The organism is Microbulbifer sp. ABM4_008 (genome assembly GCF_056311705.1).
Genome location: NZ_CM149970.1, coordinates 2,060,073 through 2,117,743, shown reverse-complemented (window position 1 = coordinate 2,117,743; position 57,671 = coordinate 2,060,073). Strand labels below are relative to the sequence as shown.

Here is a 57,671-nt window from a genome sequence, read left to right as displayed (position 1 = left end):
ATTAAAACTATCTAAGGAGTAGATATTCTCATTGAAAGCCAATGGCAAATCAGCACTTGGCTCTTCACCACTAATTTTTGAGGCGTTGCTTAAGGGCTTTAAAAAAGTAAGCTTGGTACCAGAAAGATTACATCTTACCGGTACTGACTTTCTTAAATTAGGCCCTTTAGGGCTTTGTGTAGTGCCAAATAACATCAATTTTTCACAAGCTGCTTTCAAATTAGCTATTTAGATTAGCACGAAATGCCAATGCAGTCTCTAAATCACCTAAGCTATTAGTTGGCATTGAGCTAAGATCCCCCTTATGCATTTGTCCAAATAATAACTTTGCTTTTTGAAGGGAGCCACTGTTTATTGACTTTGCAACAGCAAATCCTACTACAGCAACCCCTGCCACAGTAAGTGCAGTTGAGGCATTACTGGCAGTAGCTTCTGTAACAACTTTCATAGTCTTATACATGGTACCCATAGTACCATGAAGTGCAGTTGCTGATTTTTCTGCGATAGCGTCCATATTTTTGGATAAAGCGTCTAGCTCCCCCGACCCATTTGCTTTTACCAGCGCCGAAAAAACTCCGGCCCCTGCTGTAGCACCAGCTTTAATGCCTGCACCAATAGCTCCCTGGGTACTTAGCAAGGGCGCCTTGGGCTTAAGAGCGTTAGATATGGCTGTCTTACTGGTAGCAGCAAACGCTGGGTGTAATTGACTTCGCTCTTGCTCACAAGCGGAAACCTGTGTACGACGTTTCAGCAAAGCATATTCACTTGAATACAAACTATCAGTAATAAGGTTTTTGAAGCTAACTGGACTCCTCGTCCCCCGTTTCTCACTCCACTCCATACCAATACTGGTCATAGCACGGTCTAATCGATTATCATTTACAGTATAATTATTTAGAAAAACCTGCTGTAGCTTTTGACTGTTGAATGCATCTCCTGATGAACTTTCATCTTTTGCCTTATATACATTCTCGACATTAACTTTTTTGGCAACGCTCTTTACAACATCTCTAAAAACTTTATCCCCGTTACCATTGGTAGTCCAACATACTACAGGATCAGGCAAGCCAGTTTTCTTAGCAGCGGCAAACTTAAGCACCTTAGCTTTATCAGCCTTAGATTTATTCTTTTCTTTGATAATATCGTCGCGACTTTTAGTGGCAATATTGCCAAAATTGGGATTACCCAACTGATCTTTTGCCTTCTGATTGTTAGTTAGCTTCTTAACAGCTTCTTTACCAGTTACTTGTCTGCGTTGATACTCAGATGCACTAATACGAGCAGCACCTGTAACAATACTGGCTATTTCATTAATAAACTTGGCTTTTTTATTAACAGTTTCTGTTTTCCGCGTGGCGAAAAAGCCCTTTATTCCACGTTTTTTTGGGTAGTGGAACATATAAAATGTATCCCCAGCCCCTACTTCTCGCCCTGGGTGACCAGCATTAATAACTGGTGCTCCATATCGGGCGCTAAGTTTAGTATCAGCAACGTTAGAATCACATATCAAAATATGGGTAACGGACGTTGGGGTAATTTTGAGCTGATTAGGTTCAATTTTAACTACCTCCCATATTGGCTTGTCGTTTACTGATGTTTTACTATCGGATGAAACCTTAAATAAAGTAGCCTTTTTGTCTCCCTGTGTAAGAGATTCATCCTCAAAATCAATCTGAATATCATTAAGATAGATATCCCCATCAGGCAACAATGTGTAACTTATTTCATATCCGCGTTCGGTTTTTACTTTAATTCGCTGATTCTCGAGGTGCGTATGAGTATCAAAATCATTTGGTTTAGACAATAAACCACGAATGGCCATGTAAGCACCCACAGCATGGAAGTTTGGCTTACTACCCATTGTACTGGAATAGATACGCCCCCAAAGCTCAGCCGTTCCAGGTGAGGCAACTAAATTTCGCCCCCCGCTGCTACAGAGGATGTGAGTTTTAATTTGCTGTTCCATCTTTGCTTCCTTTCCTACCCCTGATACTAGAGCTGCTATTTGGTACATTCATCAAGCTCCACTCTCCTCTGAGAAAAAGCATGGAGCCAGTTTAGTTTCATCTGGATGCGCAAATTTATCAGCAGGTTAACGCTCTGTATAATTTCAGGAGAATAACAATAAAGAAAAAAATTTCACTTACAAAGAAGACTAGCAAGTCATACTATTTTCAGTAAAAATTTGAGCCATTCACAATTAAATGCAACAAAAATTGATTACGAATTTAACAAGCTCAAGCCAGTTGGATGTAATGATATGTAATAAACTCCCCAAGGTATCACAAGGGCATCTCTCCCCCAGAAGTACCAATGTACAACTTCCGACAAAAAGCAGCCCCTAATCTATCCGCACCTCCATACTTCTTTTCTGCCATATTTGGCAGAATTTCATTGCTGCTACACTAATCACAATTAACCTTCACCGCCGATAAATTAATCAGCTATCGCCTGTCATCGTGATATGTAAAAAACACCCGCATCAAATTGTTCTGACTCTAAGGGCTGCCAAAAGCGCCGGCACCGTAGCCCACGAAACCCTCACCACCATTGCCAAGACCAATATCATAGAGTGGATACTCAGCAAAGTAACACATGATTCACATAGAACATCTATAAACTCTAAAGTGTTGAATTTAAGAAAATACATACCTAAATTTATCATATCTCCTACCAAAAAATTTCTAGACCCCACCAACCCTTAAAAACTTTCGCTTGGAGGTATCAAAGAAATTAGTTACCCGCTACTCAATCTTAAATGATATTCAGCCCCACTCAGCACAATCATTAAACAATACAAATAAAACACTTATCCTAAAACAACATTAGCTCTCAAAAACATCATTGCCCCCGAAACAACTTAAATAAAATAACTGTAGAAAAGGAAGACACCACCAAGAGCAAAAACAAAAACCCCCTACTTAACATTAAATCCATCTGGTATCTATTCTTATACTCTTTCCTAATTAATCTATCAAAGTCTAAGCTTCTCTTATAGTGAGAAACATCTACAATCATCCCCTCATATAGATTCTTATCTAAATATAAGTCTATTTCACTTTGAGGCCAACCTTTTGAGTTTCGAACATACCTATCTTCAGCTCGATCACAGTACCAACTTCTATTCTCAAGATCTTTTGTATTAATACATACATTAAGAAGGTCAATTGTTATCTGATAATCATGAACTTTAGATATTGAGACTATCTCTCTTTGACGCTCCTCGCTAAACCTGTCATTTTCATGGATTAGCTTCTCCAAATAGAAATACGGAGGAAGAATAATTAATAGCTGAATTAAAATTATTAAATAAAATTTCCTGAAAGCCGTCTTAGAAAACCATAAAACTACATCCTTAGCCAATATATTAACCGCATTAAAATTTTCTTTTATGTCTTTAGGCTCCATAAACGTTACTCACATTACTTATAACGAAAGCCAAATGAAAGCGGGAAGACCAAGCATGCCGTTCTCAGGAATAATTACAGACGGCAACCTTTCCCCTCCAGATCAAAGTTAATATGATTTCTCATAAATCATCAAACTTAAAAATATAATAACCATCAAACTAACCAGAATTCAAATGACACCTTAAATTTTATTAGTCTCCTCCACAATTTCCCCTCCATTAGAATCAGGCGATCCATCATCTCTATATAGGGCGAAACCAGCAACCAGCTTAACTCTCGACTGCCTACTAAAAGCAAGGTTATACAAGCAATCCTTACCCTGACAAACAAACGAGCAATTCTGGACACCCACCACTTAAAAAGTATAACCCGTCAACCCTATCAGCTACAGCGTTAGCCAGTTCCAAATACGAGAGCACAAAGAGCAATCAAGGAAACTAGCCTTTCAGCACAGAAGCTTAGAGAAATATAGGCGCGTAAATTTTCTTATTGGAATATATTAAGTTTTATTCAGTGTCAATGCTAAGTAAAATCGATAGATATCCATCAGTATTGCGGGTTGCGATCAAACAAATTTCTGAAGAGTCCATACTTACAATAAGAGAACCACAACGTGAAGTAAGAATAGAGAGAAGGCGCTGACCCAAGGTGCTGCAACACCAGGGGCCAGCTAACCAAATTGATAAACACGATATCAAGATGGCTGTATGCATACTACGCTAGAAACCCGCTCGTCTTCAATAAAGTGGAGCACAATCAGCAGCTTGGAGCGACTCCCCAAGCTCTGGGAGCCTAGCGCCCGCCTTTTCCTATTCTGCGCCCACCGCCCCCGCGCCCCACCCCACTCTTCCACCAAGTATCACTTACCAAGCTCCCCCGCCAAGGAATACCCACCCAAAGTTTGAGTATCGGTAGGAAGAAAACATGTTGATCCTAAAGCGCCGAACAGGCGAAAACCTAAGAATTGGAACGAATGTCTCGATTACAGTGTTGGAAGTGAAGGGAAATCAAGTAAAGATAGGCATCCGCGCCCCTAAAGCTCTTCCAGTCCACCGGGAAGAGATCTATGTGCGCATCAAAAGATGAACAAAAAATAGTCAATGGAAGTCGCTGAGAGTAAAATTTCCAAGGAAGGAGACCTCACAGGTCTAAGCCTAAATCGCGATAAACTCCCATAAAGCTACACTACGTCAAACTATAATTATCGGACCCGCGCTCCAGCTGGAGCGCAGTGCTAACCGTGTCAGCTGGGTATTTCGCAGCGACAACAATCTTTTGTTATGGTTACTTTTCAAAACGAATATGCTTGGCTCCTCCAATAGATTTCTTCCCTAATTGGCAAAATTTTGACCAGACTTCTCCACACTTCAAGTTGGGCCATAACCAGCTTACATAGTGAATATGCTCACCGTATTCCCAATGATTACCATTAACTGCTCTATCTTTTAAATCAAAGAAAAACATGTGCCAATATCGTTGATCGATACGATAAAACATGTGCGCTGTTGTTCGCTTAACAAATCGAGGAGACTGAAACAGCTTATTCACTGCTTTCTTTGCATCTTGACTGAGTTTTCCAACGCCATTCCCTTTGATAGCTTGTATATTTTTATCCGTGAATCTTATATTTTCTGGGGTTTCTTCTAAATGTTTGCAAGCATGCAAGTAAGGGAATTCAATAATTTTTGCCTCTGAAAGCTTGACTAAATATATCAGGTCGCTAGGTTTTAATGTCAGAGCAGAACAAATTTTATCAACTTCTTTTTTCGTATCAGCTTCAAACAGATTAAACACGTCAATTTCCATAAAAAGCCTGTATTTTAACCCTCCACAAGAGACGCAGCTATGCTGCATCCTGTTGACCACCCTTACTAAGTTCTTCTGTATTAATGGATTTAAATTTTTTGGATGTTGCCCACCAAGAACCGCCAGCAATGGATATGAGTATGCCTAAAAAACCCAGCACCGTGTAAAACATATTGTTGAGAAAGCTAATTTCTCGGTCGACGACATCTTTTTCTACAAATTTTTCGATGTTGGAAGAAACTTCTTGATAATCACGCTGTAGAGTTTTTAATTTAACCAAATCCTCTGGATCTGAAAACATATAAGTTTTTAAAATGTCGAAATCAGATCTTAACTGCTGAAATGTTTTAACCTTATCTACATCAACATCACCGACTTCAATTGATCTTTCAATATTTGCTAAACGTTGCTCTACTGATGAACCAGAAAGATTAGCTAACTGCTTTTCAAGGATTGTAATTTGCTTTCTAAGTTCTGGTATCCTTTCCATACCATCGGCTTCAGCAGCCAATATTCGTTCATATTGTAACATTAGATTCTTAGAGGGCTCTAACAGCATCATCGCGATTAGCATAAATATCATCGGAAAAATTAGCTTTGGAAGTAAATTTGCCAACAGCGTTTGTCGTTCAAATAAATCGCGTTTTCTACCTAGAAGATACTCTCTCTTAAACCTCTCCTTTTCTAAGTCCATCACTATTTCTTCTTTCATGTATACTCCTTTCCTTAATAGAAAACGTAATAGTTAATTAAAAATAAAAATCTATATCACACATCTCTATAATTTCCAAGCCCGTCGGTATATAGAGCCCGCAGTTTGAAGCGGTCCCAAAAACTCTGAATGTCCACCATATTTTGCGCCCACTAATTTTACGCTCCACCTCACTCTACTTCCACAGATCACTTACCAAGCCTCCCCATCAAGGAATCCCCACCCACAGCTTGAATATCGGTAGGAGAAAACATGTTGATCCTAAAGTACCGAACAGGCGAGAACCTAGAATTGGAACGAATGTCTCGATCACAGTACTGGAAGTAAAGGGAAATCAAGTAAAGCTAGGTATCCGCGCCCCCAAATCCCTTCCCGTTCATCGTGAAGAGATCTATGTGCGCATCAATAGAGAAAAAAAAGTAGGCAATGGAAGGCGTTGAGGGCAAATTCTCCAAGGAAGGAGGCCCACCCACACTTTCACTAATCATGGCCAATGCCACGCAGCGGTGCCACTCCATACATTGACTTGTTAGCAGTAACTTCTCGGACGAATGCGTACTTTGATAGCTCGTGGAGAAAATATCTAACTACCAGAATATTATTTGAATACCTCCTTAGTAAGGGAGATATCAAGTAGCCAAATATGAAAGCAATTGGAACCATAAAGACAAAATACACAATTGTAATAACAAAAGCTGATACAAGTATGAACTCCGCAACTCCTGAAAGTGTCAACTGGCTAATCAATTGAAAGATATAGTCTTGATCAGCATGTTTAACGGCCACCAATATTCCAACAAGACTTACCATATAAAGGCTCAAGCTCAATATTCGGTTCTTTGACTCTGGATCATATACAAAGCTAAAGAATCTCGTCATTAGCCCTTCAATACTAAATGGACGATTCTTTTTGTGGAATGCTTCAAGACTATCGATATTCTGTAGACTTTCGAACAAGCTATTACCTATATGACTCGTCAATGTACGAAGATACATCAGCTTAAGCTCTTGCTTTGTGCTTCCTTTAACTCCTAATTTATCATTTAGTCTCCTTATAAGGTTGCTATCATATTCTTTGGCAGCCATTCTCCAAAATATCATTCCGATAACCTGAGGAACTATCCCAAAGACTGAACTAACAGGATTGTTTTGATCAAAACCACCAGATATATACATTCCAAGAAATATAAAAGGCGAGCCAATAAACAAAAACACGATACCTTTAAAACCAAACAGCATTAGATCAATGCAGGCTAAATAGTATTCCTTTGCTATCCGATGTATCTCATCCATGCCACATATCCCTTAAGGTTTGGAACAGCCGTAACGCGGTATAGACTGCTCCAGCCACGTTTTTTACGGTGACGACATCATCTTGTTAGGCCTGTGGGCATTCAGGCAAGCTAAGCAAGTTGTTTGGCTGCTCCCCATCATTCTGTGTTTTTAAGTACTTATTGCCGGCTGCACTGTTTGAAACTATGACCCAAACTGATTGGCCATTTACACTTACATAGAATTTCCATTTTCCTGACTCAATCCCCTCTATAGCTCTATCCAGGGTAATCTTCCAGCGAGTACCGTCACCGTTAATACCACCAACATGACTGATACGATCATGAGCACTTTGACGATTCGTTTTGTTGATACATTTTATTTGATGATTCTCTGCCATTTTCTACTCCATGAAAGTTGCTTTATGGCCTAAAAGTTAATTCAAGAGCAGGATCTATATATCATGCATCTCTATAACTGCAAAGCTAGCCAGCCCGATGATACAAAAAGTACAGAGGAGTAAGAAGTGAAAGTAATTCTGGACACCCACGGCTTGCACACCATTAGGAATCAAATAGGTTGACCATAAAGCACCGAACCGGCAAAAACCCTTAAGTTGGAACAAATGTCCTAGTTGATTTGCTCGAAGTGAAAAGCAGGCATCTACGCCCCCAAATCACTCTCAGTCCATCGTAAATAGATCCATGCGCGTATGACAATGGAAGGCATTGAGAGCAGATCCACCAAGGAAGGAGCCTAAGATAAAACCCTATCTTTTTCTAAACCATCCTATATCAGATAGGGATGTATCAAGTTCTGAAAATAGTACTAACGTCTCCATCAGTCGGAGCTTGCTTTGTGGATTTTACGTATGAAGATAGGAGCGTAGCGACCGTGTAAAATGTATACAAAGCTCTGCCTGATTATACATTTTACTAATGCTCTTCAATTGGATATTGGCTTGCACCGTGGTTACCTATATTTGGAGCGCTATTTTTTAATTGAAACAACTCTTCTCTAGAGCCCTTTTCTGCATACAAACTAACCGTAAACCTGTTTGTATACTCACATGAGCGAAGATCGACCTCCGTACCGGCTGCTATGCTAATACCTTGAGCCGTGACATCCTGACTCAAAACATAAACGGAGGGGTTGGAACAGAGCAGGTCATAACTTGGAGAATTTGCCCACCAACCCAGGAAAAAGCCCGTGATGACCAGTGCCGTTGACATTAACAAACCTTTAAGAACTTTTTTCACGATCTATCTCGTTTAAATATAAAAATTTAACAGAGAAGCGAAGAGTCCAGAGCATCATACGTCCTCCTGTTAAATGTTGACATTCGCGAGGCAGTATCAAGGAAAAACAACTCTGGACACCCAGTAAATAGAGTGCCTAGCAGAGCAACAGTAGCCAGGTTAGAAAATTGGCACAGAAACTATATAAATAAATATAACTTCAACAAGCTATAGTTAAACATCGAGTCAGGATGACTGACAACCACACTTCCGTATTCTGCCCCACGGCGATCGTTCCCCACCCGCAGAACACCCCTTACCAAACTCCCCCAACAGAGATACCCACTCACACCTTAAGAATCAACAGGAAGCAAGCATATCTAAGAAATAAATGAATCTAGCATCTCTACCCTATCTGAAAATTCAGAAGCAAATATTCCTAACGCTTTTATCCGGACACAGATACCCTAAACTATTATTCTGCTCATAATCTATACTTCTTCACATGATCAGTTGTTAGACGGCAAATAGTATTTTTCTTAAAAAGGCCAGATACCACATTCTGACCTAAATGTATCTTGGGTGTATTATGTATGCATTTTCAATGTATCTAAAAGATCATCTTTAAAATCAATTTGCTCTAATGATTCAGCTGTAAAAATCAAAGCTAATGCTTGATCCACAAAAACATAAACTGCCCCATTAACTTCCTCTACCTGCTCAACCACTGCCCAACTATAAAAACTATGGCCATGTTGACAAGTTTCTTTAATACCCTCTGGAGTAATCTCATACTCTTTAGAGCCTAATATTATTCCATCTTTGTTTGGTGTAAAGCACTTGCCTATTTTTACAGCCAACAACCTACTAAGAGCAACATAAAAAAGAAACGCAAGTGATATTACCATAACTAATATGAACGGACTCAGCTCAATTTTCCCAGTCTTAAACTGAACACAAGACATAAAAATTAAACCGATAGCCAACCAAACAACTAGGTTCTTAAGAATCGATATCCATGTATGAGATTTCAAACGACTACATACCACAAAGTCACAAAAATTATTATGGTCAGCTTTAGAGGTTACTACTTTAAGTTTCAAACGAATCTCCACAATCTACATCATATATAAAGGGCAATTACTATCGCCATAGCAGAAATATCATAGACATTTATCACCCAGCTTTCTGGGTGTTGATCTCCTTGCACCAATAGCGTAGTAGTTAGAAATGACACTAACAGCAGCAGTATAAATACAGCGGTTATCAATAGAAGTTTGCATGCCAGGAGTATAAATCTCTTCATAAAACAAAAACCTAGGTTAGGCAGTTGAAGGCAGGTGCAACCTGTACCTATATTTGTCTAAATAATTAGCTCAATACGACCTCCCTACATAAGGGAGGCCTTAACCACTTTAACCTTTTTACTTTATGTCCTGACCTTCAGACTGAGGTTAAAGTGGGGCCCTTATTCTCCCACTCGTCAATCATTCTTTCGGTCAGCGCCCTCAAACGTCCCATGTACAGAATATCTTCTTGAAGCTCTTCAGCTTCTTCATCATCACATTCGTTAATATCAACATCACACAATTTTTCTTCGTAGCAAGCAAGGGCTTCTCGTATGTAGTTCAAATCTTTGTAGTTATAAGACATCACTTAACTCTCATATATTTTTTTAAGGCGGCAAGCTTTTCAAAATACTCGGAAACAGGCATATCGATTTCCGCTTCAATCGAGTAGTGGGTATTGCCTTCTGCATCGGGAAACATATCTTTTGCAATAATCAACCCTGGTTCCAATCTCGCATCTTTGGTAATTATCCACCAAGCATCCTTTCCCTCTCTAAATGGAACTTTACTACTGATACCATCGAAAAGTGATACCCCACCCGATTTAGCCAAAATATACGGCTCTGAAGAGCCTGGCATCCGGTAGGTTACGATATCGTTTCGTTTGGGCCTTTCTTCACCCGTTCTGTTGTTTTTCACCATCATTGGCCGATGGTCCTCACGATACCTAACTTTATCGATCTGCGGATTATCAAGCTTTCCTTTCCTAAGCACCACATCCACATCAAATCTCTTCATATAGACTTGACTGGCACGTTTGTGCAGTTTTGCGTGCCCTATGGCATCATCCCGTGTAAAGCTCAAAACATTTAGACCCATTGACTCACTCCATAAGTTTCAATCCGATGTTGGTAAGCGATATTACTTCAATGCTTAACGACGAGCCACAGCCAGCCGCAAACCTGATCCCCTTTGCCATTAGAGCCATAGCTAATCCAATTAGTTAACTCAGTAGCTTGAAGCGACTCCCCAACTTCCCAGCACCTAATTCCCGTCTTTTACTGATCCACGTCCACAACCCCAAACCGACGAAAATCTACAAGCTGGGACATACATCTCAGCAATAGTGCTGGAAGTGAAAGGAAATTAAGTAAAGATAGGCATCCACGCCCCCAGGTGAGAGATCTATGTCTACATCAAAAGCGAACGGAAATTAGGCTATAGGGGTTGTCCAGGTCAGGCTTCCCAAGGAAGAAGGCCCTACCCCTCTCTGTAGAAGTTAAACTTTATTTGGCAACGAGATACATATCTCCACGCTCTGCCCCAACCTTTTCTTGAGTAAACTGTGCAAAATGTACATAAATAAGTTATTCCAAAAAGGCCCGAAGAGCCGTAGCATACTACTTGTGCTTGTTAGGCACCGGGCTCACCAGAAAGAAGGAAGTACGCTGTGTAGGCTAATCCAGCTACTAACAACCAAAATGAAATACTGACAATCACCACCAGAAACCCATTTGGCTCTCTCCCTTTCTCTGTGAAAGGTTTACAAATGAGATTGCCAGGGAAATGGAACATGACCTCGACAATGATTGTAAATATAGTCTCAACAATAAATCGACCGAGAAATCTAAATACACCGCCTATTACTTCTTCCACTAATTCTCTCTCCGAACCCAGGATTTTTGACGCCTAAAGCACTTACAGTAAAATCAAATCGAAGCAATGGTTTTTACACCGTATGCCTTTTCGTTTTAAATGTGAGTTCAATCCGAACCTCCTGAGTCAGAAAATTCGTTGCTACAATTGGATTCTACTAGGGATGAATCACTTCTATTCATAGAAATCACAACAGAATCAATTTCTTTCCTGGCCTCGATTGAGCTAAGACTTACGCCAAATTCTGTACAATATTTATCAAACTGCTTTTTATCTGACCACATGTATATTGCGTACATTTGATACTTAGTCAGTTTGGGATAGTGGTTTTGAACACTATTAGCCACCTCAGAGGCTAAATACTTTCTCTTATTCCCCCAATCATTTGATAATTTACGCCTTAAATCCCTTTTGAAGATCCGTATGGCCTTGCGTTTACTTGACAATTTAAAAAACCACACGATCGGGTACCTTTACCGATTAATTCAAAAGCTACATCTGTATATCATGCTTCTCTCTAATTCTAAATCTCATATATCCTAGAACACAAAAAAATACAGAGAATCAAGAAACCACCTTTAACTGATAAGTATGTCAAATAAAGATATAGAGCAACCTTTTATATTTTTGTACTTTCTTTGCTCTGTATATTTTTAGAAATGCTTTATGAGTCAATGAGGTTACCCACAAGTAACGAACCGGCAAAAACCTAAAAATTGTTACGGATTCCTCACTCACAGTGTTGAAGTAAATGGAAAATAAGTAAAGATATGCCTTCTACCCCAAACCCCTTGTCATCCATCGAGGCGACATCTAAGTGCGCATCAATCATGAACAAAAAGTAGGACTAGAGAGCCCTGCTGTAGTATCTATTTGATAGATGGTACATAACTGTAGGATTTTTCAGAACTTGGGCAAAGTACGGGCTATCCTATTCATTGCTTAAAAGGTTGAATCATGCAGAAATCTATTACGATTATTGGTGCCACAGGTCAGCTGGGTCACCAGGTAGCGCGAAAACTGGACGCTAAAGGTGTCCAGGTAACTGCGCTCGTAAGGGACGCGGCTAGCGCTCGCACTATCCTTCCAGAGAGTATCCAGCTTATCGAGGCAGATGTCTCGGATAAAGAGAGCCTGGTGCCTGCACTGGTTGGTACCAGAACGCTTTATATCACCCTGAATACCACGTCACTCGACCCGACTTTACCCTTTCATAGTGAGCGTGAAGGTGTGATTAATATCGTGGAGGCTGCAAAGATCAATGGTGTGCAACACATCATGCAGATTGCTGGTATTGATTATCTCCACCCAGAGTTTGCGGACAAGGGGCTTGAGTACAAGACCAATGTAATCCGTAAGCCAGGGATAGAGGCCATTAAAAGTTCGGGCATTGATTTCACCTTCTTCTTCTGCTCGTTCTTCCTGGACTCTTTCCCCACATTTATAGAGAACGGTCAATTTTCTATCATCGGCGATCATATCCACCCTATCTACTACACCAATACAACAGATCTCGCAGAGATGATCGGTAATGCTATCGGGAATGAGATGGCCTACAACCAGAGTTTTTCAGTTCAGGGTACTGAGGGGATGTCTTTACCAGAGGCGGCCAGAACGTTTCTAGAGGCATATTCTCCGGGAACAGAAATTGCCGTTCACCCTATCGCGGCCATTGCAGAAATGGGCCTGCCCGAGGAGCAGGCAGTATTTATGGAACATATGCTGACTTACGTAGAACAGCTAAAGGAGCAACCAGTGAGTCAAAAAACTTGGCAGGTGTTAGGTAAGCCAGATACAACTATCACAGATTTTGCCCGAGGTCTGTCAAACGCTTCATAGCGACTGATCCTTGTTCAGTATTGCGTCCTCTGTGCTCAGCCGCTTCATCAAGTCAGTGGCTGCAGGACCCAGTGGACGCTTACTGGACCAGATAATATCTACACCGTGTGACAACTCTTTCTCCTGCTCAAATACTAGCGGGAGCTGTATCAGTTTTTTCGCCGCTATCCCTTTCGCAACCACGTGTAGTGGCAATACTGCCCAGCCCAAATTGGCGTTGACAAGGTCAAGTGCATCATCGACACGTGACACACTCCACACGTCGGGAGACACCAGCCAGCGAGTTTGGCTGGATATCTCAAACTCCTGCAATAAGATTTGACGGTATTGTTTCAGGTCTTCCCAGGTTACTTCAGTAAGTTGTGCTATCGGGTGCTCAGCACAGGCGACGCCAGTGAGCTTCAGATGGCCCAGGGCTCTGAAATCACATCCAGTGGGCACTTCATCCAGCTGTGTGATAATCCCGAGTTGGGCTACGTCCCCTTCAACCCAGGTTTGTACATCCTGAACACTTCCCGCTCTGAGAGTGATCTGAACATGTGGATATTTGGTCTCAAACTCTTGAAAGAGTCCACCCAGGTTTTTAATCCGCACATGCTGGGCTATAGCTAACGTCAACCGGGCCTCGACATCCAGAGACAACCCCTGTGCGATCGCCATCAAACGCTCGCGTTGCTCGATAAGATTCCGTGCGCGTTCCAGCAGTGACTCACCTGCATCCGTCAATCGCGGGTATCGTTGACTTCGATCAAATAGATTGACTCCCAAGTCAACCTCCAGATTCGATACCAGTGAGCTGATTACCGACTGTGCCTTTCCACATTTACGTGCAGCGGCTGAGAACGAGCCAGCCTGCTCGGTTGCTACAAATGCTTCCAGTTGCTCAATAGAAACTGCCACGCGCCCAACCTATCTGTTTAAGGTATAGTATCTAACTTATCCCACCTAAAATAACTATATATCATTCAGGCATATTTCCTCAACCAGAGTGAGTATGGCTGATGACTAAATCATTGAAGAATCGTTTATTCCATGCGGTTTCCTACGAGTTTTTTCTGCTGCTGACAGGTGGCTTACTGGTGGTGCCAGTGTTTGATCTGGAGGCACACCAATCGCTAGTACTTGCGGCTGGACTATCACTGTTTGCGCTGGTCTGGAATATGGTTTTCAATCACGCTTTTGACTGGTACTTATTGAATATACGTAAAAACCCGGAGAAGACATTTATCGTTAGAGCCATGCATGCGTTATTGTTTGAAGGGGGTATGTTGGTACTGACGTTGCCAGTAATCGCCTGGGGCTTTAATCTGACTATCCTAGAAGCATTTATGCTTGAGATAGTCATGGTGATTTATATCGTGATATATACCTATGTATTCAACTATTGGTTCGATAAGCTGCATAGCTCGTTTCAAGTTACTGAACACAAACGTTAAAGGTCTTCTCCACTTTCTATTTTAGATGAAATGCAGGACCAGTTAAGATACACATCGCCGGAATCACCCGATGGGGGCAGAGATACATGCTTTCACTATGTGCTTAGCTCAATACCGATACATCTTAAATTTGTTAGCAGTTCTTTATATTGATCGGACTTGGTAGATAAATATTGCAATTTAAGGTGCCTTTTAACTTCCGAATTACCAATGACAGAGTCAATTTTTGTACCGGATGCCGATGGTTCAGCATCGAAACCAAACTCAAATCCACAGCTAAATATTTGAAAATAACCAATACCACCCTCTAACTAAGCAGGAGCCCCCCAACTCAAGGCTACCACATATTGGATAATGCCAAGATCCATTAACTCTTTAACAAACTTTCTGGCTATATGCTTATTAATGGTTTTGAAGATGCCAGGGAAAGCACATCAAGTAAGATGCGTGCCTACTAAAACTAGGCATATCGATTGGATATGACCTCTTTTTAAATGAAGTGGTTCAGGGTTGATCTGACAGTTAACAGAAACTCTGGATACTCACCTAATGTAGCAGACACAGGACTGATACTTATTCAAACAGATTGATTTAGGACTTGTGATAATTTTAAGTTGAATGGTAAGGCTTCCGAGTTGATAGCAACTGGATTCTATCACTAACAGTTTTTGGGTTTTATCGACTGGAGTTCCGCCCATACGGGGTGATAGGAATTTTGTGGAGAAACGATAAAGTACCAACGAAGCTCATCAGTTTTTTCACAGTTAACTTGATTGCCTTTAAAGTAAAGGGTCTGCTCTTTATTGGTTACAAATGGCTCAATCCACTTTATCTGACCAGTATACTTGCCATCATCCCACTCAATTGTAATAGCCGGCTCATATTCTTTGCCTTGAGTGACGGCCTTGTACAACCCCCTATAGTAGGAGGCTATAAAATCCTGGATTTCGACCTTCCCAAAAACTTGGTTCTTCTCTGGCTTGTGAGTCCATGAAAAAGCATAACTAAAGAAATCCGCTTTTTCTTGTTTATACATGCCAGGCAAAAACACAAGCTCTTCAACACCATTCAAGGTGATATCCGAAGCAAATTCGATCGGAAAAGGAATCACTTCAGTCTTTGAATTCTTTGGGAATTCGGAATAAGTGCTAAGCCCTTCAGCAAAAAGCAAAGGGGAAAAGAGGAGCGTAACACAAGCAACCAATCGAATCAGAACACCATCAAGCCTTAAATAATTATCCATTTAATCTTACTTTCCTTTAATTCCATACCGAAGCAAAAACACGCAACCAGTTTTTACCAATTATTTTTTCTACCACTCGATCAGGAACTCCCTTTTGGCTTAGCCTATAGGCAATAAGCTCCATCCGCCGCTCAGAGTTCAGATCAGGAATAAACGGTGGACGATTTGGCGTTTCTCCGGGCGCGGAAATTCCAGCCGCAATACGACGCTCAACTTCCTTACGGATACTTTCTCGATACTCAGGGCCATCATTGACCGGCACTACGCCTTGGTCACTACCTATGGCAATATGATCTTCACCACATACTTTATAGGCATGCAGTATATGTTCTATCACCACATCGGCCTTTATTTCATGCTCCCCACCCTCCAAAAATGGCATTAAATAGATTCCAACCAAGCCACCGGTGTCTGCAGCAGCTTTTAATTCGGTATCGTCATTATTCCTAGGGTGGTCATAAATTGCGTTGCAGCCAGTATGAGAGATCACAATCGGTCTTTTTGATTGACTGATTGCACTAGACACTGTCTTCTTTCCAGAATGCGAGAGGTCGATCAAAACCTTCTCCGCCTCCATGATCTCTATGGCTTTCTTGCCAAGAGGAGTTATCCCTGAATCCTCCTTAACGAGACCGCCGCTGCCAAGGATAGAGGGCCCATTGTAGGATACCTGCATTATCTTGACGCCTATTTTGGCGAATTCTGAAATACCTGAAAGTGACTCATCAAACATTTCAGTTGATTGGAAACCCATTATTATACCGAGCTTACTCTCCTGCTTCGCTTTCAGGATATCTGATACAGAATGAATTAAGCTCAAGTAGTTTGAGTTCTGCTCGATGATAGATTTGGTTTTTTCAACCTTCTTTAAAGTCTCTGTGTAGTCATCACCTGGATAGGGGACGGTCATATTCAAGGCACTAATCCCCGAGTTCTTGAATATTCCCAGGACTTCTTCAGAGATTGGCTCCCTGAGCGAGAATGCTCCGCTGAGGCCATCAATTACAATCGATGAACCGTATTGGTTCCACGTTGATTTTCCTGCATCAACTCCAGAAAAGGCATTTAATATACCCGAGTTAATGGTCAAGTATGAACCAACACTACCTGATACTAGAGATTTAATCAGTGCTCTTCTATTTATATCGTTCATAAGTCCCCCACTCCAGGATTAATCAGCGCTTCGTGAAGCTATACACTCCACCTCAGCTTTGGCATCAAGTGCCAGGCCGCTCGCTGCAAAAGCACTCCTCGCAGGTTTCTTTCCGTTGAAGTACTGGAGGTAGACTTCGTTCGCCGCTGGCCAATCATCAATATCAGCAAGCATCAAAGTACACTTAACCACATCGTCAAAATCCAAGTTTTTGCTTTCAAGAACTTGGCCAATATTCTTCATTGTTTGATGCATCTGAGCTTCCAGACTTTCACCTGCCAAGGTTAAAGTTGAAGGGTAATTACCGATCTGCCCAGATAACCAAATGGTTCCATTCACTTCACGTGAAGAGGAGAAAGGCAACTGTGGATCGTCGCCAATAAAAATAAAACGACCGTTCTTAACCACATGAGCTATCGATTGGCTATTTTCGATATTCTTTTCGGGACTTGCTGAAAGTACAACAATATTTGCTTTCTTTCCCTCTTCAATACTACCGACAGAACCTTCTATCCCTATCACTTTCGCAGCATTTATAGTTGCAGCTTGAATTGCCTCGAGAGGTGTCATACCAATTTCATCTACGAGCAGCTTAAGCTCATGATGAATCATCGGTGTAGTGTCATTTTCAAGGTCACTAAATGCATCCGTGCCAGCAGCAATAGTGATGCCGTTTTGATAGGCAAATTGTGTCATTTGTGTGCTGAGCTGATCAAGTTTCCTGTACTTTTCGTTTAAGGTATTCCTTCTTTCAAATACTGTAAGCGTCGCATCTAAAATTGTACCGTTCTCTTTCATTGCATCAAAAAGGTCTAAATAGCTATCTTTTTGCAGCATTTTTCCCCAGGTTGAATCATCGAACTCAGCAGTTTTTCTGCGCCACGCCTTGAAGTTATCAACTAGCTGAGCAGACATATCTGAGGCATGTGAAATAGTCTCAACACCAGCATTGACAATATCCAAAGGTTTGGAGGGGCCTATATAAGCATGCGACCAGACTTTCAAACCATGTTTCTTGGCTGCACTCGCGAGTAATGGCACCGTCTCAGCCTCAACATCAGCATATATTTTGATGCCTGTTGCACCAGCACCTATGGCCTGAAGCATTATTGAATCCATATCTGAATTTTGATCTACCGCTCTCATCCATGTTGTGCGGCCTGGAGTACGCCCTTTAGCTGAGGCAATGGTTCTCGGGTCCGAGAAGAAGGATTCTCCACCTATAATGACTGAAAAGTAGATGTCTGGCGAAGCGATGGAGTCGACCTCTGCTTGACGTTTTAAGTAGGCCAATGCTCGTGCATCACCGCCCATATCTCTCACAGATGTGACACCACCACGAAGCAGGTATCGAAGTCGCTCAGTAGTGATAGACAAATTATCCCAGCTATCCGGATCTGTCGCATGGTGGACATGCGCATCTATCAGGCCAGGGATTACAAACTTCCCTTTTAAATCGACAACACTGGCCCGCCTCACCTTGGAGAGCTTTTTCGTTGAAGAAATTCTCTTGATCTTATCGCCTTCGATAAGAATCGACTGGTTTTCATCAACTTTAAGCGCATTAACGTCCACTATATTGGCGTTAATGAGCAAAACTTGCTCTAGCTTTCCATCCTCTGCTGATACAACGCCGCTGGTAGCAATGTGTAGAACCGCCAGAATAAAAATTTGTTTTATTTTCATGTACTTATCTAATGTGAGACCGTGGGACTTTTAATCTACTAGCAAAATTTTGCGTCATTTAGGATGCACTTTAAATGTAATTTAGGTTTATAGTGTATAAACTATTTGTTTATTATGTTTGTCTGTATACTCCAGCTAATGCCCACCGTAAGAAGAGAAGCGGATTAGCCATCAGGGGAGTCAATGAACAAGTTACACGCCCTTGAGGCATACTGTTTAGTGTGCGAAAAGCAAAACTTTGCAGCTACTGCTCGCGAGCTCGGCATTTCAGCAGCAATGGTTGGTAAGTACATTAAGCAGTTAGAAGAGGAGCTGGGCTGCCTATTGGTGATGCGCAATACACGCAAAGTATCCATAACCGAAGCGGGCGAAAATTACTATAAACAGGTTTCACCAATACTAAAAAAACTCCACTCCGTCGACCAGGCGATGTCAGAATACAATCAAGAGCCTAGAGGCAGACTATCGATATCGACCAGTATAGAGCTAGGCAGTCAATATTTTTCAGGATTGATTGCCAATTACCGTAATCTATACCCTCAAGTATTCTTGGATTTTCATCTCAGCAATGACCCACTCGATTTACTCGACAATAAAATTGATCTCGTTTTTAGAATCGCACCAGAATTGCCAGACTCTAGCTATATCGTCCAATCTATCGCAAAAACTAAGCTAGCACTCTGGGCAAGTGACTCTTACATAGAGAAGAATGGGCTCCCTGAAAGCATAGAGTCATTAAAGAAGCATCAATTACTCTTCTTTAACCACAGTATTCGAGGGGATCATTGGCTATTTCAAGACAAAGAAGAAACAAGAAAGATCAAACTTCCCTGGGCCTGGCAATCTAACAATGGGAGGCTATTAAATGAGGCGGCTGCTGAAGGACAAGGAATAATCCAAGCCCCTTTTTACTCTGTCAAATCTTATGTCGACTCTGGCCATCTCACTGAGATTCTACCTAGATTCACAATAAAGCCACTAACTATTTTTGCGCTCTACCCTCATCGCTGCGAACTTTCCCTGAAGGTTAAAACCTTTATCGATATGGCTAAGAGCTATTTTGAGCAAAATCATTCCGAGCAGTTCTGATTCAATGGATGTATTCAAACGTACTTTCTCAAATCTAGGCCCTGGTATTATTTGGGCTGCAAGCAGTATTGGCGTATCTCATATCGTGCAGTCTACTCGCGCTGGTGCAGATTACGCTTTCGCTTTGATTGGTTTTATTTTCCTGGCTCATTTAGTCAAATACCCTTTTTTCAAAATCGGACCAGAGTACGCTGCTGTCACCGGTGAGAGTTTATTGGAAGGCTATAAAAAACACAGTCGACTTGGTTTTTATAGTTATATGGCTCTCACATTTCTAACAATGTTCTTTGTTCAAGCTGCGGTTACGATCGTCACAGCTGCTTTAGCCCTCAATTTATTTGGCGATATCTTAAATGTTTCAGAGTGGTCTGCCATCATTTTGGTCATTACATGTGCAATATTGATTGCTGGCCAATTTAAATGGCTGAATGAAAGCTTAAAGTGGATGGTCCTCATTCTGGCAATTGCCAGCTTGATCACTCTCATTGCCGCAATAAGTCAATATGGGCTTCTTCCCTCTAAATCCTATTTAACAGCTGATATAGCACCAGCTGTGAGCATCGCATTTGTTGTCGCCTTAGTCGGCTGGATGCCAACTTCAATTGAAGTTTCTGTTTGGCACTCTATTTGGTCGGAGCGAAGGATAAAGGAGAGACCGGATAGAGGCTTTGCCAAGAAATCTCTCGTATTTGACTTTAAGGTTGGTTATTTCACCAGCTTGATTCTAGCTATTGTATTTGTATGGCTAGGCGCATTAGTAATGTTTGGGAAAGATATTGAACTATCTCAATCTGCAGGCATATTTGCTGGTCAGCTAATCAATATTTATACCGAATCTCTAGGTGACTGGAGCCATTTAACAATCAGTATTATCTGCTTTATTGCGCTTTTCTCAACTACCTTTGCAGTCTCCGATGGGTTTCCTCAAGTTTGGCGAAGTGCCTTGAGGTCATCGAGTAGTATTAAGATTCCCGAAAATAGAGTCTACGTATCCACTCTTATTATACTAAGCCTCATAAGCTGGTTTATTATTTCCCTATTTGCCAACCAGCTAAAGGACTTAATCGACTTTGTAACTACTCTATCTTTCGTTTGTGCTCCAATCTTTGCTTTACTCAATATTCTTGTTATGAACGGGAAGTGGGTACCAAAAGAGCATCACTTAAAGGGATGGTACTTAGTTTATACCTATGCCTGCCTGTGCCTAATGATAGGTTTTAGCTTTTACTTTATTTATTGGCGTTTCTTGAGTAACTAACTATTCCTTTGCAAAATCAGCTGACTTGAAAAGTCTATAAATAATATTGTAACCGCCAGTTTAATGTAGAGAAACCCAATCAAGCTTGGTGTGGCGATATTACCTATATCTGGGCTGGCTCAAGCTGGTGTTACCTAACTACCGTTATACATGCTCGCCGTATCGTTGGATGGGCTCTCTCAGGTCACCCAGATACGGCATTAACTACAAAAGCACTGGAAATGGCCTGGGAGCAGCGAGGAAAGCCCCATGGAGTTATGTTCCACTCGGATCAAGACTGTCAGTATACCAGTCATCAGTTCCGCCTACTGCTGTAGCGCTACCGAATGACCCAGGGCACGAGTCGACGTGGAAATTGTTGGGATAATGCACCAATGGAAAGACTGTTTCGGAGTCTGAAAAGTGAATGGATACTCCCTCTCGGTTACAACTCTATCACAGAAGCGAGCCGAGACATCAGCCATTACTTGATGATTTACTACAACTGAGAGAGTCCCCATCAATACAATGACATATTACCGCCTGCAAAAGCGGAAGAAAAACTTAACTTACTGTCCGGCAATAGTTGACCACTACACTGATCGTTAAAAATCAGGAGAGTAGAAAAAAGTTGACTGGCATTTTAGGGGGGTGCTTGATGGCTTACAGGCCATTCTAAGTACATTTGAAGAGATTTTCTTAAGTCGATTATATTCTGCTTTTATTGAGGCCACCCGGTCAAAGCAACAAGATTTTATGGTCTGTAAAGTTGGTGCCAGAGTGGAATTTTTATAAAACCGATTTTTGATCAAATAACAATCAACTATTTCATATTCAAGTGTAATTATATGTAATTGGGCCCCTATGATTCCTATGAAACACATCCCAATTAACAAGCTCAGCCTTTAGTGAAATAAAAGCAGAATAGCTACCTACACTCCCCCTCAACCTATAACCTCTGAAAAATCACTTTGACAGAAAGCACTTCTTAAAAGTACCAATGAAAGCTAAATATTCATCCCAACTTTCCCGAAGCCACAAAAGGTTTTTCAATTTGATCGAAAGATATCCTTGAAGCAACATCTATCTTCTCCCCAAGAGGATAGCTATTATGCAAGCGTCTTGGCTGAATACGTTTATCAAGAAAACTTGAAACCTCCTCCCTTGTAGCACGATGACTCTCATCCCTGCTTTTACCAGGCTCTAGGTATTCAACGTCACTCCACATTTGCATTACATGTTTAGCCTCTTCAAGCTGCTGCGCTGTACACTGCACAATTGGTTTTCTATATCTCGACAACTCACTTTGAACCTCTTCATAACGACAAGATAGACCAGGAGAAAACTCAAACATCATGGAATCCATTATACGCTGTATAAACCCAATATAATTATCCCAAGGTGTTCTTTGATTTAGGCGATATGCATTTCCAGCATTCGAGCCCGCACGACTTATAATAAATCGGCAACAAAGAAAAACTTTATCACTGACAGCCAAATTCCAACTCACCTTATCTACACCATCTGCGAGTGGCTGACTCTCAAAATAGAACCAGATTTTGCCCTTTTGATTCACCCACTGACAGTTAAGGGGGGATAGATAATCCGGCCATTTATATTGTGTTAAATCAAAACGATCACTTTTAATCCCTTCATGCATTTTTTGCAGATCCGTAAGGCAACATCTACGATAAACCTCACGAACTAAAACCTCATCATTAAAGAGGCTTTCATTAACAGGAAGATCATCAATATAATTAAGGTTTATAAAGAAATTTATATGCCCCCCATAACTTTGAAGCAAAGGCACCCCTTTAAAACCCCAGCGAGTAGAAAACAAGTTTAAAACTTTGATAGCATTAAACTGTGCTTTATTTTTAATACTAACCCCAGATTGGTATTCAAGAGGATGGTAGGACTGCACATCCTCTATATCAAAGCTATCCGGCTCAGTTTCCCACTGCTGAATTGAGGAGAATGGATCAAAAGCAGGGGGCACCATAAAAGAAAGCTTAGATCCGGAAAGCCTTTTCTCAACCCTTCTCGCATTACGGAAGCTCGGCCCACGAGGAAAAACATCTTTCAAAAAATTCATATGAAACTAATCTTCAAGGCAAGATATTGCAATAATAGAGCAGCCCATCTGCGGAGTATTTCCCCGCAGAACACAACTTGGAACCTAAAGAAGTGTTATGATGGTCTAAATAACTATTTAATTTATCACCCTTGATAAATTAAAGGTTGACGAATATGCTCTGCGGGAATCCTTGATACAACTTCTATTTTTTCCCCCAAAGGATAGCTATTATGTAAAGGCCTGGGCTGAATACGCTTATCCATAAAACTAGAAACTTCATCAGCAGAGGCTTTATTATCATCACCGATTCCATTTCCAGAAGCTACGTATCCAGAACCACTCCACATTCTCATTACATACTTTGCATCATTAACCTGCTGGGATGTAAAAGACAAGATGGGCTTATCTTTAGCTCCGGGTTGCTCCTGAACTAGGCTAAGGCGATCAGATAAACCAGAAGTAAGATCTAAACTTATAGAATCTACAATGTGCTGCGCAAAGCCAACATAATTATCCAATGATGTGCATTGAGCAACTCGATATGCATTACCAGTATTAGAGGGTGCGCGAGTAATATTGAATCTAAAGCTCAAGTAATGTTTATCTGTTAATGCAACATGCCAACTGATTCTATCAAATCTATCCCTCAAAGGCTGACTCTCAAAGTACAACCAACTCTTATTAGCCTGCTTTATCCATTGGCAATTAACTGGTCCCAAGTAGCTGGGCCACCGATATTGAGTCAAATCAAACGGGTCACTTTTCAAACCCGGGTCAAAATTATGAAGATCTCCCAATTCATATCGGCGATAAACTTCTTTTGCTAGCACTCTTGTATCAAATACACTCTCATTAACAGGAAGATCTTCTACTGAAGTAACAGCGACAATCAGCCTAATATCGCCACCATACCCCCCTATAATGGGCACCCCCTTAAATCCCCAACAGCTTGAGAATAGTTTTAGATATGTAATATCGGGAAATTTTATTTTTTCGTTAAGGTTCTTACTCGAACGGTATGAAATCGGGCAAAAATTCTCAGCTTCAAAAATATCAAATTCGTCAGGTTCTACTTCCCACTTTTGAATAGAGGAAAATGGGTCCGCTGAAGGAGGCACCATAAAAGAAAGTTTAGAGCCGGAAAGCCTTTTCTCAACCCTTCTCGCATTACGGAAGCTCGGCCCACGAGGAAAAATATCTTTCAAAAAACCCATATGGAAATAATCTTAAAAGTAATCTGATCAAGGCAAGATATCGCAAGAATAGAGAAGCTCATCTGCGGAGTGTTACCCCGCAGAACACAACCTGGAGCCTAAAGTAGTGTTTTGATGGCCTATAAAAGCTATTTAATTTATCATCCTTGATAAATTAAGGGTTGGCTGAGATGCTCCGTGGGAATTCTGGACACAACCTCTATTTTATCCCCCAAAGGATAGCTATTATGTAAAGGTCTATGCTGAATACGCTTGTCGATAAAACTAGAAACTTCGTCAGTAGAAGCTCTATGATCCTCGCCCTCCTCTTTACTTGGATCCGTATATTCCGAATCACTCCACATTCTCATCACATACTTTGCATCTTCAACTTGCTTAGATGAGAAAGTTAAAATAGGCTTTTCTTTAGCTCCAGGCTGCTTCTGAACTTGAACAAGGCGTTCAGACAAATCAGAAGTGAGGCGCAAATCTAAAGAATCTACAATACGTTGTGCAAAACTAATGTAATTTTTCCATGATACGCACTGATTAATTCTGTAAGCGTTACCGGCATTCGAAGCTGATCGTGTAATATTAAACTTAATACTTAAAAAATGCTTATCTGTCAACGGGGTATACCAGCTAAGCTTGTCAAACTTTCTTCGCAAGGGCTGACTTTCAAAGTACAGCCAACACTTATTGGCCTGCTTGATCCACTGACAATTAACAGGTCCCAAATAGTTAGGCCAACGATACTGGGTTAAATCAAATGGATCATCCTTTAATCCTTTATGGAAATCATGGAGATCTTCTAACTCGTACTTACGATAAACTTCTTTTGCCAATACCCTTACATCAAACAAACTCTCATTTACAGGCAGATCTTCAACTGAATTGACATCTATAATCAGCTTAACGTTGCCACTATACCCTCCTATAATCGGCACGCCCTTAAACCCCCAACAACTAGAGAATATCCTTAAATACTTTACATCTGGAAACTTGATTTTCTCATCCAAATTCTTACTCGAGCGGTATGAAATTGGGCAGAATTGTTTAGCTTCAAAAATATCAAACTCATTAGGCTCTACCTCCCATTTTTGAACAGCGGAAAATGGGTCCGCTGGAGGAGGCACCATAAAAGATAGTTTAGAGCCGGATAGAGTTTTCTCTACCCTTCTCGCACTACGGAAGTTTGGCCCACGAGGAAAAACATCTTTCAAAAAATTCATATGAAACCTATTTTTTTACCAAACCTTTCTGTAATAATTGCTTCAAGGGTATAGTTGACCCACTATGATACTTTTCATTTAAGCTTGGAATACTTGCTAACGTTGTATTGGCTGTAGCGGCCGCTAGAATCCCAAATAATGCTTTTGCTCCAGCAAAAGAAAGACCCGAAGTAGCCGCTACAGTAGCAAAAGTTACAACAGTCGCATCAGCTCCTTTATAGAGTTTTACAGCAGAATCAAAAGCATCTACAAGTTTATTAGCAAAAGCTTCTCTTGTTCGTGACTTGCACAACTCACCTACCTCCATTGCTACCTTTCCAAGTCCTAATTCAGAACCACCGACAATCTGGGCAACACCGGGCGTGGCTTTATACCAGGTTGAATCCTTAGTATTCATACCCACCTTACGGCGCAAGTTATCAGCTACATAATGGCTCGAAGTAGCATCGCTAAGGAAGATTTTTTGCTTCTCATCCACATTAACCTGCTTTAATGCAAGTAACTCCATTGCTTTGGTTATAACTTTTGAGCCGCCTCTATGACTTGTCCATTCAACATAGAGGCCTTTGTCATGTGCTTCTTTCATATGTCCGGCAAGAATTCTTGCTGCTTCCATATCCTTAGCCGTTGTACCAGTCCTCAGGTTTTTGACAAAGCGCCAACCTGCCTTGGTAACGCCATCTTGTGGCACATAAAAAATGGTATAACCTTTATCTTGTAATTTTTCTAATGCTATAGCATCGCCACGAGTGATATGGGATGGCAGAATTTCAGCAGCATGGTCTAAACCTTTACAATATCCATTAATGCCGATTTTTAACGGTGAATCTTTCTTACCTGCCACAGCACCATTTGTACGTAAAAACTTAGCAGGCTCCTCTTTTCTAGTCCAGCTACCTCCGCTATCTCCAGATTCCCACTCAACTTCCCAAAGGGCAGCTCGCTTTCCCTTCTCCGCTTCTCGTCCTAATAACCGAATATCAAGAATCACAACATCAGTCTGCGGCCCACCATAGTAATTGATTAACTCATATTCAATCTCAAAACCATCTCCAACAATACAGCGGCGAGTTGCACTACCATTCTTCAAATATGAGTTAACCGGTACAGCCCCGCCTCTCAACCCGTTCACAGCATTAGTCAACGCTAATGCATGATACCCCTCACTACTAGGGACACGGCTGAGTTCCTGAAACCCTTCCAGCATTTGATGGAGCTGGTCATTAGCCACTATCGAACGGCCAGAACCAGATTGACCAAAGGTTTTAAGTCCCAAGCTGGCAGCTGATGAAGGTAAAGAGTTCATTGATCATCCTTATTCAATAGACGCAGTTTCTCCTGTGAAGTGAGTCACATAAAGATATTCTGCCTGGTAATTTGCGCCTCAATTTACCAGTGAGACCATTCTAAGTACATTTTGAGAGAGATCACTAAAAATCGATTATATTTTGCCATTAAGTAGACCGTTTGGTCATAGCAGTAAGATTTTGCGGGCTGTAAAATTGGTGCCAGAGTGGAATTTTACTTAAACTGCTTTTTGGTCAAAAAACCAACAGCCGCCTACTGCCGAGGTGTAATCATATGTAATCGGTTTCCTGCTATTTCTGAGAAGCACTTCCCACTGCTTGAAGCCCCTTAGCTACAAACAAGAGACTTGTACCAAATCAATAACACAAGACAACCACATTGTTCAACTGTACCTTTTCCGTAAATTCTGTCAGTAATGCTGGACACACACCAAATAAGTATAACCTGCCCAAAATAAGTGGTTGAATCGAAGCGTTAAACAAATACAGGGAGCCAATTTTCCTAATTAAATGAACGTCACAGATTAAAAGTGCATTTAACAGCTTGGAGTGGTGCCCTAAATTCTAGGAAGCCAGCACCCGCCTTTCCTTACTCTGGACCCGACACCACTCGCCACCGAACTTCCCCTTCAAGGAATACCTATCTGCAGCTTGAGTGTCAGTAAAAAACAGATAGGTTAACCCTAGAGCACCGCCCCATAACAATTCTGCGGCAATTATGCCACGCACAAAAATTGAGCCGTGAGCCCAGCTTAATTATCAGTAAGCAGGTTGAATATTGAGCACAAAACCGGCAAAAGGCTGGGGATCGGTACGAATATCTTAATCACAGTGCTGAAAATGAACGGCAATCAAGTAAAGATAGGCATCTGCGTCCCCAGGTCCCCCCATCTCCACTGCGAAGTGACCAACGTGTGCATCAGGAGAGAAGAAAAGTAGCCAGTTCAAGGGGATACTAATTGGTTCTATAACGAAGGAAGGTGGCCCATACGCTCGGTGCGAGCTTAACTTAATTAGATGTTAGATTTTAATTACCCCAATAGGGCCCTATATAGCGATCGATTAAGAGTGGCGAACGGACAAAAACGGGGCTTCCTGGCCATACTTTTTATAAAACTCCATGACAAAATCAACGGCTTTCCTGAAACTATTTTCTTCTATTATTTACTACATTTTAAATATTAAAAAATCACGCCTGATACTTTTATCGTATGGATAATTTGCATAACCCATTGTTTCTTTGATGCTACTCTTAACAACCTCTTCAGAAATTACCATCTTTTTCCCTACAATTATAGGGCCTACTTAAGATGCCTCGCCAAACATAATTTTTGGAACACTAGTTAGGCATGGGCTAATCAGCACCATCGTAAATATCAAGTGAAAGCACTATCCCACGACTACCAAGTTCCAACAGTGTTTTAGGAGAAACATTCATACCCTCATTGCCCTTATCCATAAATATGCCAGAGAAAAGGTCAATACTATATTTTTGTGAAAGATCCTCCCAAATGGCAATATTATCTGTCAAACGATCAAGAATTTCCTTCACTTGTCCATCTAAGTCTTCAGGTTCGCATTCCTTTGCTGCCAAAGACCAGAGCCCACTTTTACACACATATTCTCTACCACTTCTTTTTACAACTTTTAAGTCACCTTTGGAGTACATAGTTGTACCCTCACACCCCAATAGCACTGAAATCTCTTGTGGTTGCAATTTATCTCCAATCAATCTCAACGTAGCTTTAGACCGACTTACCTGTGCCATTGCTATAAACACCCAAAGCTTTAATAAACGGCAGCCGGAACACAAATAGACTGCCTGATAGGAATCTCAATTTTTTCCAGGAACGAGTCTAAGTGAACTTAATATCACAAGCTACTGGTAATTCAATAAAAATAAAATCAAGGAAGCAATAAATATAGGAAAGAATAGCAAACCAAAAATTGCCGAACGCCTGAAATTTGCTATCCTTTGCTCATCCATTGTTTCAATTTCTTCGCTGCTGAAATCAGTACAGCAAATATGGCAATCAAATCTAGGCTCCTCGTGTGCAGCTCCACAGTGAGGGCAATTCGCAGTCCGTTTTTCATACAGCCATTGGACTTGATCCAGTAAATGAAACATAAGCTGAATCCCAGTATTTAAACACTATAAGTGATAGCAGTTTGTTCAATAGCACAATCTAAATATCACACTTTCCTATAACTTAAAAGTTAGTCAGCCCGATGACTCACAGAAGTTAGCAAATAGAGGGATCCCAAGTCTCTTGCAGCCTGACATTTGCTTTTTCCTATTCTGCGCCCCGTACCCCATCCCTCCATCAAGCTTAACTTATCAGTCTTTCCCATTCAGGAATACTCACCTATGCTCAAATTTCACTAGGAAACAAATAGCTTGATCCCAAAGAGCACTACCGGCGCACGTCTAACAGTTTGAGAGCATGCCTCAGTCAAGACAATAGAGATGAAAAGAAGTCACGTTGGGCATTGGCATCCCCAAACCCCTCCGCGTCCAAAGAAAAGAGAACTATGCCCATATCAGAATCGACCAAATATTAGACAACTGGACGTTAAAGGCAAGTTCCCCAAGAGAGGAGGCCCTAACCAAACCCCCTCTCGTGAAATAAAACTTAGCTTAGCAACAAGATATGATAACGTACAAAAAATGCACAGCTTTGTTGGTCATACAGTAATGCCTACTCAGACATTACTTTTGTATAAAACTGGAGCATCGATTGAACTAGGTTTGATGTTAATTCCTTTGATTAATAACCATAGGCCAAATGTGATTTCAAAAAACGCACCTGGAAGCATGAAGTGCTTCAATATTTGGGGCGGCTCGAGTAACAAAATATTTGAAAACCCATAAACCACCATCGACATATACGTGAAAGCCCCCCAAAGAACTAACCACCTAGGCACGTAATTTGAAACGTAAAATAAGTACATGAAAATAGTCGCGCCTATGCCCATTATAATTAAAAGAACATCCCACATCGAACCACTCATATTCACAAATATACTCGCTAACGCATGTAGCTGCTCTTCTTGAAATTTATTCGAATATTCCTGGTTTCTTAAAACTACTATAACCGTCAATGTAATAATTGTTGCTACAAAGCCAAGAAGCCCTTCTCCAAACCTGAAAAGCAATGCCAAAAAAGCAACATTTTTGTTAATTGTTTTTGTAACCAAATACTGCGCCCAAGATGCCCAAATAACGGCGATAAACATAACTATATCTATAATCTGAGCGAACCTGAACCTCATCTCTGTCTCAGCAAAAGCCGCAAAATCATATATTCCTTTCTTGACAAGTAATGAATTGAGCATCCCTAAAACGATATAAATTAAATATGCGGCACCTAAGTGCTTCGCATATAAGCTAAGTGATGATTGTGTATTATCCATCAGTAATTATCCTTTGGCTCTCGCATACGACGAAAGACTTAATCTTTATTTCAGGTGCGAAGCAGGCGCCACCTGAATATAGTTGTTAGAGTTCTTGCTGCAGTGTGCCAATACTGCTTAAAAATGACGTTAGCTGAGTTGCGGAATCCTTTAATGACTCGGCTACGGCAGCGATCTCTGCCTTCTTTATGGTTTCATTGAAATTAGTATCACCGAGTTCTTTGCGGGCAGAGAACTCGTTACTTGACACAACCGTAAATGGCACTATACCTGACCGAACATCAAGTAAGACTACTTCCACTGAACAGTATGCCTTTGTTTCATTCGGATCAATAAACTTATACTTCTCAAAAGTACGGCAACTTGAACGGTAGGCTAATAGTAAATCAGCTTGGTAGCGTGCAGCAGCTTCTCGAAGATAAGGCACTGTACGTAGCTCTGGAACGAGCATGCTTGGTAAGAATGAAGCATCGTAAACCCTTTCAGACTCTCTCAACTGCCCTACAAAGTCCCTAGCAATAGTTTCATTTAGTTGCGTAAAATCATTAGAGTAATGGCGCCAGTAGCTATCATTGGACAACTTGAGTATTGCAATTCTATTTTGTGCAGGAAGCTTTAACTCATAGTTGAGGATGCGGTCTATGTCTATATCCCCTAACGATTCACCAGTGGAGCCAAATAGAGGCTCATTATTCGCTTCATTACCCCCAGCCTTATAGTAATCGCTTGGTCGATGAGATGTAGCTACAGTAGCGCAACCTGTAACAAGTATCGCAATTATAACTATCAGGTACTTTGTCATTTGTAATCCTTAGGTGGCAATTATTAACTCTTGGCGGTTAATTCTGGTGAAGCATCTATATATCACGCTTCTCTAGAATTCCAAAGCTAGCCAGCCTGATGAAGTAAAATCTAGAGGAACTAAGAAGGCTCTTTAACTAGTACAAACGTTCAGCACTCAATGTAAATTGAGACATTCATAATCCGGAAGTTGCCCTAATTTATATTTAATGACGATGCTCCACGTGTTATGGAAAGATCTATTCTATCCAAGAAACAACAGAAGCTGCGCTTAAATTCTGATGGGAAAACCACCTAAGTGACGTCTTTTAGCAGTTCAAATAGGTACTTCTTCTCTATTCCGTCACCAAGAATCACTTACTAAGTCACACATTAAGGATAGCTAATAACATGTTCCAATTCATAAAGTTTCACGAGTAGTTTCTTTATAACGCAGTTAATGATAACGGCTTACTGTATACGTGCTGTACGTGGGGGTTGGAGGCATGGCAATTTATAGCTAAGCCCTATTAGCATCTGCGATTACTTCTTCTCTAATATTTTCAGCGCCATCTATAAGAATAATTTAACTTCTATCAACAACAAACTCTATTTTAGAAATATCTTTTTAAGTAAAACTGCCTTTTTATGGAGCGACATCCAACAACGCGCAGAATAGTTATCAGATAAAATTTCCAAAGAGAATAAAGTTAGCATATATTTAATGCATTATTAATTTTACATTAATAAGGCTTTATAGCTGACGTAAGCAGCAATAAATTTTAAGGATTACTCATGAGATTTACCACGCTTGAGAAATATATTTAAAGCATGCTTTGACTCAAATAGCAGATCACACCACTCTTGAGAGGACTGTTTCGAATCTGACTGAACTCTCTCCCAGAATTTATTTACAACTAATAAAGATTCAATTTCTTCTCTCACAAATACCTCTTTATCAAATTGAGTTATTGAATTAGCATCAAACCAATCATCCCAGAATTCAAGGTTAGCGATTGCAACATCAAATCTAAATTCATCTGAGAAAAGTTCAAGAACCTCGATGATCCTATTCCTGACTCTTTTCTCTATACCATTCTTCTCTTCAGGTTTCATATTTGAGATATCTTATTCTCGCCTTATGGATAACGTCGCGCTAAACGACAGAAGCTAAGTCGACTTGAACTCCTTTTTATATTTTAGTACTCATTAAGTATTCTGGGTGACCAGTATGCTCATCTCTTTGTTCTTTTACTACTTTAAATTCTTGAGATAAGTAAAACTGATAGCTAGAAACGTTCTCTTTGTAAACAGAAAGTATCAGCCTATCTCTCTTTGATTTTGCATGGTTAAGGAGTTGTTTGCCTATTCCTCTTCCCTGTAGAGAGGGAGAAACAAATATAGCTGCAAGTGTATCGCCACTAAGTGAGTAAAAGCCTACTACTTTACTTTCCATCTCATAAACATATGTCTCTGATGTAGGAATGTAAACATCTCTCATATCACTTAACTGTGCCTCCCAGAAATCTGAAGGCATGAAATCATGAGCTTGAATAGAAGCTTGCAACCAAATATCCAATATAGTAGGCAGATCGTTACGGTTATATAACCTAATCATTTTGATAAATTCTCAGTAAATTTGATAATATTGCTTTTATTTAAACAACAATCTCAGTAAGGATAGTCGCATGAGTGAGCTTTCTATTTAACAACGCTCTTTAAATAGCCCTGCCATCTAGTGATTTGTAAAAATGCATAAAAGCCCCTGAGGGGCACTTCGCAAAATTGATGAGTTTGTATTTTGATGAAATTTCACCGCTTTCGAATAGTCGCTTTCCTTCTCCAACAACTACTGGAAACGTCCAAAGCCTAAGCTCATCTACCAAGTTATGCTTTAGAAGTGACTGCACCAACTGCCAACTTCCATGAACTTGTAGTAAAGGCCCATTCATTTTCTTAATTTTGGTTATCTCGACGACCGCATCTGCCCCCTTTAGCTTGAATGAATTATTCCATGTGAGATCATCATTACCTGATGTTACGACATACTTTTTTGCTTGATTAAGTTTGTCTGCAGTTGGATTTCCAGGTTTGGCATTTGAAAAACTTGTGGCAAATAAATTGTACGTATTACGTCCTAATAGTAGATCATAAGGTTCCGCCATGGCCTCCCTTCCGACTTGCTCCATGACTTCACCCCAATAATCCTTGGCCCAGCCTCCATGACTAAAGCCACCTGAAAAATCTTCCTCAGGCACACTCGGTGCTTGCATTACTCCGTCAAGTGTTTGAAATACTAATATGGCTAAGTTTCTCATTGGTTGATTCTCGCGAAAGAGCCGAATAATTTGTGTCGAATAACGCTAAGCTCAGCTATATAGGCGCAAATACGCCGGAAGTGAATATAGCGCTGGATTATAAAGACCACTTACAACTTGAAAAAGAAACACGGCAAGCATTTACCATACATGAGTTCAATAGCGATATGAATCTCAAGTACAAGTAGTAACGCAGTGATAGCTTACCTTATACAACATAATGAAAGAATATCTATTGGATGGCAACATGGATTAACCGTATACTTATCGGCCATAGCCGCTTCTATGTAATAGCAACAATTAATACTCCGATCATCATAGCTATAAACAAAAACAACAGCACCCAACCTGATATTTTATAAATCCAGTAAATCGGCCGAACACGCGCAAATGTTTCCAGAGTAATGCCGTGCTTAGCCGATCTATATTTAATACATAAATATATTTCTTTCACAGCTTCGGATTGAGCTCTCTTGCTTGTATTCCCTGAGTGAGAATAACACGTGAGAGTTAGTATTGCTCCACTCACAAACCAAACTCCAAATATCACCCCTAGAAATTTCAAACATCCTTATTCACAAAGTGCCCCAATTAACAACTAGAATCTAATTGTTTGTTTTATACTATTAAAGTACAAACATGTGACAAATTTGATATCCAACAAACTCACCGACAACTTAAATTCCCTTACTATATTTTTTACTATAGAACGGCAATCTGATAATTGTGGAATTAATGGCGATGTAAAAAAGTAGATGTGTAAGTAGATCTATAGATTTACGGTTATCCCATACCAATCCAGCGAGAAAAGCTTAGAGACTTTAAGTAGTTGAAGCCTACGAATCTTAGTCCTTAGTATGCCTCCGCAAGTTATCCACCCACCGCTCTTAATATTGATAATGGCGCCTGTATACAAATACAACCGTACCCTCTTCAACCTTGAGTTCACCATGAAAGTCGGAGCGCTTTCCAACATACTCTGACAAGTCTGATGAAGATATCACAGGATAACTTTCTATATGACCATATCCTAGTACAGCCGTGGTGACGTCTGGAGTAAGAATTAGGAGTTTATTGCCGCCGAACTCAACATTACTTAAAGTACCTGTAACTTTTACCTCGCCTCTACCGACAACTGTAACGCAAGCAGAAGAATCAATCGATATTAAAAATATAATAACAACAAGTAAGTTTTTCATAATTTCCTCTGCGGAACTTATAATTTAAAGGTATTGTTTATATATCATACTTCCCTATAATTTAATATCTCACCAATCAAAAAATTTAAAAAGGTGCAGGGAATCATCTTGAATAAGTAAATATGCTCAAGGAAAGATATTAGCTAAGCCCTATAGCTCTGTTACCTTACTCAGGCTATATCTTTTGAGGAAGGCTCTATGAAAAATATGTTATGGATTCTCACTAGAAAAAAGCCATGAAGTTATCGGAAGGGTTCACTTCAAGTCTATTTGAAATGGATCTAACAAAGTGATGCTCCACCAAAACCAATTTAACCGATGGAGTTGTTTTCGAATAAAACACCTTGAGGTTTATGGTGTTGAATGTCAGCAAAACTCGCCGAGCGCTTGTGCTGCTAAATGTCCATCTTAACCGGCGGTTCTGCTGACATAGGCCATACCAGTCCAGTTCTTGTTACTAGGAGCAATAATACAAAAGACATCTCCAATGCGAGAAATATACCAATAGGGTGATTGGGAACCCCGCGTATCATTAGGTAGAACAAATAGCTCGTAGTAAGCAAATTTACCGCGAGAGTAACGTTGAGGGCATAGCGACGTTCTTGCCAGAGTGGCTTACAACGCAGGAGGTTCAACACCGCCGTGCCGGCGAGCATCACACCGGGTAACATCAACAACAAACGACGGAATAAACCGATACCATCGCTGGTTACCAACGGCCAGATGGCAACAAAGTGGCCCTGGGCTCCAAGGAAGAGAAACAGCCCCAGAACCACAGTGCCACAGGCGGCAAGGCGATAAAGTGCATTGCGTTGCAAAGCGGGCTTTGATCTAGAAGCCGACATCACGCTCCCCCACGGTGGCTAGGCCACATTCGTAGGCAAATACGACTGCCTGCGCACGATCGCGCACCTCCAATTTTGACAGCAAACTGGAAACGTGGGTTTTCACGGTAGCAGGGCCAATAAATAGGGTCTCGGCAATCTCTGCATTACTCTTGCCTGCGGCGATGGCTTCCAGTACTTCACGCTCCCGGGTGGTTAGGCGCTCCAGCCGCCTTGCCAGGTTGCGCCCAGTTCCCAGTTTCTGTGCGAACTGGCTGATCAAGCGTTGGGTGATGCCCGGTGCGAGCATGGCACCGCCCTCTGCTACGGTGCGCACTGCCTGTACCAGCGCCTCTGGGGGAATATCCTTGAGCACAAAGCCACTGGCGCCAGCCCGCAGCGCACGAAACACGTATTCATCAGGATCGAACGTGGTCAAAATAATGACACGGCAAGTTGCATCACTAGCTTCCAGGATGCGCGCTGTGGATTCCAGCCCGTCCATCTCCGGCATACGGATATCCATTAGGATAATATCCGGCTGGTACACTCGCGCGGCTTCAATTGCCTCGACGCCGGTACCGGCCTCGGCGACCACCTCGATATCGGGCTGGTTATCCAGAATCAGGGCAAAACCGCGTCGCACCAAAGCCTGGTCGTCCACTACCATCACTCGCAACATTATGTTTTCACCATTCCTGTAGGTAGTTGTGCATATACCTCAAAACCGCCACCATCGACTACCCCCGCATACAGATAGCCACCGAGCAGTTCCGCACGCTCGCGCATTCCCGCGATGCCGTGCCCACCGCCTGGCTGCCCATCAATAGCTATTTCCCTCATGGGCCGCTCGCCGAGAGTATTTCCATCATCGCGCACTCGAATTGTGAGAGTGCCGTGATCTGCGCGTACACTCACTTGCACCCGCACTGCGGCACCGACGTGCTTGATGGCGTTTGTGAGGGATTCCTGAACAATGCGATAGGCGGCGAGCGCGACACTGGTTGGCACTTTCTTCAGTGCGCCGTTGGCCTCGTAGTCAACCTGGGTTAACACCTGTCGGACCTTTTCAATCAGATCTGGCAAATCGCCGAGTTCTGGTTGCGGAGTGAGCGCAGTGTCGTTATTAGTCGGTCGCAGTACACCGAGTAAATGACGCATTTCTGCCATGGCCTGACGGCCAGCCGCCTCTACAGAGGCCATAGCCTCATTAGCAGCTTGCGGGTTATTGCGGCTGATAGCCCTGGCAGCACCGGCCTGCACAGTCATAAGACTCACTTGGTGCGCCACCACATCATGCATCTCACGGGCGATTCGAGTGCGCTCGGCCACAACTGCGCGCTCGGATTCGGCATTGCGCTCGCGTTCCAAATACTTGGCCTTCTCTTCCAACAAGCGCAGATATTCACCGCGAAAGCGCAGCCGGCGGCCGATATACCACAGCGCCCATACCAGCATCACCGTTACTGTGCCTGCTGCAGTTGGCTGAACCGGAATACCCTGGTCAAGAGCCACAAAAACCAGCGTCGCGATAACGCCAAAAAAGCTGGCCCGGGTATTGGCCTCGTAACGACCGAGGCTATACAGCGAAATCGCCATAGCCACGATGCCATCTGCCGGCAAACCCAGCTCCAGCAATATTGTTGCGCCGAGAATAACGGCCTGTACCTGCCAAGGGTGGGTGCGACGCCACAACAGAGCGAAGGAGCCAACGAATGCACACTGGAAAGCAATAACATCCCACAGGCTCTGCATGGATAGCACTTCGGGGGAGCCGTTGCGCGACCACATCAAAAGCGTCAGCAAGAACATAAGCAACGCAATAAACAAGTCGGTCAGGTGCGGCCATCGCTCAAACGGCCCACGTAAGGGCCGCCACATAGGGAGCTTGGGCAGTTCCGTGCTGGCATTGGGCGGATTCGGCGCAGGCGTACTTAGGGACGAAGATTTCATTTCCGCATGCTAAACCAGGGGCAACCAGCTGTCATGGGACTTTCGGGGGAGATGGATACGGCAAACTCTCCACCTTTTGGGGGAGTTCGATTCCTGCCTGCGGCCGATGTGCGTAGGTCTGAAAAAGCAGAACATGTCCGGCAAGCACATTAAGACCCAATACGGACCATAATCGCCTGGAGAACCCCATGAACGACGCTGTACTCAGCCAAACACTACCGCGACCATTCGATACCCGGCGGGCTGTTAACCTGTCGGTAAAAACCTGGTTCTGCATCGCGGCTATCGGCCATGCGATCTTCTTCGCCTATATCCTGGCCGTCTTCTACCCACCCATTGCCGAATCAGGAGTGCACGGCTTGAAAGGGCTCCACCTACCGGCAGGCTTCCGCGAGGGAGATATATTAGGCAACCTGGCTTCGGTGAGCCACGTGCTATTGGCCGCGATTGTCATCGGCGGTGGTCCACTTCAGCTGATCCCTTCGGTGCGGCGCCATGCCCCTAACTTCCACCGCTGGCTGGGACGCAGCTATCTGCTGACCGCTGTCATCGCCAGTATTGCGGGGCTCTACATGACCTGGACGCGGCACACTTTTGGCAACCTGGTGTCGCAGATCAGCATTACAATGGACGGCATACTGATTCTGTTATTTGCCTTTCTGGCAGTGAAGACTGCGTTGGCCAGACGCATTGCTGAGCACCGCCGCTGGGCCTTGCGTCTTTTTATGGCAGCAAGTGCAGTGTGGTTTTTTCGTGTAGCCTTGATGGGCTGGGCAATGCTAACCGGCGGCTGGGGGATTGACTGGAAATCCTTTACCGGGCCTTTCCTATATGCACTGGGCTTCGGCCAATACCTGCTCCCACTGGCCATGCTGGAATGGTATTTTCACTGTCAAAAGCGTGGAGCCGCACAGGGTACCCAGATTGCGTTTGTCAGTACACTAGTGCCGCTGACCGTGTTTATGGCCATTGGTATTTTTGCTGCTACGATGGGAATGTGGCTGCCACGGATCTAAGGCTACCTGGGCTGGTTATCGTGAACTTCTTGTGCTGATTTGGCTTTAGAGGTTCACGACTTGGAAATCCCGCTCTGAGCGAAGAATTAGAAACTAGAGTACTAAATTAATTTTGGCACTATGCATTTGTGTGATCCGAGGAGTTACCTCGTACTGACAGCTCGGCACCCACCTTCCCCTATTCTACACCCTCAAGCTATTTTAGATGCCTGTTAGCCTGGCTCTCACTTCCATAAGTGCGAACCCTAAAAGATTAAGGCCTTTCCAATCGTTGGGATTTTCTGACGCAGAATTATCTTGGGCCAGGCCAATGCCCCATATTTTATCTACTGGACTAGCCTCAACTAATACTCTGTTTTCAGTACTAAGCAAAAATTGCTTGAGATAACATTTTGAGAGAATTTGGCTAGAGCAGCATTTACCACAAACTTAAAAGGAATGAGAAGCAGGGAATGGCAAGAGATGTAGGCGATGATTATCGTGCTGACTTCAACATAACCAGCCACAGGTAAAAAATAATACAGGTTCAGTAAAAGCCATGTAAATGGCTAGGACGAGATTTATATCCTGGTTGGCTGGCACTACCGCACGATATAGTGCGATCACCAGCTACCCTGGATAATCATTTGGTTAATATAGGATATTAAAGTCTCTCTTTGTGTGACTGTCGCCCATACGCAAGTAGTATAGAAACCACTCCTCTATAAAGAGTTTAGCTTTAAAACTGATCACTTCCGCCCACTTAGCAAGGGCAAGTTCAACTGGAACTTGCCAAACATCACTCAACCCCCCTAAAGGCTATGCCACCACCAACCGCTACCAGAGCAAATTGTAACCGGTCCTGTGGAGCCCCGTATTTTGTGGCCAAAACAACTTCAATGATCTTGTTATGGACTTACCGGAGGCTCCGAACTTTGAATGTTACTGGTATTAAGTTAAAAATTGATCTTCCCATCTTCACCCAAAATTAAATGCTCTAGGACTTGATCTTTTGACAATTTACTCTTTCTCTGTGTATCAATCTCTCGCTGCTCCAGCATTTTAGCTCGAGGTGTTTTCCCAAGATCTTCGGTAGCCCCATCGCTACCAGGAATGTTTATATATGGATCGCCGGACCAAAGCTCAGCATCAAGCAAATCTTCCTGGCTCGCACACCCTATCCCACACACAGCCATAAAAACAGCTATTATAAAAATCAATTTTTTACTCATAACCTCCAGACCTCTACACAATGCATAATCGCAAATATCAGTAGATCGATCGCGGCATGGCCTGGTTATGTATTTGGTGAGATACAAAAAAACAAAACCAACTTCCATATGCCAACTACCATTAGAACAGCATATTCTATCTTGATTAGAACATAATTCAGAGAGATTTTTCCAAGCCCCATAGCTTTATCATAAATGAAATCCTAAAGCACCAAACTAGTAAGAGGCAAATATCTGGTACAATCGCTCCATCAGATGCGGTGGCAGCAGAAAGTAATCTAGTAAAAGTTGACTCCTAAATACCTTACCCCCCACCATGAAGGGGTCCTTGTGCGCACCAAACCTGATCAATAAGCAGGCAGGGTCAATTAAGATGACATATAGATAATCTGACTCTAAAGACTCTCTATTTCTGAGCCACTTAAATTTCTAAAAGTTGGAGAATTTATGTCAGAGCTATCGGCGTACGTTTAATTTTTTTCATGACGAACAGCCCACTTTCTTGTTGCCAGCACTACTCGGTTTTTCCGTCGCCATTATTATCGTTATCTTTCAAGCGACTCCTATCAGGGCAGGGTAAGAAATAGCGTAAGGATACTCTTGGGTGCAGATTTTGTGGAGAACTATCAAACTATTCACAGACTTACTGTATCGCGCCAATATAAAGGTCAGTGTATTTTTGGCTTGCCCTTACACGCTAATGGGCTATGATGTTTGAGGGATAGTGGAGTGTCACGTTTCTACTTTAATTTTAGATAGCCCTATATCCGCTACATTCAAATACGGTACGTAATCGAGACTGCTCACTAGAGATTGCCACTGCATATTTCACATTTAATTAATGTATAATCCGAAACACTATTTGCGCCTACGTCTGAAAAGTTAAGGAGTCTTTGGATTACTGCTCTATAAATATTTTAGGTTCAATATTAGCCATACAGTGTAAAGCCAAAATTAAGGTGCATAAAACTTCTTTACTGGGCACTCATAATTTGGGCGCAACCATGCAAGAGGGCATATATGTTTACTCAACCTTCTTCTTTAATTAAAAAAATACTTATAGGTAATCGCAGCTGGGAATGGGTGCCCATCTTAGTTGCACGCGTATCTCTGGGGCTATTTTTTTCAGTATCTGGGTATAACAAACTATTCGATCCTGAGAAACATGCAGACCTTATTAACTTGATGAGCGAAATAGGAATGCCCTTCCATAAATTTATGGCGCTGGTTTTAGCCTCTATAGAGTTCTTCGGAGGATTACTTTTAATTATAGGCCTACTATCAACACTTGCTGCCATTATCCTATCCATTGTAATGATTGTTGCTATTACCACAGTTGAAATCGAACACGCCATCCCTAAAGGCATTGGACCACTAGACTGGATGAGCTGGTTTCTTTATTTACCCCAAGTTTTGTATATTATTTTATTTATATGGTTAATAACTACTGGTCCCGGCCGATTTAGCTTAGATCATCTAATTGCCGATAAGTTGGGCCTCAACAGAACAGCTAAATAAAACAGACAGATTTGTAGGTCTGGAAGATGGGTATTGAATTGCTGTCAGTATTAGCGAAACCCTTACCTTTACTCTTAATCAGAATTTGCAAATTCCCGAAAACATGCAATTTTAAACACTCGTAAAACGCACCTTAAAGACTAACAAGCAGAAGAAAAATCAGGGAAACTAGCGAACACCTAACCAATCTTGTATTGCAAGCATTAATTCTTATATTTTAGAATCCAATATCCTTGGGCCACATATTGAGAGTCTCGATCTGAGTATACAATTAGCTTTGTCTATAATTTGCAGCCATTCATGGAGTACAATACACTATCCATCTCTAGAAGGGGAAAATTCATAACCATCTATATTTCACTTAAAATATAGTACGCTGCTGTAGTAAGCTCCACTTCCAGCAGCACATATTAAGAGCCTGTCTCCAACACTAGAGTTTCACAGTCATATTTTCCTCACTAAACTCCGGTATAACCTGATCCCTAAATAAACATGAGTAAGAATTGCCCCAATACTCAGAGCAGCATTCGCAACAGTATTTTGATATAGGTGGACACTCTCCTTTCAAGCACTATCAGTTATTAGAATTGGTCTACACTAATCCAGATCAGACTGACCCACTTACCACTACTTAATTGTAGGGGGATACTTAGTGCGGAACGACTTAAATTTAGTGGAACATGTTGTAGTGCCCAGGGAAAATCAAATGGAAAATCAACCTTCCGTAAGAAGTACTCGATTTTGGTTATGGATTTCGATTCTTATTTTTGCTGCCTCCAACGCAGTCGTTGCGAAAATTGGGGAACTGGGTGCCAGCCACCCCATTAATGGAAACAACCCTATCTCTTTTTGCAACCTCTTGTTCGCTGGAAATCTCTTGGCGGGTATCACCCTTTTAATTATCTATAGAAAAGATTGGCGCCTCAGCATCTTAAAGCAGTATCCTTTCAAAGACTGGTTTTACATGTTCGTGCTTATTTTGATGTCTGGAGTTCTTGCCCCCGCTTTCTTCTTTATTGCTCTGATGCTCACAGAAGTGACCAATGTCGTTTTAATTGCAACTCTAGATGCTCCCTTGGGACTTTTGTTCGCTTATCTGATGTTCCGGGAGAGGCCTACCGCATTCTCAATAGTGGGAGCCCTTGTGGTAACGGTTGGCGTTATTGCAATTTTTGTCCTACACCAACCCCCGATGGAAGATCCAATGAGTATGAAAATGCTCAATCTTGGAAATCCAGCCATGAACCAATTTCTTCAAGACCTCCCCAAAGCTGGAGAAATTTTAACCGCTTTAGCCACACTCTTAGGGGTCATTGCGGTTCAGGCAAGCCGGAAACTGCTTGATCGGGTCCCTATTGGCGTCTTTTCAACTTTCCGTATGCTTGCGGGAGCGATACTCTTTTCGGTCATTGTCCTCTCTGTATTTGGCCCCCACCACTTTGACGACCTATTCTCTCCCTTCCTCTGGGTGTGGATGCTTGTATACGGGGCAATCATTATTGTCCTTGGGCAGATCACCTGGTTTAAAGGACTCCAAGGAGGGGCGAGCTCTGCTGATATCTCTATCGCCACAGCCATTACTCCCGTAGCCGGTACTTTCTTCGCCTTTCTTATCCTGCAAGAGGTTCCCAACTTCGCTCAAATTATTGGGGGTATCATTATTATGTCCGGAATAGGTATCTCATTACTCGGCCAATATCGCGAGCAAAAAGCCATCGAAATGAAGTATGAAAAACCATGCTCTTTTAAAGGGGTATAGAGCTTTCCAGGCAAAATAGCAATAAAGTCGATAAATCATCTTTTTTTACAATATGGAGTCATAGGTGGCGATGTACTCTTTGCAAGGCTACGTAGTGAATTCTGCGCAAAATCAAAGCTCAAAGTTACTACTATCGCATATGGTGAGAGAAATCTGTGTACGCATGTGGGTATAGCCAATAAAGATTAGTGAGAAATTACTCTTGTAAGGGGGTAGATTTATCTTATTCTATGTATCTATACCTGCCAATCCAAATTATATTGCAAGAAATCTTAAGCTAAGGCTTAAAAAGATAAATACCTAAATGTATTAACTAAAATCTGATAATCTACTTCCCAGATTGTCAATATAGGAGACACACGCCTACCCGCCAAAAATTACAACGGACACAAGTAATTTAGCACCTTCCATGGACGAAAATTTATACGGAATACTGCATCATCAATACATATTTTGAATATCTTGCCAATATTCACACCTTTTGGAGAAAAGATCTCTCCAAGCCATTCGTATTTTTGTTCAACCCACGCTCCTAAAGAGGATTAGGCTTCACAAATATGCTTGGGAACAGTATTGCTTAGATGATAATTGATTTTCACCTTCATAGATAAATCGAACTTGATGTACTTATATGCTCCTTGTCACCTCTGTAACACAATATCTCGAGCCGAATAGTTCTATCCATTAAGAACTTCGATCCGGTATCGTTCTTTCAAAGTTAGTTAGTTGGTAAGGGCTCCTATAAGGTTTCTGGATTGTTAGTGCGGATTCTAACCAGCCAGCAGATCTCCTTCGCTATCTCCATCTATGTCGGCTATTGCATGAACCTAGGAATAAAACAGGCAGTTTATAGCGTTGTTCTCACTCCATCATCTTTTTCATACACCAGTTAGCTTTGTAAGTGACAGCCATATACTGTGCAAGCTGAAAAACTCCGATGAACCTGGGGGCAAGGAGGATCTGCGTGGAGTCAAGAATCGGACGGCAAGTAATCGATGTCTGGCATCAACACTGGCAACATCGTTTTAGTTTCCAATAGGTAAGTTCGTAATGTTTGTCATGTCGATAGTGAGGCCAACAAAAGTCATTGAATTAGTGAAATCGGAAAAGTGCATCGAAGCACAGTTCCCCGCTGCCGTATATTTTAAGAGGTTAAGCCAAATTAAAGCCTTTCTGAAACAGCACCTTCTTGCAAGCTTTAATGTATTCCATAGTGGATCAACGAGAAAGTTGTATTTATATACACGTAAGTATAACTTAGCAAGAGAGGTAGTTAGGTCTCATTTTACAGGCTTCTTGGTTTACCCCTCAAAATAATGCACACCTACTTACAACTTAACAACCAATATAGTGCACACCTATTTGCCACAGTCAAATTCGCAGTTTAGATGAGCCTATGTACACACTACCGAAATTGCTCTTCAGAATAGGAAAGAAGTCACTCAAAAATATCAAAAAATCCTCTTTAGGCTTACCCGTAAAACTGTATAATTTACAGTAAGAAAGCAGGACAAAAACTTATGGTTTCGTTAAGTGACCTTCACAGAAAAAAAGATACTGAACCAGATAGAAAATTTATTGAGGCTTTAGCTCGTGGGTTGGATGTACTCCGAGCCTTTCAACCTGGTGATGGCTTCCTGGGTAATATGGAGATCGCCCAGCGCACTGGCCTGCCCCGCTCCAGTGTTTCCAGGCTGACTTATACCCTGACCAAATTAGGCTATCTTACCTACTCTGATCGAATGGAGAAATATCAGCTGGGTAGTGGCGTCCTGGCTCTTGGTTATGCTTTTGTCTCAAATCTCACAGTCAGGCAGGTAGCCAAGCCTTTAATGCAGGATCTAGCTAATTCTACCGGTACCGCTGTTGGTCTCTCTGATCGGGACCGGCTGGATATGATTTTTGTCGAGTTCTGTGCTCCTGCAAATGTCACAACTTTTCGCCATGAAATCGGTAATCGCGTACCCATAGCTTCCAGCGGCTCCGGGCGAGCTTTTTTGGCAGCACTCCCTCAAGAAGAACGGGAATATTTTTATGGCTACCTGGAGAAAAAAGCTGGTGATCAATGGCCAACGATCAAAGCCGGTATTGAAGAAGCGGTCACCAGCTACCAGCAGCGCGGCTTCTGCTGCTCTTTTGGCGAGTGGAATCGCGATGTCAACGGTATCGCGGTACCTCTCTCTTTAAGCCAAGGTCATATTTACACTTTTAATGCTGGCGGACCTGCTTTTAGACTTAACCCGGAATACTTAGAAAATGAAGTAGCTCCTCTGTTGAAAAACCTGGTAGGCAATATCGAAGCTATGTTAATCCGATATTAGTCGACTCAAACTCCAGATCTTCTCAATCAGTACAGCTACAGTTTGAAACGCAGTAGAAAGTTGAAAATTTTATCAAATCTTTGGCCATAAGGTGGTCGTAAAGGCACCGCCGCTGACTTTTTGGCTTGTGTAAAGATCGGTCGTAATTTTGAGAATTCCAAAAAACCCTCATAAGCGTGATATTGCCCCATGCCACTCGCCCCAATACCACCAAAGGGCAAGTCTGCCTGGGAGACATGCATCGCGCAGTCATTGATACAAACACCTCCAGACATTGTGCTTTTGATAATCTTTTCCTGAACATCTCCGCTAGAACTGAAAATATATAATGCTAAAGGCCTATCTTTACTATTTATGTAATCTATCGTATCAGACAGATTCCTATACGTAAGAATAGGTAAAATAGGGCCAAATATCTCCTCGCGTAGCAGACTCATGTCTTCTGTCGGGTTTAACACTAAGGTGGGAGCAATTTTTTGCAAACCTTTATTGTTTTCAACATCTAATAACGGCAGAACTGTAGCCCCTTTCTCCAGAGCATCCGTTAGACAAGTATTCAGCCTATTAAACGCCTTTTCATCAACAATCGAAGTATAATCTTCTGAATTTAAAGATGGATACCATTTGGGTACAAGTCTCTTAGCCGATTCCAAGAATCCTGAAAGTTTTTCTTCAGGAATCAATAAATAATCTGGAGCTACACAAGTTTGGCCCGCATTGAAGAATTTTGAGCTCAAAATACGTTCCGCAGCAATATTTTCATCAAAGTCGCCACATATTATGGCTGGAGACTTACCTCCCAGTTCTAGTGTCACAGGAGTTAGGTGATCCGCAGCTCTCCGCATTACCACTTTTCCTACTTTGCCAGATCCAGTAAAGATCATGTGATCATATGCCTGGGCTGTAAACTCCGTAGCGCTCACTCCAGGAAGAATAGCTACCAGATCCTCTGAAAAGAATCTATTAAATAACTGATGTAATAATGCAGAAAGGGCACGCGAGTTAGCAGCCATCTTGATCATACAGCGATTCCCTGCGGATATCGCACTCACCAAGGGCCCAACAGATAGAAGTAGTGGGTAATTCCAGGGGGTAACAATAGCAACCACCCCTTTTGGTTGAGGTAATACGCGATTTTTTACTCCTCGAAGTAGCAAAGGCACATGACGTTTCTGAATTTTCACCCACTTTTTTAAGCGCTTACGAGTGTAACGAATCTCCTCGATACACCCATAGATCTCTGCAATTTTAGTTTCCTGGATGGCACGATTACCAAAATCCTCGCTTATTGCCTTTGCTATGGATTTCTGGTTTTCCAGGATCAATTGCTCTAATTTTTTTAAACTTTCCAGACGCTCCTGAAGACTCGGGTAGGGGCTCCTATTAAATGCATCCTTTTGAAGTTTAAAAACACTCTCTACTTTACCTATGCTCACAGATCTGGTGTGCTCGACAACTTTTTCCATGTGTGTGCCCTCGCAAAGTGGCAAGTAGAGAGTGAATTTGGCCGTATAGTCAGTGCTTTATGATTTACAGCTTGGCAAATCGTAAAGTGTGGTAATCAGTACTGCCAAATAGGTACTGAGTTGTTGTTAGACGCTTAAAGTAGTGACTTACATCCAACTCCTCAGTAACCCCTATACCGCCATGTAACTGTATCGCCTCTTGACCGATAAACCGCGCAGCTTTACCAATACGGCTTTTTGCAGCGGATATCGCCTTAGGCGCAACTCCGTTATTGCTATCAAGCTGTAGCGCAGCCATCAACAATATTGAGCGCGCTTGCTCATACTCAGTAAACATATCCACCATGCGGTGCTGTAGTGCCTGGAACTTGCCAATAGGAACACCAAACTGCTCCCGCGTCTTAGTGTACTCAACTGTCTTCTTATAGATCCTTTCCATAGCTCCAACAGCTTCTGCACACAATGCCAACGTCGCTCTATCAACAGCCTTTTCTATAGCTCCTAAAGCCGCCCCCTCTTCCCCTATCAGATTAGCTATGGGTACTTTCACGTTATTGAATTTAATTTCGGCGGCACGGTGTGCATCCACAGTGGCATATCCATGCCGCTGAAGCCCTTCTGTATTAGGATCGACAAGTAGTAAGGTGATCCCCTCACGATCTCGCTGTGCTCCGCTCGTCCGCACAGCAACTAAGAATTTATCTGCTACGTCACCATTTAGAACGACAGCTTTATGTCCATTCAGGAGGTAATTGTCTCCATCCTTTACCGCAGTCATGGCTATATCAGTAAGGTTATAGCGACTCTGTGACTCAGTAAAAGCAAATGCCAATTGCAATTGGCCTTCCATTAACATTCCCAGGAGTTCTCGCTTTTGCACCTCACTAGCGCAGTCAGCGATAAGACCACCACTGAGAACAACACTGGCTAGGAAAGGCTCAACCACTAAACCTCGACCGAACTCCTCCATAACCACTATAAAGTCTACGGCGGAGCCTCCTAGGCCTCCATCATCCTTTCCAAACGGCACCATTAACCAGCCGAGTTCCGCAAATAGCTTCCAATTTTCCTTACTGAAGCCAATATCGTTACTCACTATTTTACAACGACGGTCAAAGTCATAATCCTGCTGGATAAACTTGCTCACACTGCTTTGCAGCATCTGCTGCTCTTCGCTGTAGGAAAAATCCATCGCTCAAGTCCTCTTTAGATGCTGCACTTACAGGCCAAGTACCCATTTACTGATAATATTTTTCTGAATCTCATTACTTCCGCCATAAATTGAGGATTTACGGTTATTTAAGTAACGAGGCACACTGCTGGCAATAACACCGGGGCCCACCCATTCTCCGTCAAACCCGCTCCTAAACTGCTCTCTCACAAACGGCATTCCGTAGTAACCCGCAGTCTCCATATACAGTTCATCGATAAGTTGAGCGACTTCGGTTCCTTTGATTTTAAGGATGGAAGATTCCGCTCCTGGGGCACCACCTGTACTTACCGCCGCAAGCGTACGTAGTTCAGTAAACTCCAGAGCCAAGAGCTCAATTTCAACTTCGGCCAGTTTTTGGGCAAAAGCCGGGTTCTCAAGCAGACTACTTTCTCCATCGCAGGTCTCTTTGGCTAAATCCTTTAGCGTTTGTAAGCGTTTCTTGGATTTTGCCACCCGCGCAATACCGGTGCGTTCGTGGGTTAGCAAAACCTTGGCGTAAGTCCACCCTTGCCCCTCCTCGCCAATACGGTTTTCTACCGGTACCCTCACATTATTGAAATGGACTTCATTTACTTCATGGTGACCACCCAAGGTCATAATTGGCGAAACCGTAATACCGGGGTGTTTCATATCAATTAGCAAGAAGCTGATAGCAGCCTGGTTCTTTACTTGAGGCCCACCAGTACGAACCAAACAAAATATCCAGTCTGCAAAGTGACCCAAGGTATTCCAGGTCTTGGTGCCGTTGACAATATACTCACCGCCATCACGGACAGCTGTTGTTTTTAAGGAAGCTAAATCTGAGCCAGCATTTGGTTCCGAATACCCCTGACACCACCAGACATTACTTGCCAGGATGTCAGGCAGAAATCGTTGCTTTTGTTCTTCACTACCGTAGGTAAAGATCACTGGAGCAACCATTTTTAAGCCGAAAGGAATCAACTCTGGTACACCATAGTTAGCACATTCGTCTGCCCAAATGTGTTTCTGAGTAGGTGTCCAACCGGTACCTCCATATTCAACCGGCCAATTCGTAGCTGCCCACCCTTGCTCATAGAGTATTTTTTGCCAGCGAACAAAATCCTCTTTCTCCAGGGGGATTTCCTTCAGGGTTTTCTCTCTAATATCTTCAGGAAGTTTCTCTTGGAGAAACTGCTGGACCTCCTGCTGAAAAGCTAACTCTTCGGGAGAAAAATCTATATTCATTCGCCTGCTCCTTTATTAGTCGGCGCATTGAACAGCAGCTCCTACAAACTGCTTCTATCACAATCTTGCGCAGCAAAAACACGCAATCTTTTGAAAGATCCCCGGTACAGGCGGAACTAGTGTTTAACAGATTCACCTCGACAAGTTACTTAATTGCCTTTGAATCGATCCCAACGATTTAAATTATTGGCGTAAAATGCCTTTATCGAAATAAAAAACCGAGCATTTCTAGCGCCAATCAACTCCAGATAGGCACACAAATCAACCGTTCGAAAAATAAAACAGGAAAAAACTCAACAACATGGCGCCTCTTTATTTTTAATAAGTTTTTATGCGCCATTTTCCATTAAAAAATGCATTGGGCACTTCTTAATATGTAAAACACTAACACCTTATTCCGCAGAGTGGAATGCTGTATTCACTTTTGCTATGGTCGTCACCATAATAACCAAAGTGAGAGAAGCCCCCATGTCGATCACGCCCATTCAATCCTCCGATACAATGTTGCAGTCACTTGCTGAAATTCAGGAGTATGAAAAAGTCCCCCTTTCGCAGCGATACCCCTGGGAAAGCACTTTTGATTTAATCCGGCAATCTGCCCGCCTCTACCAACATGACTCGGCCATCGAATTCCTGCCAACGGCCGCACCTGACGAAGACACGGTTAAAGTAACTTTCTCCGAGTTATCCCAGCGAGTGCACCAGACTGCCAATCTTCTTCACTCCATCGGTGTTGAGCCAACCGATACAGTGACTTTATTACTACCCAATTTGCCAGAAACTCATTTTGCACTTTGGGGAGGCCAGGCAGCAGGTATTACCAGCCCTATTAATCCGTTGCTGGAACCCGAACATATAATCGAAATTATGAATACCACCAGGGCTAAAGTCCTGGTCACTCTTGGCCAAGATCTTAGCGAGGAAATATGGGATAAAGTAACGCAAATTCTCGAGCAAGTTCCCACATTAAAAACTCTGTTACTAATCAGTAAAAAGCCAATTAGCAATACTCCAGTTCCAGCGGGTATTCACGCAGATAATTTTGTCTCGGCTATATCCCAACAGCCGGACGATCATCTAAAGAGTGAACGTAATATCCAGGGGAATAAAACCGCTAGTTATTTCCACACCGGGGGCACTACTGGAAGACCTAAAATAGCCCGCTTAACTCACAGCAATATTGCCTTCGTCGCTCAATTAAGTGCTGATACGTCATCCAGTAAAGGGCGCTTCGCTACCCTGAGCGGACTTCCACTGTTTCATATTTTCGGTACCGTTGTTGCGGGTATTGGCACCCTATTGGCCGGACGCACAATTGTTATCATGACACCCTCTGGTTTTCGCTCACCCAATGTCCTACCAAATTGGTGGCATCATGTTGCGCGTTTTCAGGTGAAGGGCTTTGCCGCCGTCCCCACCATCCTCGGTGTATTACTGCAAATTCCCGTGGGTGACAATGACATCAGCTGTCTAACAGATATTGGCTGTGGAGCCTCCACCCTGCCAACGGGGTTGAAGAATGCCTTTGAGGAGAAGTTCAACGTCCTTGTCAGCAATGGCTATGGCATGACGGAGTCCAGCTGCCTTTTAGCTCGCCCACCTACCGATATGCAAGCCCCTGAAGGCAGCGTCGGCCGGCGATTGCCTTATATGGAAATGAAAATTGCCGAAGTAGACGGTACCCGACTGGTTAGAACCTGCAATACAGGAGAGGTGGGCATAGTACTCGCGTGCGGGCCACATATTTTTTCTGGCTACTTATCAGAAGAGGATAATGCTAAAGCCTGGGTCGATAAGTCCTGGTTTAATACCGGCGATATGGGATATCTCGATGGAGATGGTAACCTGTTCTTAACTGGGCGGGCCAAGGATTTAATTATTCGCGGCGGCCACAATATAGATCCGGCTCTGATCGAAGAACCATTATCCCGTCACCCTGCCGTTGCTATTGCCGTTGCAGTTGGTCAACCAGATGCTTATGCCGGAGAAGTTCCAGTAGCTTACGTTACCCTGTTTCCATCCACTAACCCGCCCACAGAAGAACAACTCATTGACTATTGCCGCAGCCAAATTTCTGAGCGTGCAGCCATTCCTAAGCGCGTGGAAATTATTGATGAGATTCCACTCACTGCTGTAGCCAAAGTATTCAAACCAGCTCTGCGCAATCGCGCTACCGAATATGTCGTAGGCCAGGCATTAGAGGAAAAAAGTATTACCGCTAAGTTTTCCGCCCACTTCGATGCATCCCTTGGCCAGGTAGCAAAAGTTCAACTTGAACAAGCCTCCAGCAAAGCCGCTGTAGAGGAAGCCCTGGAAAATTTACCCGTGGCTTTGGAGTTTGAATAAAAGAAATTACCGCATGACTCAATGCACTTAGAACTCCAATATCGGAAATTTCACTATGTCACATGCCTATATTTATGACGGCGGCCGCAGTGTTTTTGGCCGCCACGGGGGCAGCCTTTCCAGTATCCGGCCCGACAACCTGCTTGCCCATGTCATCAGGACCCTGACTGAAAGAAACAATTTTAACCCTCAACATTTTGAGGACGTTATTGCGGGCAATACTAATCAGGCGGGAGAAGACAGTCGCAACATTGCCCGATTTTCAGGCCTGCTAGCAGGATTGCCCATATCCACAGGCGGCATAACGGTAAATCGCCTTTGTGGTTCCGGCTTGTCCGCTATAGCAGATGCCGCTCGCTGCATTCGCGCCGCAGAAGGAGAGCTATTTATCGCGGGAGGTGTCGAATCAATGAGTCGCGCCCCCCTGGTTCTCTCCAAAGCCAACAGTGCTTTTGATCGCAATCAGGTATTGGCAGATACGACCCTAGGCCCCCGCTTCACCAACCCAGACATTGTTGCTGAGTATGGAAGCCACAGCATGCCTCAGACCGCAGACAATATTGCATCAGACCTGAATATTTGCCGGGAAGAGTGCGATACATTTGCATTGGCATCACAAACTAAATACGAGTCGGCACGTACCGATGGCTTTTTTGTCGATGAAATTATTCCCATCGAAGTACCCCAAGGTCGCAAGAAGCCAGCCCTTCTTATCGATACGGATGAACATCCCCGCCCCAATGCATCATTGGAGCGACTTCAAGCCCTACCCGCGCTTTTCGAAGATGGAGTGGTTACTGCCGGCAACGCTTCCGGCATCAACGATGGCGCGGCGGCACTCATTATTGGTAGCGCCGAAGCTGGCCAAGCAGCAGATCTAAAGCCTAGGGCACGTATTCTCGCCAGTGCCATTGCAGGAGTAGAGCCGCGGGTAATGGGGTTGGGCCCGGTACCGGCTACCCGTAAAGCCCTCGCCCGTGCGGACTTGGAGCTTGGGGATATGGATGTAATGGAGTTCAACGAAGCTTTTGCGGTACAGGCTATGGGCTGCCTCAAAATGCTCGAAATTGATTATGCGGACCCACGGGTAAATCCCAATGGTGGTGCCATCGCCGTTGGTCACCCCCTGGGGGCCAGTGGTGCCCGTATTTTGCTGACAGCATTGCGCCAGCTGGAACGTACGGGTGGGCGCTATGCATTAGCCACCATGTGTATCGGGATCGGCCAGGGCATCGCTGTAATCATAGAACGCATATAAACCTGATTAGATGTAAATAAAACCGAGACCGAACAGTTGTCACTTAAGATCTGGAGATAGCTATGTCTAGTGTAAGTTATGAACTCATTGGCGATATCGGTGTAATTCGATTGAACAACCCTCCTGTGAACGCCCTCTCTCACGGCTTGCGTGAAGGCATTTGGGGAGCGATTAAGAACGCTCAAGGCGATACATCAAAAGCCCTGCTGCTAGTGTGTGAAGGCCGAACTTTTATTGCTGGTGCGGACATTACGGAATTTGGCAAGCCACCACAGGCACCCGCCCTATCAGAAGTGATTGCGGAAATAGAAAACTCCTGTAAACCAGTAATCGCCGCCATTCACGGCACGGCACTCGGCGGTGGATTCGAAGTGGCTCTAGCCTGCCATTACCGCTGTGCAATAGCATCGGCCAAAGTGGGGCTGCCAGAAGTCAAACTGGGATTACTGCCAGGAGCCGGTGGCACCCAGCGCACCCCACGCTTGGCTGGTGTTGCCGCTGCACTGGAATTAATCACAAAAGGGAGTCCAATACCGGCCTCTAAAGCCAAAAGTATGAAGTTAATAGACCGGGTTATCGATGATGACTTGTTAGAGGGAGCCCTCGCCTTTACCCGTGAATTGATAGCAAATGAAGCTCCTCTCCGCCGAGTCAGAGACATCGTAATAGATCCTGACAGCATTCCTGAGGGGTTATTTGATGATTTCCGCAAGCGCCTTGAAAAGAGATCACGAGGTCAGCTTGCACCGCAACATATTGTTACCTGTATAGAGGCCGCAGTTCACCAGCCTTTTGATAAAGGGCTTGCTAAAGAGCTCGACTTGTTTATCGAATGCCTGCTCTCCAGCCAATCGGCCGCCCTCAAGCATTTATTTTTTGCCGAGCGCACTGCAACCAAAGTCACGGGCTTACCAAAAGACCTACCCACCAGGGAGATAAAGAGCGTGGGCATTATCGGTGGAGGCACTATGGGCGGAGGCATCGCCATGAATTTTGCCAATGTCGGTATTCCAGTCAAACTGGTAGAAATCGATCAAACTGCGATAAATCGAGGGCTAGCAGTGATCGACAAGAATTACACCATCAGCATGCAGAAAGGGAAACTCACAGAAGGTCAAAAAACTCATTGTCTCTCGTTGATTTCCGGCACAACTGACTACGCAGACCTAGCTGATGTAGACCTGGTCATTGAGGCCGTATTTGAAAATATGGAGCTCAAACAGGAAATTTTTGCCAAATTGGATCACTCCTGCAAACCCGGTACTATCCTTGCAACCAACACTTCCTACCAAGATATTGATCAAATCGCATCTGCAACCAACAGGCCGCAAGATGTTATAGGGATGCATTTTTTCAGCCCTGCCAATGTAATGAAACTACTCGAAGTGGTTCGCGGCTCGCAAAGTGCTGACGATGTAATTGCCACTGCCATGCAACTCGCTAAAACGATCAAGAAAGTACCCGTACTAGCGGGAAACTGTTACGGCTTTATTGGCAATCGTATGTTGCGCCCCTATGGCAGAGAGTCGCAGCTGTGTTTAATCGAGGGCTCAACCCCGGAGCAGATTGATTCGATTATGCAGTCTTGGGGGATGGCTATGGGCCCTATCGCCGTTGGAGATCTAGCGGGGCTGGATATCGGCTACAAGGCGCGCCAGGGCCTGAGCGAATCAGAAAGAGGAGAGCCAAAAACCTACTGTATTGCAGATGCCCTGGTTGAAATGGGCCGCCTGGGCCAGAAAAGTGGAGCCGGCTACTATCGCTACGATCCCGAAACTCGCGCTCGCAGCAGCGACCCGGAAGTACTGAAAGTCATTGAAGCCCAAGCTAAAAGCCAAGGGGTTGTAAGGCGGGAAATTTCCGACGAGGAGATTCTAAACCGCCTAACTTTCGCGCTGATTAATGAAGGAGCCAAAATCCTGGAGGAAGGCATAGCCCAACGTCCGAGTGATATAGACGTTGTATATGTTTACGGTTATGGCTTTCCGCCCCATCGTGGAGGACCTATGCACTATGCCGACAGTATCGGCTTGAAGGAAATCTACGAAAAAATATGTACTTTCCGCCAGCAGCATGGAGATACCTACTGGACTCCAGCCCCTTTACTGGAACGGCTAGCCCAAGAGGGAAAAACATTTGCGCAATGGGCTGATGGCAAAATCTAAGCTTGTAAACTATAGGGGAAGTCAGTATGACTACTGGCTTCCCACTTTACCCGCTGCAGCCAAATAAAGAAGTTGTGTCACCATGAGTAGGCCTGATGCCTTAGTCGAAGTACAATCCCCACCAAGTCAGCCACTCCGCACGGATATCCAAAACTGGAAGGGCATTGGTTTTGCATTGGCTACCGCGCTGGTAGCAAGTACAGCGGCCGCAGCCAGCAAATGGGTGTCTACCGCTGTCCCCGTGCCATTAATTACGCTCAGCCAATACAGTATCTGCCTGATACTGCTAACCCCATGGCTAGTGCGACAAACACCTCGACACCTTACCACCCAACACTGGAGAACCCACCTAATACGCGGTTTTGCTGGGTGGTTATGCTTTTTCACATATTTTTCTGCCCTAAGCAAAATTTCACTATTGGAAGCGGGACTATTGCGTAATGCAGCTCCCATTTTTGTTCCCCTTATTGCCTGGCTTTGGTCTCGAGCAAAAATCCCCATAGCCCACTGGCTACCAATCTTACTGGGCTTACTGGGGATCACCTTGATTCTTCAACCCAACGTGGACGGTATTAGTAGCGGCCATGCCTTCGGCCTGATTTCAGGGCTTACCCTGGCTGCCTCTATGGTCGGAACACGAATTTTGTCCCGTACAGACCGGCCCAGCCTAATATTGTTTTACTACGTATTAATCTCGTTCGCGTGCAGCCTGCCCCTGGGTATCTATTATTGGGAACCAATACCTTTATGGACAATCCCCTATCTTATTTTCAACGGTGTCTCTGTACTCTTGGCTATCTGGCTGTACACCAAAGCATATAGCTATGCAAAACCCAGCGTGGTGTCGCCAATCAGTTACTTTGGTGTGGTTATTGCCGGACTTCTAGGTTGGCTCATTTGGCAGCACTTACCTAACACTATTGCACTGGTGGGGACGCTGATAGTTATCAGTGCAGGATTGTTCACAGTCTACCTATCAACTCAGAAAAAAAATTGTAGCGACCCATCATAAACGTACTTTCTAAGGTGAAATTGGATGAATTGGCAGAATAAGAAACAACCCCCGTTCAATGACCATCTAGGTGTAACCATAGATAATTGGCAGGAAGGCCATGTTGCAATCAGCGTGGAAGTACAACCGGAACACCTGAATACCCACGGTGTGCCCCACGGTGGTTTTATTACAACATTAATCGATATCGCTGGCTCTTACTGCGGCCTCTACTGCCCCCACCCCAACCGCCGTCGTAGAGCCTTTACACTTTCTTTAACAGCAAATTTCACCGGTCAGGCAAAAACTAATCAACTCACTGCGATAGGTAAGCTAACGAGTACTGGACGAAAGATATTCTATTCATATACAGAGGTATATGACAGTGAAGGAACTTTAATCGCTACCGGCCAAATGACTATGCGCTATCGTGGTGGCAGTGAAACATTGGATGGTGAACTGATTGAAAAGGAATCTTACGAAGCTGCTGAATAGATATTCTAAGTATCTATCCACTTTACCATAAAGTATCTCCAGACTCTCACCGCGATGCGGCACTAGGTTGCAATGATCAGCGGCTCAATTAGCTTCACCGAAACTACTAGAAATGACATAAACGAAATAGGTCTTAAAATTAGAAGAGGGTCTTCCTTAGAGAAAGTAAACATCCATTGAAATTTCTCTTATTCTAACTTAACATTCAATACATATATGCTTACTGTGAAACTGGCATAATTTCTCATTTAATGTTGCAGCCTATAAATCCACATCAGATTAATATTGATTTCTATATGCATTTAAATACGAGCCAAAATTTTCATACTATCTTAGATCCCTCACCAAGCTAAGAAAAGATATCATATACTATTGATCCATGCGGAGAACTATAAAACCAACAACTCTCCAGCTGCAAAAAATGAAATGCCAAAGAAATACATCAAAAAATATAACATACCCATTTAAATTAGCTTGTTTTTCGCATGAGCCACCAGATGGACAAATCACCCTTCTACTGTGTTTAACCATGATAAACTAGTGCCATCGTTATTTCAGTATGGTTATATTTGAATTTTTAGGGCGCATTTATAGGCAGTCGGGGCCGGAGCGAAAGCCATACCATTCAAGGGCTAACAATGATTATTCACGAATAGTACGTGCCCCCCTTTGGGATGAGGCAGGTGAGCTAATTATGACTCCAATTATTATAATAGAAGCTATTCTGTTACTAACACCCCATAAAGCACGCTCTGCAAGGGCATTTTTGTTAACCGGTACAGATCTCGACCGTCGCGAGTAATTAGCTTGACTCAAGTCGGCCTATTTAATGTTACGCGCAGATCATTGATAAACATATAGAATACATCAGATATAAATCTCAGCTGATCGATTTAAATCTTATTTCCTTTATTCACGCCCATAAGTTCCAGCAGAACATTTTTTGGACTGACTCGCAAGCAAACTGACAAATGATGAATGTTACAAAAACAACCCTGCCATGCATATCATCTGACATTACAGTATTCAACTTAATCTTCAGTTTTTCGTAAAATTTTATTAGGATGAATATCATCTGAATCAACAATAACTTTTCCTTCCTCCAACTTTTTACTAATTTTTGGCAATAAAGATTTTTATGTTGGACGACCTCCAAGATACGTGATATTAGAAAGGAAAGTATTAAGCAACTCTGTGATTGAACGCTCTTAACCCTCTACGTTAATTCTAGAACTCATACTGGCATGGAAACAATTAACGATTTTAATACAAAACTACTTCAAGCGTATGCCAAGGATCGGCTTGAAACCAGGTTTTGAGCTGAAATATGGGAGATGGTTACC

Annotated in this window: 52 protein-coding genes and 2 pseudogenes (1 of these 54 only partly in view); 18 read left to right on the top strand and 36 right to left on the bottom strand. The window is 42.8% G+C overall.

Annotation, left to right across the window (positions count from 1 at the left end):
- From ACYX4J_RS09220 to ACYX4J_RS09210, 3 genes are all read right to left on the bottom strand, one after another.
- Positions 1–219, bottom strand: partial view of a hypothetical protein gene (locus ACYX4J_RS09220; protein WP_413665594.1) — the start only. 672 nt of this gene lie to the left of the window's left edge; the window shows 219 of its 891 coding nt (coding positions 1–219); the start codon lies at positions 217–219; the stop codon falls past the left edge of the window.
- Between the two features lies 1 nt (position 220).
- The gene (locus ACYX4J_RS09215; protein WP_476178430.1) at positions 221–1,966 is read right to left on the bottom strand and encodes a hypothetical protein; all 1,746 of its coding nucleotides are present in this window, start codon (positions 1,964–1,966) and stop codon (positions 221–223) included.
- A gap of 875 nt (positions 1,967–2,841) precedes the next feature.
- Positions 2,842–3,408, bottom strand: a complete 567-nt coding sequence (locus ACYX4J_RS09210; RefSeq protein WP_476178429.1) for a hypothetical protein — start codon at positions 3,406–3,408, stop codon at positions 2,842–2,844.
- Positions 3,409–4,334: 926 nt separating this feature from the next.
- Between ACYX4J_RS09210 and csrA (ACYX4J_RS09205) the strand changes: the two genes are divergently transcribed.
- Positions 4,335–4,496, top strand: coding sequence for a carbon storage regulator CsrA (gene csrA / locus ACYX4J_RS09205; protein WP_476178428.1), 162 nt, complete (start codon positions 4,335–4,337; stop codon positions 4,494–4,496).
- A gap of 198 nt (positions 4,497–4,694) precedes the next feature.
- Here csrA (ACYX4J_RS09205) and ACYX4J_RS09200 read toward each other — a convergent pair whose 3' ends face one another.
- A complete protein-coding gene (locus ACYX4J_RS09200) occupies positions 4,695–5,204 on the bottom strand; it encodes a hypothetical protein (protein ID WP_476178427.1) in 510 nt (169 codons plus the stop codon).
- Positions 5,205–5,253: 49 nt separating this feature from the next.
- Positions 5,254–5,928: a hypothetical protein gene (locus tag ACYX4J_RS09195; RefSeq protein ID WP_476178426.1), complete on the bottom strand. Its 675-nt coding sequence runs from the start codon at positions 5,926–5,928 to the stop codon at positions 5,254–5,256.
- Positions 5,929–6,180: 252 nt separating this feature from the next.
- On the opposite strand from ACYX4J_RS09195, the pseudogene csrA (ACYX4J_RS09190) reads away from it, so the two are divergent.
- A pseudogene (gene csrA / locus ACYX4J_RS09190) lies at positions 6,181–6,368 on the top strand (carbon storage regulator CsrA).
- 40 nt (positions 6,369–6,408) lie between these two features.
- On the opposite strand, the gene ACYX4J_RS09185 reads toward csrA (ACYX4J_RS09190), so the two are convergent.
- The 7 genes from ACYX4J_RS09185 to ACYX4J_RS09155 form a co-directional block, all read right to left on the bottom strand.
- Positions 6,409–7,221 carry a hypothetical protein gene (locus tag ACYX4J_RS09185; protein WP_476178425.1) on the bottom strand — a complete coding sequence of 271 codons (813 nt, stop codon included), beginning with the start codon at positions 7,219–7,221 and terminating at the stop codon, positions 6,409–6,411.
- Positions 7,222–7,306: 85 nt separating this feature from the next.
- The gene (locus ACYX4J_RS09180) at positions 7,307–7,600 is read right to left on the bottom strand and encodes a DUF3892 domain-containing protein (protein ID WP_476178424.1); all 294 of its coding nucleotides are present in this window, start codon (positions 7,598–7,600) and stop codon (positions 7,307–7,309) included.
- 535 nt (positions 7,601–8,135) lie between these two features.
- A complete protein-coding gene (locus ACYX4J_RS09175; protein WP_476178423.1) occupies positions 8,136–8,459 on the bottom strand; it encodes a hypothetical protein in 324 nt (107 codons plus the stop codon).
- Between the two features lie 566 nt (positions 8,460–9,025).
- A complete protein-coding gene (locus ACYX4J_RS09170; protein WP_476178422.1) occupies positions 9,026–9,541 on the bottom strand; it encodes a YcxB family protein in 516 nt (171 codons plus the stop codon).
- 340 nt (positions 9,542–9,881) lie between these two features.
- Positions 9,882–10,091, bottom strand: a complete 210-nt coding sequence (locus ACYX4J_RS09165; RefSeq protein WP_282953297.1) for a hypothetical protein — start codon at positions 10,089–10,091, stop codon at positions 9,882–9,884.
- Positions 10,091–10,606, bottom strand: coding sequence for a hypothetical protein (locus ACYX4J_RS09160; protein ID WP_476178421.1), 516 nt, complete (start codon positions 10,604–10,606; stop codon positions 10,091–10,093). Before ACYX4J_RS09160 ends, ACYX4J_RS09165 begins: the two co-directional genes overlap by 1 nt.
- 534 nt (positions 10,607–11,140) lie before the next feature.
- Positions 11,141–11,383, bottom strand: coding sequence for a hypothetical protein (locus ACYX4J_RS09155; protein ID WP_476178420.1), 243 nt, complete (start codon positions 11,381–11,383; stop codon positions 11,141–11,143).
- Between the two features lie 957 nt (positions 11,384–12,340).
- On the opposite strand from ACYX4J_RS09155, the gene ACYX4J_RS09150 reads away from it, so the two are divergent.
- Positions 12,341–13,222 carry an SDR family oxidoreductase gene (locus ACYX4J_RS09150; RefSeq protein ID WP_476178419.1) on the top strand — a complete coding sequence of 294 codons (882 nt, stop codon included), beginning with the start codon at positions 12,341–12,343 and terminating at the stop codon, positions 13,220–13,222.
- Here ACYX4J_RS09150 and ACYX4J_RS09145 read toward each other — a convergent pair.
- Complete coding sequence (locus ACYX4J_RS09145; protein ID WP_476178418.1) at positions 13,217–14,122, bottom strand: LysR family transcriptional regulator; 906 nt, start codon at positions 14,120–14,122, stop codon at positions 13,217–13,219. The genes ACYX4J_RS09150 and ACYX4J_RS09145 overlap by 6 nt on opposite strands.
- Before the next feature lie 101 nt (positions 14,123–14,223).
- Here ACYX4J_RS09145 and ACYX4J_RS09140 point away from each other — a divergent pair, with 101 nt between their 5' ends.
- Positions 14,224–14,658 carry a PACE efflux transporter gene (locus tag ACYX4J_RS09140; RefSeq protein WP_476178417.1) on the top strand — a complete coding sequence of 145 codons (435 nt, stop codon included), beginning with the start codon at positions 14,224–14,226 and terminating at the stop codon, positions 14,656–14,658.
- Positions 14,659–15,316: 658 nt separating this feature from the next.
- On the opposite strand, the gene ACYX4J_RS09135 is transcribed toward ACYX4J_RS09140, so the two are convergent.
- Genes ACYX4J_RS09135 through ACYX4J_RS09125 form a run of 3 tightly spaced genes read right to left on the bottom strand, consistent with a single transcriptional unit; the run spans position 15,317 to position 18,740 of the window.
- Complete coding sequence (locus ACYX4J_RS09135) at positions 15,317–15,901, bottom strand: hypothetical protein (RefSeq protein ID WP_476178416.1); 585 nt, start codon at positions 15,899–15,901, stop codon at positions 15,317–15,319.
- 16 nt (positions 15,902–15,917) lie between these two features.
- Positions 15,918–17,054 carry a dipeptidase gene (locus ACYX4J_RS09130; RefSeq protein WP_476178415.1) on the bottom strand — a complete coding sequence of 379 codons (1,137 nt, stop codon included), beginning with the start codon at positions 17,052–17,054 and terminating at the stop codon, positions 15,918–15,920.
- Between the two features lie 18 nt (positions 17,055–17,072).
- Complete coding sequence (locus ACYX4J_RS09125; protein WP_476178414.1) at positions 17,073–18,740, bottom strand: amidohydrolase family protein; 1,668 nt, start codon at positions 18,738–18,740, stop codon at positions 17,073–17,075.
- A 183-nt stretch (positions 18,741–18,923) separates the two neighbouring features.
- Here ACYX4J_RS09125 and ACYX4J_RS09120 point away from each other — a divergent pair, with 183 nt between their 5' ends.
- The 3 genes and pseudogenes from ACYX4J_RS09120 to ACYX4J_RS09110 all read left to right on the top strand — a co-directional run.
- Positions 18,924–19,829 (top strand): LysR family transcriptional regulator, encoded by a 906-nt coding sequence (locus ACYX4J_RS09120; RefSeq protein WP_444905454.1) that lies wholly within the window; start codon positions 18,924–18,926, stop codon positions 19,827–19,829.
- Positions 19,801–21,087, top strand: coding sequence for an NRAMP family divalent metal transporter (locus ACYX4J_RS09115; protein ID WP_444933039.1), 1,287 nt, complete (start codon positions 19,801–19,803; stop codon positions 21,085–21,087). Before ACYX4J_RS09120 ends, ACYX4J_RS09115 begins: the two co-directional genes overlap by 29 nt.
- A 53-nt stretch (positions 21,088–21,140) precedes the next feature.
- Positions 21,141–21,656 (top strand): annotated as a pseudogene (locus ACYX4J_RS09110) (IS3 family transposase); the annotation flags it as partial.
- A 425-nt stretch (positions 21,657–22,081) separates the two neighbouring features.
- Here ACYX4J_RS09110 and ACYX4J_RS09105 read toward each other — a convergent pair.
- From ACYX4J_RS09105 to ACYX4J_RS09090, 4 genes are all read right to left on the bottom strand, one after another.
- Positions 22,082–23,161 carry a hypothetical protein gene (locus ACYX4J_RS09105; protein WP_444933038.1) on the bottom strand — a complete coding sequence of 360 codons (1,080 nt, stop codon included), beginning with the start codon at positions 23,159–23,161 and terminating at the stop codon, positions 22,082–22,084.
- Positions 23,162–23,286: 125 nt separating this feature from the next.
- The gene (locus tag ACYX4J_RS09100) at positions 23,287–24,357 is read right to left on the bottom strand and encodes a hypothetical protein (RefSeq protein WP_476178413.1); all 1,071 of its coding nucleotides are present in this window, start codon (positions 24,355–24,357) and stop codon (positions 23,287–23,289) included.
- A 140-nt stretch (positions 24,358–24,497) separates the two neighbouring features.
- Positions 24,498–25,568, bottom strand: a complete 1,071-nt coding sequence (locus tag ACYX4J_RS09095; RefSeq protein ID WP_444941929.1) for a hypothetical protein — start codon at positions 25,566–25,568, stop codon at positions 24,498–24,500.
- A 7-nt stretch (positions 25,569–25,575) separates the two neighbouring features.
- Positions 25,576–26,874: a hypothetical protein gene (locus ACYX4J_RS09090; protein WP_476178412.1), complete on the bottom strand. Its 1,299-nt coding sequence runs from the start codon at positions 26,872–26,874 to the stop codon at positions 25,576–25,578.
- A gap of 772 nt (positions 26,875–27,646) precedes the next feature.
- On the opposite strand from ACYX4J_RS09090, the gene ACYX4J_RS09085 reads away from it, so the two are divergent.
- The gene (locus ACYX4J_RS09085) at positions 27,647–27,814 is read left to right on the top strand and encodes a carbon storage regulator (protein ID WP_476178411.1); all 168 of its coding nucleotides are present in this window, start codon (positions 27,647–27,649) and stop codon (positions 27,812–27,814) included.
- Between the two features lie 415 nt (positions 27,815–28,229).
- On the opposite strand, the gene ACYX4J_RS09080 is transcribed toward ACYX4J_RS09085, so the two are convergent.
- The 7 genes from ACYX4J_RS09080 to ACYX4J_RS09050 form a co-directional block, all read right to left on the bottom strand.
- Positions 28,230–28,643, bottom strand: a complete 414-nt coding sequence (locus ACYX4J_RS09080) for a DUF4279 domain-containing protein (RefSeq protein WP_476178410.1) — start codon at positions 28,641–28,643, stop codon at positions 28,230–28,232.
- A gap of 111 nt (positions 28,644–28,754) precedes the next feature.
- Entirely contained in the window at positions 28,755–29,003 is a 249-nt protein-coding gene (locus ACYX4J_RS09075) for a hypothetical protein (RefSeq protein WP_476178409.1), read from the bottom strand.
- 575 nt (positions 29,004–29,578) lie between these two features.
- A complete protein-coding gene (locus ACYX4J_RS09070) occupies positions 29,579–30,289 on the bottom strand; it encodes a DUF4386 domain-containing protein (RefSeq protein WP_476178408.1) in 711 nt (236 codons plus the stop codon).
- A gap of 85 nt (positions 30,290–30,374) precedes the next feature.
- Complete coding sequence (locus ACYX4J_RS09065; RefSeq protein ID WP_476178407.1) at positions 30,375–31,091, bottom strand: hypothetical protein; 717 nt, start codon at positions 31,089–31,091, stop codon at positions 30,375–30,377.
- Positions 31,092–31,858: 767 nt separating this feature from the next.
- The gene (locus tag ACYX4J_RS09060) at positions 31,859–32,185 is read right to left on the bottom strand and encodes a hypothetical protein (protein ID WP_476178406.1); all 327 of its coding nucleotides are present in this window, start codon (positions 32,183–32,185) and stop codon (positions 31,859–31,861) included.
- 76 nt (positions 32,186–32,261) lie between these two features.
- Entirely contained in the window at positions 32,262–32,687 is a 426-nt protein-coding gene (locus tag ACYX4J_RS09055) for an N-acetyltransferase (RefSeq protein WP_476178405.1), read from the bottom strand.
- A gap of 100 nt (positions 32,688–32,787) precedes the next feature.
- Positions 32,788–33,387 (bottom strand): dihydrofolate reductase family protein, encoded by a 600-nt coding sequence (locus ACYX4J_RS09050; RefSeq protein WP_476178404.1) that lies wholly within the window; start codon positions 33,385–33,387, stop codon positions 32,788–32,790.
- A gap of 32 nt (positions 33,388–33,419) precedes the next feature.
- Between ACYX4J_RS09050 and ACYX4J_RS09045 the strand changes: the two genes are divergently transcribed.
- Positions 33,420–33,575 carry a hypothetical protein gene (locus tag ACYX4J_RS09045; RefSeq protein ID WP_476178403.1) on the top strand — a complete coding sequence of 52 codons (156 nt, stop codon included), beginning with the start codon at positions 33,420–33,422 and terminating at the stop codon, positions 33,573–33,575.
- Positions 33,576–34,274: 699 nt separating this feature from the next.
- On the opposite strand, the gene ACYX4J_RS09040 is transcribed toward ACYX4J_RS09045, so the two are convergent.
- The 4 genes from ACYX4J_RS09040 to ACYX4J_RS09025 all read right to left on the bottom strand — a co-directional run bounded on the left by ACYX4J_RS09040 (position 34,275) and on the right by ACYX4J_RS09025 (position 37,363).
- Complete coding sequence (locus ACYX4J_RS09040) at positions 34,275–34,586, bottom strand: hypothetical protein (protein WP_476178402.1); 312 nt, start codon at positions 34,584–34,586, stop codon at positions 34,275–34,277.
- 395 nt (positions 34,587–34,981) lie between these two features.
- Positions 34,982–35,431 (bottom strand): hypothetical protein, encoded by a 450-nt coding sequence (locus ACYX4J_RS09035; RefSeq protein ID WP_476178401.1) that lies wholly within the window; start codon positions 35,429–35,431, stop codon positions 34,982–34,984.
- Complete coding sequence (locus tag ACYX4J_RS09030) at positions 35,418–36,092, bottom strand: response regulator (protein ID WP_476178400.1); 675 nt, start codon at positions 36,090–36,092, stop codon at positions 35,418–35,420. The genes ACYX4J_RS09035 and ACYX4J_RS09030 overlap by 14 nt, the downstream gene beginning before the upstream one ends.
- The gene (locus tag ACYX4J_RS09025) at positions 36,092–37,363 is read right to left on the bottom strand and encodes a sensor histidine kinase (protein WP_476178399.1); all 1,272 of its coding nucleotides are present in this window, start codon (positions 37,361–37,363) and stop codon (positions 36,092–36,094) included. Before ACYX4J_RS09025 ends, ACYX4J_RS09030 begins: the two co-directional genes overlap by 1 nt.
- Before the next feature lie 188 nt (positions 37,364–37,551).
- On the opposite strand from ACYX4J_RS09025, the gene ACYX4J_RS09020 reads away from it, so the two are divergent.
- The gene (locus ACYX4J_RS09020; RefSeq protein WP_476178398.1) at positions 37,552–38,379 is read left to right on the top strand and encodes a DUF2306 domain-containing protein; all 828 of its coding nucleotides are present in this window, start codon (positions 37,552–37,554) and stop codon (positions 38,377–38,379) included.
- A gap of 201 nt (positions 38,380–38,580) precedes the next feature.
- Here ACYX4J_RS09020 and ACYX4J_RS09015 read toward each other — a convergent pair whose 3' ends face one another.
- Together ACYX4J_RS09015 and ACYX4J_RS09010 are read right to left on the bottom strand one after the other, a co-directional pair.
- Positions 38,581–38,781 carry an NADAR domain-containing protein gene (locus ACYX4J_RS09015; RefSeq protein WP_476178656.1) on the bottom strand — a complete coding sequence of 67 codons (201 nt, stop codon included), beginning with the start codon at positions 38,779–38,781 and terminating at the stop codon, positions 38,581–38,583.
- Positions 38,782–39,314: 533 nt separating this feature from the next.
- Positions 39,315–39,590: a hypothetical protein gene (locus ACYX4J_RS09010; RefSeq protein ID WP_444941940.1), complete on the bottom strand. Its 276-nt coding sequence runs from the start codon at positions 39,588–39,590 to the stop codon at positions 39,315–39,317.
- A gap of 1,020 nt (positions 39,591–40,610) precedes the next feature.
- Between ACYX4J_RS09010 and ACYX4J_RS09005 the strand changes: the two genes are divergently transcribed.
- The 3 genes from ACYX4J_RS09005 (at position 40,611) to ACYX4J_RS08995 (ending at position 45,188) form a co-directional block, all read left to right on the top strand.
- A complete protein-coding gene (locus ACYX4J_RS09005) occupies positions 40,611–41,108 on the top strand; it encodes a DoxX family protein (protein ID WP_476178397.1) in 498 nt (165 codons plus the stop codon).
- A 706-nt stretch (positions 41,109–41,814) separates the two neighbouring features.
- Positions 41,815–42,867 (top strand): DMT family transporter, encoded by a 1,053-nt coding sequence (locus tag ACYX4J_RS09000; RefSeq protein ID WP_444941942.1) that lies wholly within the window; start codon positions 41,815–41,817, stop codon positions 42,865–42,867.
- Between the two features lie 1,520 nt (positions 42,868–44,387).
- A complete protein-coding gene (locus ACYX4J_RS08995) occupies positions 44,388–45,188 on the top strand; it encodes an IclR family transcriptional regulator (RefSeq protein ID WP_475710037.1) in 801 nt (266 codons plus the stop codon).
- Between the two features lie 35 nt (positions 45,189–45,223).
- Here ACYX4J_RS08995 and ACYX4J_RS08990 read toward each other — a convergent pair whose 3' ends face one another.
- From ACYX4J_RS08990 to ACYX4J_RS08980, 3 genes are all read right to left on the bottom strand, one after another.
- Complete coding sequence (locus tag ACYX4J_RS08990; protein WP_476178396.1) at positions 45,224–46,654, bottom strand: coniferyl aldehyde dehydrogenase; 1,431 nt, start codon at positions 46,652–46,654, stop codon at positions 45,224–45,226.
- Positions 46,655–46,718: 64 nt separating this feature from the next.
- On the bottom strand, positions 46,719–47,846 hold the full coding sequence (locus ACYX4J_RS08985) for an acyl-CoA dehydrogenase family protein (protein ID WP_444913234.1): 1,128 nt from the start codon (positions 47,844–47,846) through the stop codon (positions 46,719–46,721).
- A 27-nt stretch (positions 47,847–47,873) separates the two neighbouring features.
- Positions 47,874–49,073: an acyl-CoA dehydrogenase family protein gene (locus tag ACYX4J_RS08980; RefSeq protein WP_444913235.1), complete on the bottom strand. Its 1,200-nt coding sequence runs from the start codon at positions 49,071–49,073 to the stop codon at positions 47,874–47,876.
- A gap of 468 nt (positions 49,074–49,541) precedes the next feature.
- On the opposite strand from ACYX4J_RS08980, the gene ACYX4J_RS08975 reads away from it, so the two are divergent.
- The 5 genes from ACYX4J_RS08975 to ACYX4J_RS08955 all read left to right on the top strand — a co-directional run bounded on the left by ACYX4J_RS08975 (position 49,542) and on the right by ACYX4J_RS08955 (position 56,328).
- A complete protein-coding gene (locus ACYX4J_RS08975; protein WP_476178395.1) occupies positions 49,542–51,419 on the top strand; it encodes an acyl-CoA synthetase in 1,878 nt (625 codons plus the stop codon).
- A 55-nt stretch (positions 51,420–51,474) separates the two neighbouring features.
- Entirely contained in the window at positions 51,475–52,677 is a 1,203-nt protein-coding gene (locus ACYX4J_RS08970; protein WP_476178394.1) for a 3-oxoadipyl-CoA thiolase, read from the top strand.
- Between the two features lie 62 nt (positions 52,678–52,739).
- Entirely contained in the window at positions 52,740–54,842 is a 2,103-nt protein-coding gene (locus ACYX4J_RS08965; protein WP_475710033.1) for a 3-hydroxyacyl-CoA dehydrogenase NAD-binding domain-containing protein, read from the top strand.
- A gap of 82 nt (positions 54,843–54,924) precedes the next feature.
- Positions 54,925–55,854, top strand: coding sequence for a DMT family transporter (locus ACYX4J_RS08960; RefSeq protein ID WP_475710032.1), 930 nt, complete (start codon positions 54,925–54,927; stop codon positions 55,852–55,854).
- 24 nt (positions 55,855–55,878) lie between these two features.
- Complete coding sequence (locus ACYX4J_RS08955) at positions 55,879–56,328, top strand: PaaI family thioesterase (protein WP_475710031.1); 450 nt, start codon at positions 55,879–55,881, stop codon at positions 56,326–56,328.
- Positions 56,329–57,671 lie beyond the last annotated feature (1,343 nt).

Coding starts and splice junctions, on each gene's coding strand:
- ACYX4J_RS09100 (WP_476178413.1), bottom strand. CDS start 24,357: ATGGGTTTTTTGAAAGATATTTTTCCTCGTGGGCCGAGCTTCCGTAAT.
- ACYX4J_RS08985 (WP_444913234.1), bottom strand. CDS start 47,846: ATGGATTTTTCCTACAGCGAAGAGCAGCAGATGCTGCAAAGCAGTGTG.
- ACYX4J_RS09140 (WP_476178417.1), top strand. CDS start 14,224: ATGACTAAATCATTGAAGAATCGTTTATTCCATGCGGTTTCCTACGAG.
- ACYX4J_RS09215 (WP_476178430.1), bottom strand. CDS start 1,966: ATGGAACAGCAAATTAAAACTCACATCCTCTGTAGCAGCGGGGGGCGA.
- ACYX4J_RS09165 (WP_282953297.1), bottom strand. CDS start 10,091: ATGTCTTATAACTACAAAGATTTGAACTACATACGAGAAGCCCTTGCT.
- ACYX4J_RS09150 (WP_476178419.1), top strand. CDS start 12,341: ATGCAGAAATCTATTACGATTATTGGTGCCACAGGTCAGCTGGGTCAC.
- ACYX4J_RS09065 (WP_476178407.1), bottom strand. CDS start 31,091: ATGACAAAGTACCTGATAGTTATAATTGCGATACTTGTTACAGGTTGC.
- ACYX4J_RS08975 (WP_476178395.1), top strand. CDS start 49,542: ATGTCGATCACGCCCATTCAATCCTCCGATACAATGTTGCAGTCACTT.
- ACYX4J_RS09210 (WP_476178429.1), bottom strand. CDS start 3,408: ATGGAGCCTAAAGACATAAAAGAAAATTTTAATGCGGTTAATATATTG.
- ACYX4J_RS09025 (WP_476178399.1), bottom strand. CDS start 37,363: ATGAAATCTTCGTCCCTAAGTACGCCTGCGCCGAATCCGCCCAATGCC.
- ACYX4J_RS09020 (WP_476178398.1), top strand. CDS start 37,552: ATGAACGACGCTGTACTCAGCCAAACACTACCGCGACCATTCGATACC.
- ACYX4J_RS09010 (WP_444941940.1), bottom strand. CDS start 39,590: ATGAGTAAAAAATTGATTTTTATAATAGCTGTTTTTATGGCTGTGTGT.
- ACYX4J_RS09180 (WP_476178424.1), bottom strand. CDS start 7,600: ATGGCAGAGAATCATCAAATAAAATGTATCAACAAAACGAATCGTCAA.
- ACYX4J_RS08995 (WP_475710037.1), top strand. CDS start 44,388: ATGGTTTCGTTAAGTGACCTTCACAGAAAAAAAGATACTGAACCAGAT.
- ACYX4J_RS09055 (WP_476178405.1), bottom strand. CDS start 32,687: ATGATTAGGTTATATAACCGTAACGATCTGCCTACTATATTGGATATT.
- ACYX4J_RS08970 (WP_476178394.1), top strand. CDS start 51,475: ATGTCACATGCCTATATTTATGACGGCGGCCGCAGTGTTTTTGGCCGC.
- ACYX4J_RS09185 (WP_476178425.1), bottom strand. CDS start 7,221: ATGGATGAGATACATCGGATAGCAAAGGAATACTATTTAGCCTGCATT.
- ACYX4J_RS09005 (WP_476178397.1), top strand. CDS start 40,611: ATGTTTACTCAACCTTCTTCTTTAATTAAAAAAATACTTATAGGTAAT.
- ACYX4J_RS09000 (WP_444941942.1), top strand. CDS start 41,815: ATGGAAAATCAACCTTCCGTAAGAAGTACTCGATTTTGGTTATGGATT.
- ACYX4J_RS09120 (WP_444905454.1), top strand. CDS start 18,924: ATGAACAAGTTACACGCCCTTGAGGCATACTGTTTAGTGTGCGAAAAG.
- ACYX4J_RS09035 (WP_476178401.1), bottom strand. CDS start 35,431: ATGTCGGCTTCTAGATCAAAGCCCGCTTTGCAACGCAATGCACTTTAT.
- ACYX4J_RS08955 (WP_475710031.1), top strand. CDS start 55,879: ATGAATTGGCAGAATAAGAAACAACCCCCGTTCAATGACCATCTAGGT.
- ACYX4J_RS09060 (WP_476178406.1), bottom strand. CDS start 32,185: ATGAAACCTGAAGAGAAGAATGGTATAGAGAAAAGAGTCAGGAATAGG.
- ACYX4J_RS08960 (WP_475710032.1), top strand. CDS start 54,925: ATGAGTAGGCCTGATGCCTTAGTCGAAGTACAATCCCCACCAAGTCAG.
- ACYX4J_RS09130 (WP_476178415.1), bottom strand. CDS start 17,054: ATGAACGATATAAATAGAAGAGCACTGATTAAATCTCTAGTATCAGGT.
- ACYX4J_RS09135 (WP_476178416.1), bottom strand. CDS start 15,901: ATGGATAATTATTTAAGGCTTGATGGTGTTCTGATTCGATTGGTTGCT.
- ACYX4J_RS09095 (WP_444941929.1), bottom strand. CDS start 25,568: ATGAATTTTTTGAAAGATGTTTTTCCTCGTGGGCCAAACTTCCGTAGT.
- ACYX4J_RS09125 (WP_476178414.1), bottom strand. CDS start 18,740: ATGAAAATAAAACAAATTTTTATTCTGGCGGTTCTACACATTGCTACC.
- ACYX4J_RS09195 (WP_476178426.1), bottom strand. CDS start 5,928: ATGAAAGAAGAAATAGTGATGGACTTAGAAAAGGAGAGGTTTAAGAGA.
- ACYX4J_RS08980 (WP_444913235.1), bottom strand. CDS start 49,073: ATGAATATAGATTTTTCTCCCGAAGAGTTAGCTTTTCAGCAGGAGGTC.
- ACYX4J_RS08965 (WP_475710033.1), top strand. CDS start 52,740: ATGTCTAGTGTAAGTTATGAACTCATTGGCGATATCGGTGTAATTCGA.
- ACYX4J_RS09090 (WP_476178412.1), bottom strand. CDS start 26,874: ATGAACTCTTTACCTTCATCAGCTGCCAGCTTGGGACTTAAAACCTTT.
- ACYX4J_RS09070 (WP_476178408.1), bottom strand. CDS start 30,289: ATGGATAATACACAATCATCACTTAGCTTATATGCGAAGCACTTAGGT.
- csrA (WP_476178428.1), top strand. CDS start 4,335: ATGTTGATCCTAAAGCGCCGAACAGGCGAAAACCTAAGAATTGGAACG.
- ACYX4J_RS09040 (WP_476178402.1), bottom strand. CDS start 34,586: ATGAAAAACTTACTTGTTGTTATTATATTTTTAATATCGATTGATTCT.
- ACYX4J_RS09080 (WP_476178410.1), bottom strand. CDS start 28,643: ATGGCACAGGTAAGTCGGTCTAAAGCTACGTTGAGATTGATTGGAGAT.
- ACYX4J_RS09160 (WP_476178421.1), bottom strand. CDS start 10,606: ATGGGTCTAAATGTTTTGAGCTTTACACGGGATGATGCCATAGGGCAC.
- ACYX4J_RS09030 (WP_476178400.1), bottom strand. CDS start 36,092: ATGTTGCGAGTGATGGTAGTGGACGACCAGGCTTTGGTGCGACGCGGT.
- ACYX4J_RS09050 (WP_476178404.1), bottom strand. CDS start 33,387: ATGAGAAACTTAGCCATATTAGTATTTCAAACACTTGACGGAGTAATG.
- ACYX4J_RS09105 (WP_444933038.1), bottom strand. CDS start 23,161: ATGAATTTTTTGAAAGATGTTTTTCCTCGTGGGCCGAGCTTCCGTAAT.
- ACYX4J_RS08990 (WP_476178396.1), bottom strand. CDS start 46,654: ATGGAAAAAGTTGTCGAGCACACCAGATCTGTGAGCATAGGTAAAGTA.
- ACYX4J_RS09075 (WP_476178409.1), bottom strand. CDS start 29,003: ATGTTTCATTTACTGGATCAAGTCCAATGGCTGTATGAAAAACGGACT.